This window comes from Lachnoclostridium sp. An181 (genome assembly GCF_002160325.1).
In the GTDB taxonomy this organism is placed as follows: domain Bacteria; phylum Bacillota; class Clostridia; order Lachnospirales; family Lachnospiraceae; genus An181.
Window position 1 is genome coordinate 1 of the sequence record NZ_NFKJ01000011.1, and the last position, 57,671, is coordinate 57,671.

At 44.7% G+C, this 57,671-nt stretch carries 42 protein-coding genes and 1 tRNA gene (1 of these 43 running past the window's edge); 32 read left to right on the forward strand and 11 right to left on the reverse strand.

The genetic code is table 11. The features are described 5' to 3' along the window. Positions 1-104: 104 nt before the first annotated feature. Both B5F18_RS08020 and B5F18_RS08025 read left to right on the forward strand, forming a co-directional pair. Positions 105-6,725 carry a family 20 glycosylhydrolase gene (locus tag B5F18_RS08020; protein ID WP_087157156.1) on the forward strand — a complete coding sequence of 2,207 codons (6,621 nt, stop codon included), beginning with the start codon at positions 105-107 and terminating at the stop codon, positions 6,723-6,725. Positions 6,726-6,914: 189 nt separating this feature from the next. Further along, the gene (locus B5F18_RS08025) at positions 6,915-7,787 is read left to right on the forward strand and encodes a hypothetical protein (RefSeq protein WP_087157157.1); all 873 of its coding nucleotides are present in this window, start codon (positions 6,915-6,917) and stop codon (positions 7,785-7,787) included. Positions 7,788-7,850: 63 nt separating this feature from the next. On the opposite strand, the gene B5F18_RS08030 is transcribed toward B5F18_RS08025, so the two are convergent. Next, positions 7,851-8,630, reverse strand: coding sequence for a Cof-type HAD-IIB family hydrolase (locus tag B5F18_RS08030; RefSeq protein ID WP_087157158.1), 780 nt, complete (start codon positions 8,628-8,630; stop codon positions 7,851-7,853). Between the two features lie 99 nt (positions 8,631-8,729). Here B5F18_RS08030 and B5F18_RS08035 point away from each other — a divergent pair, with 99 nt between their 5' ends. After that, positions 8,730-9,848, forward strand: a complete 1,119-nt coding sequence (locus B5F18_RS08035; RefSeq protein ID WP_087157159.1) for an anaerobic sulfatase maturase — start codon at positions 8,730-8,732, stop codon at positions 9,846-9,848. Positions 9,849-9,882: 34 nt separating this feature from the next. Here the strand turns inward: B5F18_RS08035 and B5F18_RS08040 are convergent, their stop codons facing one another. The 3 genes from B5F18_RS08040 to B5F18_RS08050 are packed head-to-tail and all read right to left on the reverse strand — an operon-like array spanning position 9,883 to position 12,570. After that, complete coding sequence (locus B5F18_RS08040) at positions 9,883-10,464, reverse strand: chromate transporter (RefSeq protein ID WP_087157160.1); 582 nt, start codon at positions 10,462-10,464, stop codon at positions 9,883-9,885. After that, positions 10,461-11,057 (reverse strand): chromate transporter, encoded by a 597-nt coding sequence (locus B5F18_RS08045; RefSeq protein WP_087157161.1) that lies wholly within the window; start codon positions 11,055-11,057, stop codon positions 10,461-10,463. The genes B5F18_RS08040 and B5F18_RS08045 overlap by 4 nt, the downstream gene beginning before the upstream one ends. Positions 11,058-11,073: 16 nt before the next feature. After that, positions 11,074-12,570, reverse strand: coding sequence for an arylsulfatase (locus tag B5F18_RS08050; RefSeq protein WP_087157162.1), 1,497 nt, complete (start codon positions 12,568-12,570; stop codon positions 11,074-11,076). A 236-nt stretch (positions 12,571-12,806) separates the two neighbouring features. On the opposite strand from B5F18_RS08050, the gene B5F18_RS08055 reads away from it, so the two are divergent. The 10 genes from B5F18_RS08055 to gnpA all read left to right on the forward strand — a co-directional run bounded on the left by B5F18_RS08055 (position 12,807) and on the right by gnpA (position 22,115). After that, positions 12,807-12,878, forward strand: a tRNA-Cys gene (locus tag B5F18_RS08055). Between the two features lie 80 nt (positions 12,879-12,958). Then, positions 12,959-14,644 carry a S8 family peptidase gene (locus B5F18_RS08060; protein WP_087157163.1) on the forward strand — a complete coding sequence of 562 codons (1,686 nt, stop codon included), beginning with the start codon at positions 12,959-12,961 and terminating at the stop codon, positions 14,642-14,644. Between the two features lie 88 nt (positions 14,645-14,732). Next, positions 14,733-16,007, forward strand: a complete 1,275-nt coding sequence (locus B5F18_RS08065) for an L-cysteine desulfidase family protein (RefSeq protein WP_087157164.1) — start codon at positions 14,733-14,735, stop codon at positions 16,005-16,007. A gap of 3 nt (positions 16,008-16,010) precedes the next feature. Continuing rightward, positions 16,011-16,805 (forward strand): class B sortase, encoded by a 795-nt coding sequence (gene srtB / locus B5F18_RS08070; protein WP_087157165.1) that lies wholly within the window; start codon positions 16,011-16,013, stop codon positions 16,803-16,805. Positions 16,806-16,822: 17 nt separating this feature from the next. Next, positions 16,823-17,011: a DUF951 domain-containing protein gene (locus B5F18_RS08075; protein WP_087157166.1), complete on the forward strand. Its 189-nt coding sequence runs from the start codon at positions 16,823-16,825 to the stop codon at positions 17,009-17,011. Positions 17,012-17,112: 101 nt separating this feature from the next. Beyond that, positions 17,113-17,400: a 30S ribosomal protein S6 gene (rpsF, locus tag B5F18_RS08080; protein WP_087157167.1), complete on the forward strand. Its 288-nt coding sequence runs from the start codon at positions 17,113-17,115 to the stop codon at positions 17,398-17,400. A 19-nt stretch (positions 17,401-17,419) separates the two neighbouring features. Next, on the forward strand, positions 17,420-17,869 hold the full coding sequence (locus B5F18_RS08085) for a single-stranded DNA-binding protein (protein ID WP_087157168.1): 450 nt from the start codon (positions 17,420-17,422) through the stop codon (positions 17,867-17,869). 69 nt (positions 17,870-17,938) lie between these two features. Beyond that, positions 17,939-18,202 (forward strand): 30S ribosomal protein S18, encoded by a 264-nt coding sequence (gene rpsR, locus B5F18_RS08090; protein WP_087157169.1) that lies wholly within the window; start codon positions 17,939-17,941, stop codon positions 18,200-18,202. A gap of 108 nt (positions 18,203-18,310) precedes the next feature. Further along, positions 18,311-19,819, forward strand: a complete 1,509-nt coding sequence (gene glpK / locus B5F18_RS08095; RefSeq protein WP_087157170.1) for a glycerol kinase GlpK — start codon at positions 18,311-18,313, stop codon at positions 19,817-19,819. A gap of 139 nt (positions 19,820-19,958) precedes the next feature. Then, complete coding sequence (gene gnpA / locus B5F18_RS08100; protein ID WP_087157171.1) at positions 19,959-22,115, forward strand: 1,3-beta-galactosyl-N-acetylhexosamine phosphorylase; 2,157 nt, start codon at positions 19,959-19,961, stop codon at positions 22,113-22,115. Between the two features lie 53 nt (positions 22,116-22,168). On the opposite strand, the gene B5F18_RS08105 is transcribed toward gnpA, so the two are convergent. Further along, complete coding sequence (locus tag B5F18_RS08105; RefSeq protein ID WP_087157172.1) at positions 22,169-23,041, reverse strand: AraC family transcriptional regulator; 873 nt, start codon at positions 23,039-23,041, stop codon at positions 22,169-22,171. 314 nt (positions 23,042-23,355) lie between these two features. Between B5F18_RS08105 and B5F18_RS08110 the strand changes: the two genes are divergently transcribed. From B5F18_RS08110 to B5F18_RS12610, 4 genes are all read left to right on the forward strand, one after another. Next, positions 23,356-24,738 carry a carbohydrate ABC transporter substrate-binding protein gene (locus B5F18_RS08110; protein WP_204217100.1) on the forward strand — a complete coding sequence of 461 codons (1,383 nt, stop codon included), beginning with the start codon at positions 23,356-23,358 and terminating at the stop codon, positions 24,736-24,738. Between the two features lie 82 nt (positions 24,739-24,820). After that, complete coding sequence (locus B5F18_RS08115; RefSeq protein ID WP_087157174.1) at positions 24,821-25,711, forward strand: carbohydrate ABC transporter permease; 891 nt, start codon at positions 24,821-24,823, stop codon at positions 25,709-25,711. A gap of 10 nt (positions 25,712-25,721) precedes the next feature. Further along, on the forward strand, positions 25,722-26,603 hold the full coding sequence (locus B5F18_RS08120) for a carbohydrate ABC transporter permease (RefSeq protein WP_087157175.1): 882 nt from the start codon (positions 25,722-25,724) through the stop codon (positions 26,601-26,603). Between the two features lie 14 nt (positions 26,604-26,617). Further along, positions 26,618-26,785, forward strand: coding sequence for a DUF6903 family protein (locus tag B5F18_RS12610; RefSeq protein WP_204217099.1), 168 nt, complete (start codon positions 26,618-26,620; stop codon positions 26,783-26,785). 87 nt (positions 26,786-26,872) lie between these two features. On the opposite strand, the gene B5F18_RS08125 is transcribed toward B5F18_RS12610, so the two are convergent. Next, positions 26,873-27,793 carry an AraC family transcriptional regulator gene (locus tag B5F18_RS08125; RefSeq protein WP_087157176.1) on the reverse strand — a complete coding sequence of 307 codons (921 nt, stop codon included), beginning with the start codon at positions 27,791-27,793 and terminating at the stop codon, positions 26,873-26,875. A 336-nt stretch (positions 27,794-28,129) separates the two neighbouring features. Here B5F18_RS08125 and B5F18_RS08130 point away from each other — a divergent pair, with 336 nt between their 5' ends. The 3 genes from B5F18_RS08130 (at position 28,130) to B5F18_RS08140 (ending at position 37,420) form a co-directional block, all read left to right on the forward strand. Beyond that, positions 28,130-28,747, forward strand: a complete 618-nt coding sequence (locus tag B5F18_RS08130; protein ID WP_143468393.1) for a hypothetical protein — start codon at positions 28,130-28,132, stop codon at positions 28,745-28,747. Positions 28,748-28,765: 18 nt separating this feature from the next. Then, on the forward strand, positions 28,766-32,413 hold the full coding sequence (locus B5F18_RS12615; protein WP_087157178.1) for a hypothetical protein: 3,648 nt from the start codon (positions 28,766-28,768) through the stop codon (positions 32,411-32,413). 216 nt (positions 32,414-32,629) lie between these two features. Beyond that, positions 32,630-37,420, forward strand: coding sequence for an alpha-L-fucosidase (locus B5F18_RS08140; RefSeq protein WP_087157179.1), 4,791 nt, complete (start codon positions 32,630-32,632; stop codon positions 37,418-37,420). A 66-nt stretch (positions 37,421-37,486) separates the two neighbouring features. On the opposite strand, the gene B5F18_RS08145 is transcribed toward B5F18_RS08140, so the two are convergent. Beyond that, complete coding sequence (locus B5F18_RS08145) at positions 37,487-38,407, reverse strand: helix-turn-helix domain-containing protein (protein ID WP_087157180.1); 921 nt, start codon at positions 38,405-38,407, stop codon at positions 37,487-37,489. A 194-nt stretch (positions 38,408-38,601) separates the two neighbouring features. Between B5F18_RS08145 and B5F18_RS08150 the strand changes: the two genes are divergently transcribed. The 8 genes from B5F18_RS08150 to B5F18_RS08185 all read left to right on the forward strand — a co-directional run bounded on the left by B5F18_RS08150 (position 38,602) and on the right by B5F18_RS08185 (position 48,029). Beyond that, a complete protein-coding gene (locus B5F18_RS08150; RefSeq protein ID WP_087157181.1) occupies positions 38,602-39,525 on the forward strand; it encodes a nucleotidyltransferase family protein in 924 nt (307 codons plus the stop codon). 10 nt (positions 39,526-39,535) lie between these two features. Continuing rightward, a complete protein-coding gene (locus B5F18_RS08155; RefSeq protein WP_087157182.1) occupies positions 39,536-40,636 on the forward strand; it encodes a phosphotransferase enzyme family protein in 1,101 nt (366 codons plus the stop codon). 54 nt (positions 40,637-40,690) lie between these two features. Continuing rightward, positions 40,691-41,707, forward strand: coding sequence for a UDP-glucose 4-epimerase GalE (galE, locus tag B5F18_RS08160; RefSeq protein WP_087157183.1), 1,017 nt, complete (start codon positions 40,691-40,693; stop codon positions 41,705-41,707). A gap of 259 nt (positions 41,708-41,966) precedes the next feature. Beyond that, the gene (locus B5F18_RS08165; RefSeq protein WP_087157184.1) at positions 41,967-43,355 is read left to right on the forward strand and encodes an aminopeptidase; all 1,389 of its coding nucleotides are present in this window, start codon (positions 41,967-41,969) and stop codon (positions 43,353-43,355) included. A gap of 95 nt (positions 43,356-43,450) precedes the next feature. After that, positions 43,451-45,499 (forward strand): DHH family phosphoesterase, encoded by a 2,049-nt coding sequence (locus B5F18_RS08170; protein WP_087157185.1) that lies wholly within the window; start codon positions 43,451-43,453, stop codon positions 45,497-45,499. 3 nt (positions 45,500-45,502) lie between these two features. After that, positions 45,503-45,949, forward strand: a complete 447-nt coding sequence (rplI, locus tag B5F18_RS08175; protein WP_087157186.1) for a 50S ribosomal protein L9 — start codon at positions 45,503-45,505, stop codon at positions 45,947-45,949. Between the two features lie 12 nt (positions 45,950-45,961). Further along, complete coding sequence (gene dnaB, locus B5F18_RS08180) at positions 45,962-47,302, forward strand: replicative DNA helicase (protein WP_087157187.1); 1,341 nt, start codon at positions 45,962-45,964, stop codon at positions 47,300-47,302. Positions 47,303-47,426: 124 nt separating this feature from the next. Then, positions 47,427-48,029 carry a helix-turn-helix domain-containing protein gene (locus tag B5F18_RS08185; RefSeq protein ID WP_087157188.1) on the forward strand — a complete coding sequence of 201 codons (603 nt, stop codon included), beginning with the start codon at positions 47,427-47,429 and terminating at the stop codon, positions 48,027-48,029. A gap of 64 nt (positions 48,030-48,093) precedes the next feature. Here B5F18_RS08185 and B5F18_RS08190 read toward each other — a convergent pair whose 3' ends face one another. Further along, entirely contained in the window at positions 48,094-48,315 is a 222-nt protein-coding gene (locus tag B5F18_RS08190) for a DUF362 domain-containing protein (protein WP_334293335.1), read from the reverse strand. A gap of 173 nt (positions 48,316-48,488) precedes the next feature. Between B5F18_RS08190 and B5F18_RS08195 the strand changes: the two genes are divergently transcribed. Then, entirely contained in the window at positions 48,489-49,685 is a 1,197-nt protein-coding gene (locus tag B5F18_RS08195; RefSeq protein ID WP_087157190.1) for a substrate-binding domain-containing protein, read from the forward strand. A gap of 76 nt (positions 49,686-49,761) precedes the next feature. Here B5F18_RS08195 and B5F18_RS08200 read toward each other — a convergent pair whose 3' ends face one another. From B5F18_RS08200 to B5F18_RS08210, 3 genes are read right to left on the reverse strand one after another with little or no spacing between them, the layout of a single operon-like run. After that, the gene (locus B5F18_RS08200) at positions 49,762-51,174 is read right to left on the reverse strand and encodes a sensor histidine kinase (protein WP_087157191.1); all 1,413 of its coding nucleotides are present in this window, start codon (positions 51,172-51,174) and stop codon (positions 49,762-49,764) included. Between the two features lies 1 nt (position 51,175). Continuing rightward, positions 51,176-51,877, reverse strand: a complete 702-nt coding sequence (locus B5F18_RS08205) for a response regulator transcription factor (RefSeq protein WP_087157192.1) — start codon at positions 51,875-51,877, stop codon at positions 51,176-51,178. 15 nt (positions 51,878-51,892) lie between these two features. Continuing rightward, positions 51,893-54,265: an endonuclease MutS2 gene (locus B5F18_RS08210; RefSeq protein WP_087157193.1), complete on the reverse strand. Its 2,373-nt coding sequence runs from the start codon at positions 54,263-54,265 to the stop codon at positions 51,893-51,895. A 136-nt stretch (positions 54,266-54,401) separates the two neighbouring features. Here B5F18_RS08210 and B5F18_RS08215 point away from each other — a divergent pair, with 136 nt between their 5' ends. The 3 genes from B5F18_RS08215 to rlmD all read left to right on the forward strand — a co-directional run. Continuing rightward, complete coding sequence (locus tag B5F18_RS08215; protein WP_162607567.1) at positions 54,402-55,646, forward strand: S1C family serine protease; 1,245 nt, start codon at positions 54,402-54,404, stop codon at positions 55,644-55,646. Positions 55,647-55,659: 13 nt separating this feature from the next. Then, positions 55,660-56,604, forward strand: coding sequence for a 3'-5' exoribonuclease YhaM family protein (locus B5F18_RS08220; protein ID WP_087157195.1), 945 nt, complete (start codon positions 55,660-55,662; stop codon positions 56,602-56,604). Positions 56,605-56,673: 69 nt separating this feature from the next. Continuing rightward, a protein-coding gene (rlmD, locus tag B5F18_RS08225) for a 23S rRNA (uracil(1939)-C(5))-methyltransferase RlmD (protein WP_087157196.1) crosses the window boundary here: on the forward strand, positions 56,674-57,671 show its 5' portion. It continues 376 nt past the right edge of the window; the window shows 998 of its 1,374 coding nt (coding positions 1-998); its start codon is at positions 56,674-56,676; its stop codon lies off the right edge, out of view.

The following is a 57,671-nucleotide window of genomic DNA, read 5'->3' on the forward strand; positions in this document are numbered from 1 at the left end:
TGGTAGGAGAAAAAAACCAATCCACAGTATCTCTAAACAGTATAGCATACAGACCTTGGAGAGGGTCTATAAATACTACTACTATATAATACGAGGAGAAAAACATGAGAAAGAGGAAAAGAATGAAAAGATTTGCAGCAGTTTCCCTTGCAGCGGCAACTGTTTTGTCTATGAATGTGCCGGTCAGCTCTGCACAGGAAGTAACTGCGCCAAAGCCATACGGGCCAACTCCAAGCGATGCTCAGATGAAATATTACAAAGATGAGCTTGCGATCTTCAACCATTTTGGCGTGAATACGTACACAGACAAAGAGTGGGGAGACGGAAAGGAAGACCCGGATATCTTCAATCCGGTGAATTTAGACACAGATCAATGGATAGAGGCGTTTAAAAATACGGGATTTAAACGCTGTCTGATCACGGCAAAGCACCACGATGGATTCAACCTGTACCCGACATCAGTGACAGATCATTCTGTGGAGAGCAGCTCTTGGAGGGACGGAAAAGGAGATGTGTTAAAAGAGTATTATGAGTCCTGTAAAAAATACGACATGGACATGGGCGTGTATCTCTCCCCTTGGGATCAGAACCTGCCAAGTTACTCCGTGGATGTTCCGCCGGATTACAATGATACGTATGTAAAACAGATTGAAGAGATTTTTGAAAACTACAGTGACCCGGAACATCCGATCGTAGAGTTCTGGATGGACGGTGCGTGCGGAGATCCGGAGACAAGACCGGTCTATGATATCCAGCGCTGGTGGGACAAGCTGGAAGAACTGAATCCGGATATTGTGTATCAGCAGAATTATGGAGCACCGCTTCGCTGGGTAGGAAATGAATCCGGCTATGCGAGCAACACAAGCTGGCAGACAGCGGACGCAAAAAAACTGTGGGACGATTATTTTGTAAGAGGGATCGAGGACCAGAACTACCTGCATAATGGAGAGCCTTATATTGAGGGCAGCAGCACAGCGGACACACTTGTGTGGTCTATTCCAGAAGTGGATGTGCGCATCCGCGATGGATGGTTCTATCACGCAAATGAAAATCCAAAGACTCCGGAGGAACTGACAAAGATCTATTTTGACTCAGTGGGAAGGGGATCGCCGCTTCTGCTCAATGTAGCTCCGAACAGAGAAGGGCTCATTGATCAAAAGGACATTGATTCATTGGAAGGATTTCACGATATCCTTACCAATACGTTTGATGTAAACTACGCAGAGGGCTCCGCAGCGGCAGCCACAAGTGTGCGGGGAAACCACAATGATTACAGTGCCGCAAAAGCAGTGGATGATGACTATGACACTTACTGGACCATGGACGATGGGCAGACAACAGGCAGCATTACTGTAGAATTAGATAAACCTTCCTTGATCGACGTTGTGGAAATTCAGGAATACATCCCTCTTGGACAGCGTATTTCTTCCTTTACAGTGGATGTAAGAGTGAACGGACGCTGGATGGAATACGGAGAGGGGGGAACCATTGGCTACAAACGTCTGGTAAAAGGAACACCGATCAAGGCCGAGGCAGTGAGAGTCAACATCACAGGATCCTATGCAGTGCCATTGATCAATAATATCGCTGCATACAAAGCAGATGAGCGCATCGAAGAAGAAGGCGTACAAATTCCTGGAAGAATCCAGGCAGCCGAGTTTCAGGAGAAGTCAGGCGGTCTCATAGCAGAGAACAATGGGCCAAACGGTGCGTCCAACATCGGCGCGATCAAAGACGGTGACTGTGCTGTTTATAAAAATGTGCTGTTTACAAAGACACCTGAGAAATTCCTTTTAAACTGTGCAGGACCTGGAACTCCACAGATTACGCTGCGTCTGGACAGTGTGGACGGACCTGTGCTTGCGACTGTGGATGTAGAGCCTACAGGCGATTACTTTGCATACCATACAATGGAAGCAGATGTTGTATATGAAGGAGATCTGACCGGATATCACGATATCTACCTGTGCCTGAATTCAGGATTGAATATTACCTGGTTTGAACTGACAGGAGCCAACAGTATGGGGTTTGCAGCAGATAAACTGACTGTGAATGAAGGAGAGAGTGTGGATGTGACTGTGACAAGGAGTGGAAAAGACCTTGACAACACAGCATCCGTAACTGTGACAACAGAACCGGACACGGCAGTACACGGCAGACATTTTGTACATAAGCAGGAAGTGGTGACATTTGCGCCTGGGGAAACAGAAAAAACAGTTACAATCGAGACAATCGACAATGAAGAGAAGAGCGGTACAGTATCCTTTAAAGCAGTATTGAGCAATCCGTCAGACAATGCGACGATAGGTTCTGTGGATACGGTGACTATTTCCATTATGGACAATGATCTTGGCAGCGGCGTCAATGCACAGTGGAAGATGGACGAAGGAGAAGGGACTACGATTACAGATACCGAAGGCCAGTATCAGGGTACATTAAGCGCTGGTGTTTCCTGGGCAGACGGAAGAGTTGGCGGCGGACTTTCCTTTGACGGGACAAGCGGCTATGTCAATCTTGGCATGGAAGATCTGGAAGGTCCATGGACAGTGGCTGTGTGGGTAAAACGTGCACAGGCATCCGGGGACAATGCAGTTCTTTTAAGCGGTACAGAAGGCGAGATCAAGCTGGAGCAGTATCAGAATACACAAAAAGTCGGAATCACAAAATTCGGAGTGGCTGACGAAGTATTTAATTACAGTACGCCTGCCGGAACATGGACACATCTGGCATTGGTATGTGATGGGGAAAATTCGACTTCTCTGTATGCAAACGGAGAATTTGTGGGAACGATCGACATGGCTATCAAGTGTCCGGTGAGCAGGATCGGGGCCAATGACAAGGCTGGACTTGACAGTGCAGGTTATATGGCTGGAACTTTGGATGAACTGAAGATTTATGACCATATGCTGAGCGCAGATCAGATCGCAGATATCGTAGAACATGAAGGCGGAAAACCGCTTGATAAAAATTTTGCAGAAGCACCTGAGTATGATGAAGAAAACAATCAGCTGATCCTTCCAAAAGCAGAGGGATATGACATTGAAGTCTTTGGAAGCGACAATAAGGCAACAGTTTCCCTGGATGGAGAAGTTACAAGACCATTGGAAACACAGACTGTGAAATTATTGTACAAGATTACAAATAAAGAAGACGGCTCCTCCTTTACAACAGAGAAAAATGCGGAAGTCACCATTCCTGCAAGAGAAAACAGTGTAGAGGGTGAGAATGAAAAACCAAATGTAATTCCGGAACTGCGCGAATGGGTTGGAGGGACTGGTGAAGTGGACCTTACAGATGCGCGTATTGTGCTGGGAGACGAGGAATTTAAAGCAGCAGCAGATACTCTGGAGGAAGATTACGAGGACATCACAGGAAGAAATATTGATGTGGTTTCCGGTGACAAAGACAGTCTGCAGGCAGGCGATATTTTCCTTTCAAAAGCAGAAGGGGAAGATATGCTCGGCAGTGAAGGATACTATCTGAATATCGGCGGAGACAATGCAGATGAAGATTATGTGGAGATCAAAGCTACCCACAACACAGGAAGTCTGTATGGAGGAATATCTATTCTGCAGATTTTAAAACAGGACGAAGACGGACGGGATACACTTCCAAAAGGTCTTGTAAAAGATTATCCGGAATTTGAACAAAGAGGTATGCACCTTGACGTGGCGCGTAAATGGATCCCAATGGAATATCTTAAGGACCTGGCCAAACAGATGAGCTGGTACAAGCTGAATTTGTTTGCTATCCACCTGTCCGACAATGATATTTGGGAAGGATTGTCAACAGAAAACGGCAGCAACGGAGCAGCACAGGGATGGTTCAGACTGGAGAGCGAGACATTCCCGGAACTGACATCAAAGCAGCATTATACAAAAGAAGAGTTCAGAAACTTCCAGTATGAGAGTATGGATCTTGGAATCAATGTGATCCCGGAACTGGATACACCGGGTCATGCTCTTGCGTACACACAAGCATGGGGCGAGGACACAGCGCGTTACGATAATCCAAAATATCTGGATGTTTTGAATCCGCAGGTTCTGGAGAATACAAAGGCATTATTTGATGAATATATCAATGGTTACAATGGCGGTGAGCCGACTTTTGTGGGAGACTATGTCAACATCGGAACAGATGAATATAAGACAGACGGTCTGCCGTCAAATGAGCGGACACAGTACCGCGAGGGATTCCGTCAGTACTGCAATGATCTGCTTGAATATGTAAATTCAACAGGAAAAGAAGCAGTATTCTGGGGCTCCCTGACAGAGAACAGCGGAGAGACACCGGTTACAACAGACGCTGTGATGTATGCGTGGTACCAGGGATATGCAAATGCAAAACAGTCTCTGGATGCAGGATACCGTGTGATTTCCATGGAAGATCAGGATATGTATATTGTTCCTGGCGGAAGCTCCTATCCAAATCAGTTTGGCCGTGCGGAACATCTGTACAACAACTGGCTGCCAAACAACAACTCAGGCTGGGCAGGCAATCCGGCTCCGGAAGGACATCCAAGAGTACTTGGCGGACAGTTCGCAGTGTGGAATGATTTCCACGGAAACGGTATTTCCGTCAATGATATCAGCTACCGTATCCAGCACAATCTCTATGCAGTTGCAGAAAAGACATGGGCAGGAACCCAGGCAAATGAAGCAGGAAAAACCTATGAAGATGTCAAGAATCTGGCAGCAGAACTTGGCGATGCTCCAAATGCAGATTTCATGTATGAAGTTGACAAAGAGGTTGTTGACAATGAACTTCTGAAACTGGACGGCAAAGCGGACAATGCAGCACAGGCAGGAGCAGAAGTGACAGGAAATGAAAATGTCACAGAAAATGCAGCAGGCAAAAACGGAACAGCTATTCAGTTTAATGGCGGAGCAAGCTACATCACTACAGATGTGAAATCTCCTGGATTTGACTGGACAGCAGCAATGTGGCTGAAACCGGAGGCAGACGGAGTTTTGATGGAAGGAAAGACAGGAACTCTTCGTCTGGAAGACGGCAAACTGAAATACGATGTAGAAGATTACACCCATACATTTGACTGTGATATCCAATACGGAGAGTGGACACATCTTGCACTTACCGGAACATATGAAGGAGTCACTCTTTACATCAATGGCGAAAAATTCGCATCCCTGATCGGAACCCCGTTCCCGAACTGGAATGTGAACAGCGGATGTAACCTGGATGACGGACGTGGATATCCGGTTAATGAAAAAGGTGAGCGTACTCAGCGGTATTACGAGACCTTGATGCTCCCTATGGAAGTGATCGGAAGTAAGGAAAATGCAATGCAGGCATCTGTAGATGAGCTTTATATTTATGACAGAGTTTTAACTGAAAATGAGATCATCAAACTGTCAGGAGCAGAGATCCCATTCAATATTGCTTTGAACAAAGATGTCACAGTTGGAAATTATCACAGCGCAAGCACAGAGGCAGACCGCTCCGGCAGCAAAGCTGTAGACGGTGATCTGACAAGCCGCTGGGAATTTGACCTGAACAATACGGACACAAACTTTATCGAAATCCCGCTTAATGACAATGAGAGCGCCCAGAAAGTGATTATCAAACAGATGGTTTGGGGCGGACTGAACAGAATCACAGATATCCGCATCGTAGCGGTAAATGATGGTGTGGAAACAGATATCTTGCCGGAAACTGCATTTGACGGCGGAGAGATCGATGCAGCAAATCAGATCGCAACTGCAACATACGATCTCGGCCAGAGCGTAAAAGCAGATGCCATCAAGATTTATCTGACTCCTGCAGCAGCAGGTCCGGATGACCTGGTAAATATCCGCGAATTGGAAGTTTACGGTATTGTATCCGATGAGCCTGCAGAAGAACTCTCTACAGCAGTTTTGGAATACGCACTGGAACTTGCGAAAAAGGCGGATACAACCGGTGTGGTGGAATCCGTTGTCAAGAAATTTGAGGAAGCCAGGACAAACACACAGGCAATCTTTGATGCAGCGAAAGCGGGAGATGCATCTGTGACACAGGAAATGGTGGACAATGCATGGAGAGAATTGATCCATGTGATGCAGTATTTATCCTTCAAACAGGGAGACAAGACAGACCTTGAAAAGGTCATTGCCCTGGCAGCTGATATAGAAGGAAGACTTACATCCTATGTAGAAGAAGGACAGAAAGAATTTACAGATGCACTGACAGCTGCAAGAAAAGTTTATGACAGCAAAGACGCGATGCAGACGGAAGTGGATCAGGCCTGGAAAGACCTTCTTAGAGCAATGGCAAACCTTCGTCTGAAAGCAGATAAGGATGCGCTGGAAGAGCTTGTAAGTGGCGTGGAAGAAATGGACCTTAGCATGTATACAGAAGAAAGTGTACAGGTATTTAGAAGTGCTCTGGCTAATGCACAGCAAATACTGGCGGATGCAACTTTGTCTGAGGATGATCAGAGCACAGTGGATGCGGCAGAAGAAAAACTTGCATCTGCAAAAGCAGGTCTTGAGACAAAACAGGCGTCCGTTGGAACTGCAAGCAAGACAGATGACCAGAAAGGCAGCACAACAGGCAAAAATATAAACAATACAGAAGGAGGCAATCAGGATAAAGCAGCAACATCAGTTGACAAGGCAACTGTAAAGAGTGCAAAGACAGGAGATGAAAGTGCGCTTTGGCTGATTGCAGCGGCAGGACTTGCAGCGCTTGCGGCAACATTGGCTGGGGCGAAGAAAAAAAGATAATGTACAGAAATAAGTGTAAGTGAGAACAACAGGAGTGCTTTTGGCAGCGTAAAGCTGCCGGAAGTACTCCTGTTTTTGGGCTAATGGGTGTCAAAGAAACAAAACAATTAGAATATAGTACAAAAGATATGATATACTTTAAAGAACAGAGAAAAATCTGCGGAAATAAGGCAGGAAGGGGAAAGACAGATGAAAAAAGGAAAAATCAGACAGAGGCTGCGTGTTTTGGGAAAAGCGCTACATATGGAGTTAAGAGAACACAAAAGTTCGTTTCTTGTATACTGGATCCTGCGGGCAGCTGTCATCGTGACAATGATTTTGCAGATTCACAACCGAAATTATGAAAATGTGTTTTTATGTATTTTGACACTCATACTTCTTGTTGCACCAAGCCTTGTCCAGTTGACGTTCAAGGTGGAACTGCCAAGTCCATTGGAGATTAGTATTCTTGTTTTTATTTTTGCTGCTGAAATACTTGGAGAGATCAACCGGTTTTATGAGGTGTTCCCGCAGTGGGATATTGTACTGCACACGATCAACGGATTTTTGGCAGCTGCCATTGGGTTTTCCCTTGTGGATCTTCTCAACAGAAGTCCAAGAAAAACATTTCATCTCTCCCCGGCTTTCATGGCGCTTGTATCTTTTTCTTTCTCCATGACAATCGGTGTTTTATGGGAGTTTTTTGAGTTTGGGATGGATAAATTTTTTGGGCTGGATATGCAAAAAGACACGGTTGTGCACACCATACATTCGATGATGTTAAATGTTTCGGACAACGTGGATCCCTCCACTATAAAAGGGATCCAGGAGGTAGTGGTAAATGGGAAAGAGCTTGGAGTGGGCGGTTATCTGGATATTGGACTGATAGATACGATCATGGATCTGGGCGTTAATTTTATCGGCGCAGTTGTATTTTCCATCTGTGGATTTCTTTATGTGAGGAATAGGGGAAAGGGAATTGTAGTGAGCAAATTTATCCCGCACGGAAAAGAAAAGACAAGAGATTTCCTTGCCATTGCCGCGGAGGAAGAAAAAAAGGAAGAAGAAAAAGAGGAGAAATAATACTTGGATATTCAGGCTGCGGCTACATTAGATCACTGTATCCGCGGCCCGCTATTTTTGTATCTACAGCATGGACAGAAGTTTTCTGAGTTCTTTTTGGACAGAGTCTGTCTGATGATCTGCATATTTTTCGATCCCGGGTGCACAGTTTGCCATGGCATAGCTCGTTCCGGCGAACTTGAGCATTTCCAGATCATTGTATTGGTCGCCGAACGCTACACATTCGTGCCTGGAAATACCCAATTTTTTGCAGAGGACTTGAAGGGCGGCGGCTTTGTCCACGGTTGGCGCGATAAAGTCGATCCACACATTGCCGGATGTGACCACCTTGACACGGGAATCAAATTTTTTCTGATAATGATCAATATAAGACTCACTCCCGTCTGGAGCAAAGAGCGCGACTTTTAAGATAGGATCTTGAATCAGAAGAAGATTATCTGTCAAAGTCGTGTCGTACTGGACAGTGTTTTGCAGAAAATTCACGAAATCTGTGCGGGTGCGGTCCAGATATACGGTATGCTTGCAGGAGAGCGCGATATCCCCGTGGCCGGATTTTTGGATTTCATCCATGATCTCTATGGCAGTATTGTGACAGATGCAGTCGCCCACTGTAAAACCGGTCGCATCATATGTGAGAGCGCCGTTTTCTGCGATATAAAAAATATCATCTTTTACAGGTGAAAAAAGTCTTTGCATATTCTGGAACTGCCGACCGCTTGCAGCTACAAAGCGGACTCCTTTTTTCTTGAATTCTAAGATAAGTTCAAAAATTTCAGGGTCTGGTGATTGGCCATAAGCATCCAGAAGGGTGCCGTCCAAATCACTTGCAATTAATTTCAGCATAAAAAGCTCCTTATATTCTATCTGTGATGTTTATTCGCGAAACAAAATCATTATAGAAGAATTAAAAAGGAAAAGCAATCTCATACGGAGGAAGAGAAGATGGATCAATTACAATTGCTTATAAAACCAGTATCCGCAGCCTGTAATCTTCGGTGCAGGTACTGTTTTTATCTGGATGAGTCAAAATACTGGAAGAACACGGATTTTGGTATGATGGATTTAGAAACCGCCGGGTGCCTGATACGCCGCGCGCTGGAGGAGGCAGAGGAGTGTACATTTGCCTTTCAGGGAGGAGAGCCAATGCTGGCAGGCCTTTCATTTTTTCGTTTTTTTACAGAAAAGGCGGAGGAATACAGGAAACCGGGGCAGAGGGTATTTTATACGCTCCAGACAAATGGGACACTGCTGACAAAAGAGTGGGTGGAATTTTTCAAAAAATGGAGATTCCTCCTTGGCGTTTCACTGGATGGGACGAGAAAACTTCATGATGAAAACAGGACGGATGCATCAGGGAATGGGAGTTTTTCCGGTGTCTTCAAAGGGATTCGGCTTTTACAGGAGGCGGCAGTGCCGTTCCATATCCTCTGTGTGCTCACCAATGATCACGCGGAGCGGATACAAAGCATTTACCGGTTCTTCCAGAACAAAGGGCTGCAAAGGCAGCAGTATATTCCATGTCTTGATCCGATTGACGCAAAAAGGGGCAAGATGTCTTATTCTTTGACGGGTGAAAAATATGCACAGGCGCTGAAAACACTGTTTGATCTTTGGTATGCAGATGTGCTTGGGGGCAACCCTGTCTATATCAGGCAGTTTGACAATTACCTCTCCATGCTTCTTGGCGGACAGCCGGAGGCGTGCACTATGTACGGCCGATGCACAATGCAGAATATTGTGGAGGCTGACGGAAGTGTGTATCCGTGTGACTTTTATGTGCAGGAGAAGTATTGCGTTGGAAATGTGAAGGAGGACAGTTTTTTGGATCTTGCAAAGAAGGCCCAGGGTTCATCCTTTTTTGAGAAAGCGGAGAAACGCGATATACGGTGTGGTGATTGCAGATGGTATCCGCTTTGCAGAGGGGGCTGCAGACGGGACTGCGATGAAATGGCAGATGGCAGTTTCCGCAATTATTACTGTGAGGCATACCAGGAATTTTTCGGCTATGCAATCCGTAGGATGGAAATGCTGGCAGCCAGGATAGAAAGACGGCAGTTTTGACAAGCAAGTTTGTCAAAGCTGCCGTTTTTTAAAACTATTTTGCGATCGGAAGTCCTGTGATCAGATAAAGGATGGTTCCGATGATTCCGCTACCAAAAATAATAGGAATCGGTCCGACTTTAAATTTGCGGATCAAAAACAGGCTGATAACGAAAAGACCGCATTCAATCACTCGGAAGTCGGATAAATGTATATCTCCAAGGGAGGAGTTAAACAGGGCGAGCAAAAGAAGGGACAGAGCTGCGGAGGCTATCATTGCGACGATAGCAGGACGAAGTCCTGTCAGGATTCCCTGCATGGTTTTCAAACTCCTGTATTTCATGTAAAAATAACTTAAGATCAGTACAATGATAAAGGATGGAAGGATACAGCCTAATGTACTGACGATCGCGCCCGGCAGGCCGGCCAGCTGCTGGCCTACGAAAGTAGCGCTGTTGACTGCGATCGGTCCCGGCGTCATCTCTGCGATTGTGATCAAATCTGCAAACTGACTCATTTCCAGCCATTGGTTTTTCTCCACGATCAGATTCTGAATTAAAGGCACAGCGGCATATCCGCCCCCAAAACTAAAAAGACCGATTTGGAGAAATGCAGTGAATAATCTTAAATAAATCATGATTTTTTCTCCTTCCTGTCCTCAAACTGAACATTGATCAGACCGATAAGTCCACAGACAATGATGATGACGATTGCGCTTACATTAAAGAAACAGGTTGCCACGAAAGCTGCGAACATCAATCCGATCCAGAGGATGCTTTTTGTTTTGAATATGTTTTTTGCAAGGTCTATGACAACGCTGCAGATCACAGCTGCAACACCTGCTCTCATCACCTGAAGAGCAATGGCAATGTATGTATTGTCTTTAAATTCATTGTAGAAAATAGAGATGAGCGAAATAATCACAAGCGGAGGAATGATAGCTCCCAGTGTGCACACAACTGCCCCGGCGATGCGTTTGATCCGGTATCCGACCACAATGGCGATATTGACGCCAAGAGCCCCGGGTGAGGACTGGGCAATGGCAGTCATATCCAGCATTTCCTCCTCCTCAAGCCAGCGCAATTTTTCTACAAATTTTTGCTGCATCATACTGATGATGACAAAGCCGCCGCCAAAAGTGCAGGCGCTCAAAGTCAATGTGATGGTAAACAGTTTCCAGTAGATCTCTCTGCTGCTAAGCTGCGATAATTTGGATGTTTGGTATCCCATGACAATTCTCCTTTATTTATTTTTTCACAACAGTTTCCGGATGAGTGGTGTTTTGCCGGTAAAAAGGCTTTTCAAGATATTCCGGATACGGGCGTCCCGCGATGAGGGATGTGCCGTCCGTGAAACCTTCCGGACGTCCGTGAAGTTCCCGGATCAGGATTGTGCGCAATGCATGGATCCGTTCCTGACAGCTTTCGTTGTCAATTTCATCGTGAAGTTCATTAGGGTCCTTATCCAGGCAAAAATACTGTTCCCTTCCCGTTGCTGTATGCCAGATGTATTTGTCTTTTTCAGTTACGATCCAATGGTTGGAAAAATCGCCGTAGGAATGTTCTCCGTGCAGCCATTCACGGACCGTTTCATCAGTTTTTCCTGTCAATGGAACAAGGCTTTTTCCGTCCACATTTTTCGGAATAGAAACACCTGCGATGTCAAGAATGGTTGGCATGACATCCATAAGCTCTGTCACGGAATGGCAGATACTGTGAGGCGCAAATCCTTCGAGTACATTTGGGTTGGCCGAAATGATCATCGGGATCCGGCAGCTTCCTTCATATGGCCTGGATTTTCGGAACATGTGGTGGTCGCAGAGTTCCTCCCCATGGTCAGAAGTAAAAAGGATCACGGAATTGTCATACAGGCGGTGTTCCACAAGCGCTTGTATCAGCCGCCCGATCTGGTGGTCAAGGTGCGTGATGCACGCATAATAGCCAATCTGGGCCTGGCGGATGAGCTCAGGATCATAAGGTCCCGATTTTGCGTCAAATGCATAACCATTTTGTTTCAGGTAGACATCATCCTCCCAGTCACCAATGTGAGGTGGAGTGAGAGCCTTGTCTTTGTAAAGGTCAAAATACCATTGCGGCGCATCAAAAGGAGGGTGCGGCCGAAGGTAAGAGGCCATCAGGAAAAACGGCTTGTCCGGGTCTCTTCTTCGGAGAAAGTCAATACTTCTATCTGTAACCCAGTTAGTCGGATGATATTTTTCCTCGTAAATCCATGGACGGGATAAAAAGCTGTTGCACTCCAGCCCGGTGTCTGTCACATCAGCTGACACGCCAAGATTTTGTTTTAACCAATAAAAATAATCGTCTGCCACAAACTGGGATTCGTGGTAGGGTACGTCCTCGTACCGGGCACTGTGCAGATACCCGTCGTGCAGTTCCACGTTGTGGAATCCAAGGTAATTGCGCAGAGGGTGCACATGCATTTTTCCGACACACTGCGTATAATAACCGGCCTTGGACAGTTCTCCGGCAAGGGTGTGCGGATATTCCCAGCGGACATTATCCATGTAGCCGACACGCTGATGGTGTTCCGGGCTCATTCCGGTGTGGAGGCCCGCCCTGGCGGCAATACAGCTTGGACATGCGCTGTATGCCCGGTCAAAGACGACCCCCCTGCCTGCCAGGGTGTCAAGGTAAGGGGTTTTTACATCCGGATGTCCAAGATATCCAAGACAATCTCCGCGCAGCTGGTCTGTCATGATGAGAATGATATTCGGCTGTTTCATAATTAAAGTCTCCTTAATGTTCGATAGATGACTGCCCAAAGCAAAGGACAGCGGTATATTGTTTCTGAACCTTATAATAAGAGAAAAACAGGGGAAAAGCAAGGAGGAGGGAGGATGAGATAAGATAAGCGGATAAAACTGCAAAATGTCATCATAAAATGAGGATTCCGTTCGTATAATATTATACATATACCTGACAGGATACAAAGAAACGCAGGGATTTTTGTAAATAATATGGCGCAGTAGCCAAGCGGTAAGGCAATGGTCTGCAACACCAGTATGCGCCGGTTCAAATCCGGCCTGCGCCTTAAAAAGCCTGCAATCCCGGTTCTCAAAGTGGCTGCCCGTGAATAAGTTTGGAACAAAGCAGTTTTTAGGAAGATTGCAAATGGCAGATTTATTACCGGCAATGGATGAAAATTATGCGGATTACATTATCAAATACAGCGAGTATGTATACGGGGCACTTAATCATCTGGAAGGAAGAAATTTTCAGATCATCAATGAAAATTATGCAGTATTTTATTCACCGCTGCAGGAGAGTGAACCTTTGATCCTTGATGAGAACAATTATGGTTCAGTTCCCAAATATTATGTACAGATGGATTTGGAAAGCCTCAATAATTCGGGGATCGCAAGGCTGCACAATCACCCGTATCTGATGCTGCGGGGCAGGGGCACCGCTGTGGCTGTGATCGATTCCGGCATTGATTATGAAAATGCGCTTTTTCGGAACTCAGACGGAAGTACGAGGATTGCGTTTTTGTGGGACCAGACGATCCAGGCTGATGAGTCGGCCACAGTACCGTACGGGAAAGAGTTCACAAGGGAGAGGATCAATGAGGCTCTGGCATCTGAGGATCCAAAAGAAATAGTTCCATCTGTGGATACGAACGGTCATGGTACGTTTCTTGCGGGTATTGCCGCTGGAGGCAGGGATATTGTGGATGATTTTTCGGGCACAGCTCCTGAGGCAACGCTGATCGTGGTCAAATTAAAACAGATCAAAAAGTACTTGAGAGACTTCTATATTCTTCCGGAGGAGAAGGATATTTATCAGGAAAATGATATTATGTTCGCTATTCAATATGCCATACGCTGTGCCGGGATTCTGGATATGCCGCTTTCCATCTGTATTGGACTTGGAACAAGCCTTGGCTCCCATACCGGTGAAAGCCCGCTAAGCCAGTATCTGGACAATGTGAACCGTTATGCAAGAAATGTCACCAGCGTGGCTGCTGGAAATGAGGGAAACAGCAGGCATCATTTTTTTGGGGCTGTAATGGAAAGAGATGGATATGAGGAGGCGGAACTGAAGATCGGAGCCGGGGAAGAGGGGTTTTCCATGGAATTTTGGGGAGATTCTCCGAACAGGTTCTCTGTCACTGTCCAAACACCTTCCGGAGAACGGGCGGAGGTGGTATCAAGCAGAAATCAGCCTTTTCAGACATTTGAATTTGTTTTTATTAATACGAAGATTCAGGCCAGCTACATACCAATCGAGAGACAAACAGGGAAAACACTGTTGTTTTTTAGGATTCTTGATCCTGTGGAGGGGATCTGGAAATTTCAGGTATTCAGCGACGGGACAGGAGAGAGTGTGTTCAATATGTGGCTGCCTGTAAACGGCCTTGTAAATGAAGAGACATATTTTTTGGAGTCCACACCGGATATGACGATCACTACGCCTGGAGCTGCGGATGCTGCGCTGACTATGACGGCCTTTGATTACCGGGATGAAAGTTTGTTTGTGGATGCAAGCCGTGGGTTTACGCCGGAAAATGTAGTGAAACCAGATCTTGCGGCGCCCGGCGTGCAGCTGGAAGGACCGGTGCCTGGAGGGAGGATGTCGGTGCGGTCCGGAACCAGCTTGGCAGCAGCATACACCTGCGGGGCAGCAGCCCTTCTTTTGGAGTGGGCGATCGTGAAGGGAAATGCGCCGTATTTTACAGGAGCGAGTGTGAAAAACTATTTTATCAGAGGTGCCAGAAGGAGTAAACTTGAAGAATATCCCAATCCGGAATGGGGATACGGCATCCTGGATTTATACCGTGTATTTGAGCTTTTGGAGTAGCCTCCAAAAGCAGGAGTTTTCTTGACATAAAAGGGAAAATTCAATATGATAAAAGACAGGACACCACACAAGGAAAGAAGGGAAAAAGATGCATAGACTTCTGGAACTTATAAAGTCAGATATGCGTCCGGCCTTTGGGGTGACAGAGCCGGGAGCCATTGCGTTTGCAGCGGCAAGGGCAAGAGAAGAGGTGGAAGGCAAAGTACGGAAAGTAAAAATATCCCTGAATTCAGGCATGTATAAAAATGCATATACATGCGGTATTCCAAATTCCGACAAAATCGGCAACCGCGCTGCGGCTGCTCTCGGAATTGTGGCAGGGGACGCATCTCTTGGGCTTGAGGCATTGTCCCATGTGACGGAGGAGGACAACAAAAATGCGGATGCTCTGCTTAAGGAAGGTATTGTTGATGTGGAACTTTCTCATATGGGGTCAAAGATCTTCATCAATGCGCTTGTGAAAAGCGAGAAAGACTGGTGCCTTGTTGAGATCCGTGATTCGCATACCGATATCAGGCGTATCACAAAAAATGGAAAAATATTGTATGAGAAGCAGGAAAAGTGTGAAGAAGAAAAGTTGGAAAAACCGTTGATCCATGCGTACACATTGGCAGAGCTTGTAGAGATTGTGGAAACTGCAGACGAGGAAGACTTAAGTTTTATTAAAGAAGCATTTTACGTGAACCTGGCACTTCTGAAAGAGGGGTTGGATTCCGGAAAAGCGGTGTTTGCAGAACAGCTCTTGAAGGAGAATCAAAGCAGACTCATCTCAGACGATGAAAGGAGTACGGCGCAGCTTTTGTGCAATGGGGCTATTGAGGCCAGAGTGCAGGGCTGCGGCAGGGCAGCCATGAGTATTACCGGCAGCGGTGCGCACGGCATCATTGCTGCGATGCCGCTGTACGGGTGGTATAAAATAAATGAAAAAGCAGTAAAAGAAATAAAATTATTGCGGGCGACAACTTTGAGTTTCTTGATCACGACATATATCAAAGAATATTCCGGTAAACTGTCCGCTTTCTGCGGGTGTGGAATTGCAGCGGGGACCGGGATGGCCTGTGGGCTTGCATACCTAAAAGGAGGCGGCATGCAGCAGATAAAGGGAGTTATCTGCAACATGGCTGCAGGCATTACGGGTATGATCTGCGATGGCGGAAATCACGGATGTGTGATGAAAGGGATCACGGCAGTGGATGCCGCTTTCCGCAGTGTGGATATGGCGATGAACGGGATTTTCATCCGTCCTCCACATGGGATTGTGGGAAATACACCGGAAGATACGATGAAAAATATGGGAAGGATCGCATTTCCGGGCATGACGGCAACAGAAGAGACGATTGTAAAGATAATGGAGGAGAAGTAGAAGGTGGCAGAAGAAAAGAAATCATATCATCGGGGACGAAGAGACAAAAAGAAAAAAGGCGGCATTTTAAGCACTCTTGTGCTTATTGTGGCCCTGGCTGTATTCCTGGTATCCGGGTTTCAGCTGTTCCAGATCTTTTCTGAGTACAGGGCAGGAGAAAAGGAATACGAAAAGATACAGCAGCTGGCGATCACGCAGGAAGATCCGGATGCGGAAGGCGGTTTTAAGGTAGACTTTGATGCGCTCAAGGAAATCAATCCGGACACCGTGGCGTGGATCCGGTTTGATGAGCCAAGCATTATCAACTACCCTGTTGTGCACGGCACGGACAATGAAACTTATCTGACAAAGACATTTGAGGCAAACGACAATAAACTGGGCACTTTGTTTGTGGACAAGGACAACACCGGGACATTCAAGGATAAAAATACGTTTATCTATGGCCATAACATGAAGAACAAGACCATGTTTGCCAAACTTATGGAATATAAAGAGAAATCATACTGGGAAAAATACCCGTATTTCTATATTTATACACCGGACGGCCAGGAACATGTATATAAGATATACTCCGCGGGAATCGTAAAAGACACTTCGGACAGTTATATCAAGGCGTACAACACGGATGAGGAGTTTGAGCAGTACATAGCGCTTACAAAAGAGGCGTCTTTGTATGATACTGGTGTGGAAGTGACAAAGGATTCCAAGATCGTAAGCCTTTCCACCTGCACGAATGTGAGGGATGATGAAAGATTCCTTGTACACGGAGTGGAAGTGGAGACAAAAGAAACAAAATAGAACGAGAGGTAAAGGATATGGCGGCTGAGTATGAGGTTGGGGATATTGTCAGATTAAAGAAAAAACATCCTTGCGGGAGCTTTGAATGGGAGATTCTCCGCGTGGGAGCAGATTTTAGGCTAAAATGTTGCGGGTGCGCACATCAGATCATGATCCCGAGAAAGACGGTGGAGAAAAACACAAAAGAAATCAGAAAAAAAGCTTGAAAGGGCAATTGCGGTATGTTATCATAGATAACCGTGATATAATACATGTATCCTTGCTCCCGCTCATGTACGGGGGCCAGAGACCATAAGGAGGTAAAAAGATGAACAAATATGAGTTAGCAGTTGTTGTCAACGCTAAAATCGAAGATGACGCAAGAGCACAGGTAATCGAAAAAGTAAAAGAAGTAGTTGCTCGTTTTGGCGGAAACGTAACAGACGTTGATGAATGGGGTAAGAGAAGATTGGCTTACGAAATTCAGAAAATGAGAGAAGGATTTTACTACTTCATTCATTTCGAAGCTGAAAGCACAGCTCCGGCTGAGATTGAACAGAGAATGCGTATTATGGATAATGTCATCAGATTTTTGTGCGTAAAACAGGAAGCATAAGAAGAGAGGATAAAATCGTATGAATAAAGTAATTTTGATGGGACGCCTGACAAGAGACCCTGAGATCAGATATTCACAGGGAGACAATGCCCTGGCAGTCGCAAGATACACATTAGCGGTGGACCGCAGATTTAAAAGGGACGGAGAGCCTTCCGCAGATTTTATCAACTGCGTGGCTTTTGGGAGACCCGCAGAATTTGCGGAGAGATATTTCCGTCAGGGGCTGAAAATCGTAGTGACCGGACGTATCCAAACGGGAAGTTATACGAACAGGGACGGTGTCAAGGTTTATACAACGGATGTTGTGGTCGAAGAGCAGGAGTTTGCAGAGAGCAAAGCTGCCAGCGATCAGCATACCGGAGGATTCCATACGGCGGCTCCAGGACCAGCAGCAGCTCCAAGCGTGGATGCAGGAGACGGGTTCATGAATATTCCGGACGGAATTGATGAGGAATTACCATTTAACTAGTACGATGTTGAGATTGATAGTGTAGAAAACGGCCACCAGGCCGGAAGAGAAAAACAGGAGGTATATACCATGGCTTACGAAAAAGGTAACAGACCGGATTCTCCGATGAAGAGAAGAGGCGGACGCAGAAGAAAAAAAGTTTGTGTATTCTGTGGAAAAGAGAACAATGAAATCGATTATAAAGATGTAGCAAAATTGAAAAAATATGTTTCTGAAAGAGGAAAGATCCTCCCAAGAAGAATCACAGGAAACTGTGCAAAACATCAGAGAGCTCTTACAGTGGCGATCAAGAGAGCAAGACATATCGCTTTGATGCCATACGTACAGGACTAATCGAAAGCTTTGACGCTGCGGATATCCGCAGCGTCTTTTTCTTTGCCATAATTTGCCTTGTGTATTATACTGGATGATAAAGGACAGTGATCGGAAAGGAGAAGATTCATGGCAAAAGAAACCTATATCATGGCGTTGGATGCAGGAACGACGAGCAACCGGTGCATTTTGTTTAACCGAGCAGGGCAGATCGTGAGCATGGCGCAAAAAGAATTTACCCAGTATTTCCCGAAACCAGGGTGGGTGGAGCAGGATGCGAATGAGATCTGGTCCTCGCAGCTTGGCGTGGCGGTGGAGGCTATGCAGAAGATCGGCGCTACGGCAAAGGATATTGCAGGCATTGGGATCACTAATCAAAGGGAAACCGCAATTGTGTGGGATAAGGAGACCGGAGAGCCCATCCATCCCGCAATCGTGTGGCAGTGCAGAAGGACTTCCGGGTACTGCGACAGATTAAAGGAGGAAGGGCTGCAGGAGACGATCCGACAAAAGACAGGACTTATCATTGACGCATATTTTTCCGGGACGAAAATCCGCTGGATCCTGCGAAAGGTAGCGGGGGCTATGGAGAGGGCTAAAAGGGGAGAACTGCTTTTTGGGACAGTAGAGACATGGCTTATCTGGAAACTGACCAAAGGGAGAGTGCATGTGACAGACTACTCCAATGCGTCGCGGACCATGCTTTTTAATATCAATACACTTAAGTGGGACGATGAAATTCTTGCAAAGCTGGAGATCCCCAAATGCATGCTGCCGACACCGGTTCCAAGCAGCGGCATTTATGGAAAAACGGATGCATCTTTCCTTGGAGGGGAAATTCCGATCGCAGGGGCAGCCGGAGATCAGCAGGCAGCGCTTTTTGGACAGGGTTGTTTTTTGGAAGGAGAGGCAAAGAATACGTACGGGACGGGCTGTTTCCTTTTGATGAACACAGGGGAGAAACCGATGTTCTCAAAAAATGGTCTTGTCACCACTGTGGCGTGGGGAGTGCAGGGAAAGGTAGACTATGCGCTGGAAGGCTCTGTGTTTGTGGCAGGAGCAGCGATACAGTGGTTAAGGGATGATATGAAACTGATAGAAAGTGCGGAGGACTCCGGGTACATGGCGTCCAAAGTAAGCGATACTAAAGGGTGTTATGTTGTCCCGGCTTTTACAGGTCTTGGGGCACCGCACTGGGACCAGTATGCCAGGGGAACGATCCTCGGAATCACAAGGGGCGTCAATAAATACCATATCATCAGGGCAACACTGGAATCGCTGGCATACCAGACCAATGACCTGATCCGGGCTATGCAGGAGGATTCGGGTATGGACATTTCGGTTTTAAAAGTGGACGGAGGCGCCAGTGCCAATGATTTTCTTATGCAGTTTCAGGCAGATGTGCTGAATGTTCCGGTGAGAAGGGCCGACTGCATTGAAACGACTGCGAGGGGAGCAGCCTATCTCGCGGGCCTGGCGGTTGGGTACTGGAAAGATATGAATGAAATCGTGGGAAACCATGGAGAAATGAAAGTTTTTGAGCCATGTATGGATGAGGCGGAGAGAGAAAGAAAGATAAAGGGATGGCAAAAGGCTGTCCGCTACTGCCTTGGCTGGTCAAAGGACGAAGAAGACTAAAAAAAGTCAAGGAATTGTCAAAATATTAATCGAAAAGCAATATATTAAAAAAACAAAGCAATAAGTAAATAGACGTGGGCGAGAAAATCATTTATGCTAATGGTAATTTGGAATAGTATTAAAAAATGGAGGAACAAAGATGAGCACAAAAGGTAGAGTAACCATCCCTACAGACGTAGACGTAGTACCAGAGACACTTGAGCTGGTAGAACGTTGGGGAGCAGATGCAATCCGCGACTGCGACGGAACAGATTATCCGGAAGAATTAAGAAATGTGGATGCAAAAGTGTATTCCACATATTACACAACTAGAAAAGACAACGAATGGGCAAAGGCGAATCTGGACGAAGTGCAGCAGATGTACATCATGACGCCTTTTTATACGGCGACATCCGATAAACTTAGCATTCATCTGATGAATCATCTGTATCCGGATATGCTGAAGGTGAATTCCCGCGATGATATCACCAGATGGTGGGAAGTGATCGATCGTACGACGGGAGAGGTTGTGCCGGTAGAGCAGTGGAGTTATGATGATGAAAGCGGAGACGTGACGATCACAGACGCAAAAGAATTCCACGACTACACTGTAAGTTTTCTTGCCTATATTATGTGGGATCCGGTACATATGTACAATGCAGTGACAAACGACTGGAAAGATGTTGAAAAACAGATCACATTTGACGTGCGCCAGCCAAAGACAAGAGCGTATTCCATGGAACGTCTCAGAAAATACATCAAAGAACACCCATATATTGATGTTATCCGATATACAACATTCTTCCATCAGTTCACTCTCATTTTTGATGAACTGGCAAGGGAAAAGTATGTGGACTGGTATGGATATTCTGCATCTGTAAGCCCATATATCCTGGAGCGGTTTGAAAAAGAAGTCGGTTATAAATTCCGCCCTGAATTTATCATTGACCAGGGCTATATGAACAATACATACAGAATCCCGTCCAAAGAGTTTAAGGATTTCCAGGCATTCCAGAGAAGGGAAGTCACAAAACTTGCTAAAGAAATGGTAGATATCACACATGAATGTGGAAAAGAGGCAATGATGTTCCTTGGAGACCACTGGATCGGAATGGAGCCTTTCATGGATGAATTCAAATCAGTAGGTCTTGACGCTGTTGTGGGAAGTGTAGGAAACGGTTCGACACTTCGTCTTATCAGCGATATCGAGGGAGTGAAATATACAGAGGGAAGATTCCTTCCATACTTCTTCCCGGATACATTCCATGAGGGAGGAGACCCTGTAAAAGAAGCAAAAGTAAACTGGGTGACAGCAAGACGTGCGATCCTGCGCAAGCCAATCGACCGTATCGGATACGGCGGATATCTGAAACTGGCAATGCAGTTCCCGGAATTCATTGATTATGTGGAAAGTGTGTGCCAGGAGTTCCGTACTCTTTATGACAACATCAAAGGAACAACTCCGTACTGCATCAAAAAAGTAGCAGTATTAAACTGCTGGGGCAAGATGCGTGCATGGGGCAACCATATGGTGCACCACGCAATTTACTTCAAACAAAATTACTCTTACGCGGGAATCATTGAGGCTCTCAGCGGTGCTCCGTTTGATGTGAAATTTATCAGTTTTGATGATATCAGAAACAATCCGGAAATTCTGGATGACATCGATGTTATTTTAAATGTCGGAGATGCGGATACTGCATATACAGGCGGAGATAACTGGACAGATGAAAAAATCGTCTCAGCGATCAAGAAATTCATCTACAATGGCGGTGGATTCATCGGTGTCGGCGAGCCTGCAGCACACCAGTATCAGGGTCATTTCTTCCAGCTTGCAACTGTAATGGGAGTTGAGAAGGAAACCGGATTTACATTAAATGTGGACAAGTACAATTGGGATGAGCATGAGCATTTCATCACAGAGGACTGCACAAAAGAGATTGATTTTGGCGAGGGCAAGAAAAACATCTATGCTCTTGACGGGACAACGATCATCAAGCAGATTGATAAAGAAGTACAGCTTGCTGTCAATGAATTTGGTAAAGGACGCTGTGTATATATCAGCGGTCTTCCGTACAGCTTTGAGAACAGCCGTCTTCTGTACCGTTCTATCATCTGGTCTTCTCACGATGAGGATGAACTTTATAAATGGTTTAGTACAAACTTCAACGTGGAAGTACACGCATATGTGAAGAACGGCAAATACTGTGTTGTAAATAATACATATGAGCCGCAGAAATCTACGATCTACAAAGGGGATGGAACAAGTTTTGATGTCTCCCTTGATGCAAACGAAATCATATGGTACGAAATTTAAAATTAAGAAATAACAAATCCCCGGGAGCCGCATCACGGCTCTCGGGGATTTATTTAGTTGCTGTTTTTAGAGACAATACGGGATTCGTATTTTTTCCGGTACTGGATAGGACTTAAGCCAGTTTCTTTGCGGAAGACCTGTGAAAAATAGGACTGCGAAGAAAAACCGATCGCCTGTGCGATCTTGGCTATAGAAAAATTACTCGTTTCAAGAAGAAGTTTGGCTTCCTGGATTCTCCTTGTGATGAGGTAATTGATGGGAGATACCCCTTTGTAATTTTTGAAAGCATGGACAAGATAATATTTGTTCATGTACGTCAAATTACTCAAAGTCTCAAGAGAAATATCTTCAGAAAAATGTTCATCAAGATACTGCTCAATAAAACGGCATTCACGGGAAATCTTCTTAGCCGGGGCAAAGGAAAGTGTGTCGTTTGTCCTCCGCAGCAGATACAAGATCAAGACTTCCAGAAGGTTTTGGCAGATTTCGCGGAAATTATCCTCTTTTTTCTGGACTTCATGAATGATGGTTTTCAGGATAAAGGTGATTTCCGCTTTATTTCCGTGAAAGTTGTGGATACTGTAGTCGTAATGGCTTTGATCCTCCTGCCGAAACTGCAGTCCGTCGATCCCCAGTACGATATATTCCATTTTTTGGTTCCCATCCCCGTACTCTGTGTGTGAGACATTGGGATTGACGATGACAAGATCATCTTCCTGGACAGGAAATTGTTTTCCCTCTATAGAAAATGCGCCCTGACCGTTGAGAACGTAAAAAAGCTCGGTAAAATGATGCGTGTGCAATACACTTGGCCAGTCGTGGTCATAAGAGCTTTGAGATATATACAAAAGGTGTGCAGTGATCTGTGTCAAATCTCTGGAAGATTCCGATTCTTTGTTTTCGAGTCTGTAACGTTGATAAGGCAATAAAACCACTCCTATTCCGACATCTGAATGTCATAAAACAGTTATTGTATGTAATGACAACTCCTGAATAAGAAATGAATTCTTTTTTATTCAGCATGCCATTTTGAAAAAAATGTCAAATTATATAATATGAATAAAAAACCAAAATAACAATAGCAGATTCTGAAAAAAATGACAACGATTTTTGAAAAAAATAGCGATTTTATATAAAAATAGCAAGATATATAAAACTAAAGCCAATATCCGTATAGAAAAGCCGGGACAAGTAGGATATGATGTATATAATAAAAAGACAGGAGGAACCTATTATGAAGATGAAAATGGTGAAAAAACTTGTTGCATTATCTCTCGTATCTGCTATGGCAGTGTCAGGTTTGGCAGCCTGCGGAAGCAGCAAAGATGATGACAGCAAGTCAGAAGGCGACGGAAAAGTATTAAAAGTTGCTGCTTTTGAAGGTGGTAATGGTACACAGATCTGGGAGGACATTAAAGAAGCTTTCGAAAAAGAAAATGAAGGCGTAACAGTAGAACTTGAAATGTCTTCTGAATTGGATCAGGATCTGACAAAAGAAATCCAGAATGGAGATGTTCCGGATGTTGTATATTACAACCTGGGACAGGAGAGCGGTTTCACAGAAACAATGCTGAAAGAAGGCGCGATCGCTGATATTTCAGATGTATTTGATGATGAGCTCAAGGGCAGACTCCTTGACGGAATTCTTGACGGAACAGATGCTCAGCCATATGGAGATGGAAAAATCTATCTGGCACCTATCTTCTACACACCTACAGGATTCTGGTACAACAAGAACCTGTTTGAAGGACCAAATGCAAAATACACACTTCCAACAACTTGGGAAGAGTTCTTTGCTTTAGGAGATCAGGCTAAAAAAGATGGAGTTTCCTTGTTTACTTTCCCACAGGCTGGATACTTTGATGCAACAATGTACACAATGTTAGCTCAGTCCGGCGGAATGGATTTCTATAAGAAAGCATTACAGTATGATGCAGACACATGGACATCCGCTGAAGGAAAGAAAGTTCTCGATACGATCGGAAAATTAGTATCTAAAGATTATACACAGGCTGATACAGTTGCAAACGCAAACGCTGACGGTGGTTTCAAGATCAACCAGCAGAACGTTATCGACGGAAAAGCATTGTTTATGCCAAACGGAAACTGGGTAATCTCTGAGATGGCAGCATCCACACCATCTGATTATGAATGGGGCATGATGCCGGCACCAAAATGGGACGGAGACACACAGCAGTCTGTTTACATGTTCACAGAGCAGATGTGGGTACCAGCAGATGCGCCAAACATGGATCTTGCAAAAGAATTTGTCAAATTCATGTACTCTGATACAGTTGTAGACATCCTTCTTGCAAACGAGACAACAAACAAAGAAACAGGAGAGACATCTCCTTCACCAGTTGTAGCGCCTGTTAAGGGAGCAGCTGAAAAATTGCCGGAAGGTGTATCTCAGACAACAAAAGACTGCTATGCAATCACAAATCAGGAAGGCGTAGTGAGTGTTACAGGTAAATGGGCTACTACAGAGCCGATCGAAGGTCTGAACATGAATGATGCGGTATACAAACCAATCGAATCCATCAACACAGGAGATATGACTGTAGATGATTGGCAGAAACAGCTTGTTGAGACATGGCAAAAATGTGCAGAAGCAGCAAAATAAGAGAATCAGTTATAAATCAACTGAAAAGAAACGGTGAGTTATAACAGCTCACCGTTTTTAAGAGGAAAAAAGGAGGAAAAACATGAATAGAGGTAAATCACAGCGGAGATTCGTGTTTGCGTGTCTGGCTCCTGCGGTTATTTTGGTTGTGCTGTTCATATTCGTTCCGACAATTAACGTTTTCAGAATGTCCCTGTACCGCATGGGAGGGATTACGAATAAGAAAAGTTTCGTAGGATTCAGTAACTTTATAAAATTGATGGATGATAAAAACTTCCTGGAAGCAATGCAGAACTCTATTGCGATCATTGTTTTGGTAACACTTTGTACGATTGTCATTGCAGTTCTTTTTGCAGCGCTTCTTTCCCGCGGAAAATTCAAAGGGAAAAATTTCTTCCGTATTATCTTTTACATACCAAACATCTTAAGTATTGTAGTTATCGCGGGTATTTTCGGAGCAATTTATAATCCAAGCACAGGTCTTTTAAATACATTTTTAGAGGCTATCCATCTTGACGGATTAAAACACCAGTGGATGGGAGATCCGAAGATTGTATTATATTCCGTAATTTTTGCACTGGTTTGGCAGGCGATCGGATACTATATGGTTATGTACATGGCCAGTATGGCAGCGATCCCGGAGGATCTTTACGAAGCTGCCTCTCTGGATGGTGCAACAGAAATCCAGATTTTCTTTAAGGTTACACTTCCGTTGATTTGGAGTAACATCCGTACAACACTTACATTCTATATTATCAGTACCATTAACTTAAGTTTCCTGTTCGTCCAGATCATGACAAACGGTGGACCAAACGGAAAGACAGAAGTATTCCTGAACTATATGTACAAACAGGCATATGGAGCTGGGGTATACGGCTATGGTATGGCAATCGGCGTAGTAGTATTCATCTTCTCGTTCGTACTTGCGGCAATTGTAAACAAGATCACAGATCGAGAAGTATTAGAATTCTAGAAAGGAGAGCATGGAGAATATGAATAAAAAGCATAAACCTTCAAGTATTATTTATAAAGTATTTATCTATGTAGCTCTCATTGCTTTGGCAATTTCTATCATCGTACCGGTTGCATGGGTATTTATGGCGAGTGTTAAAACAAACTCTGAGTTTATCGGAGCGGGTACAAACCCGTGGGCACTCCCAAAAGAGTTCCACTATCAGAACTTTATCACCGCTTTTAGAGATGCACAGATGGGAGAGTTTTTCCTGAACTCTGTTATCGTTACGGCAGTGGCATTGATTCTTCTTCTGATCATTGCTCTTCCGGCATCCTATGCGATTTCAAGATTTGATTTTAAAGGGAGAAAATTTTTAAATGCTATGTTTATGGCAGGTCTGTTCATCAACATCAACTACATTGTAGTTCCGATTTTCCTGATGCTGAGCGGTGCCAACAAAGCATTGCATGTTGAATTTTTCCTGGATAACCGTTTCATACTGTCGCTGATTTATGCATCGAGTGCGCTTCCGTTTACCATTTACCTGTTGAGCGGATATTTCAAGACTCTTCCAAAGGGATTTGAGGAAGCAGCGTATATTGATGGATGCGGACACTTTAAGACCATGACAAAAATCATGATCCCTATGGCAAAACCAAGTATCCTGACTGTAATCATGTTCCAGTTCCTTGCATTTTGGAATGAGTACATCATCGCGTATACATTGATGGATGACCACGGAACGCTGGCGATGGGACTTAAAAATCTGATGGCTGTTGAGAGAACGGCGACAAACTACGGTATCATGTACGCAGGTCTTGTAATCGTTATGATTCCTGTACTGGTTCTTTATATCTGTGTACAGAAACAGTTGACACAAGGTATGACTCTTGGTGGATTGAAAGGTTAAGGGGGTAAATAATAATGAATAATGTAGTAAAAAATATTATTATGATTATTGTATTTGTTGTTTGCCTAGCTTTGATCATCATCGGCCAGAAGAATATCAGCGCAACGGGACTTATCATGGAGCTTGTAGGGCTTGTAGGTCTGTTGACACTTTTGTTCATCTATAACAATAGATACAAATAGAGAAAGAACAGCCGGCATGGTATGAATAACCCCCATAAGTTAGACTGAAGATCTGACTTGTGGGGGTTTTCTTATTTATAATTTTTATCATTGAAGACCAAAAAATTTGTCCTGACATTCAATCATTTTCCGGTACTTGTGAGGGGTGATCCCGATAATCTTGTAAAAGAGCTTGGAAAAATGCTGGGAGTCTTTAAGTCCAATGGCAAGGGCGATGTCGATAAGGGAATTGTCTGTGCTTGTCATCAGCTCAATGGCTTGATTGATCCGGTAGATATTAATATAATTGGCAAGGCTTAAGTTCATATGTTCGGAAAAGATTTTTCCAAGATATCTGCTGGAAATATTAAGTTTTCCGGAGATGTCCTCGATCAATATTTTTTCATTGTAATGCATGGAAATATACTGCAGGGTAAATGCAATATATCCGTTCTGAGTTCGGAGAGTGGAGCCTGGCGGATTTTCGCGCGTGACAGATTCTAAAACATACAGCATAATCTGCGAGAGGAGCAGGTTTGCTGAAACAGTAGAAAAAGAGGCGTCATTCGCTCCGAAAGAAGAGACGATGGTGTTCACCATGTATGTAAGCTGGCAGTCCGCATTCTTCTTATAGAAGAACTTACAGTGAAAAAGCAATGAATCTGTGAGAGAGATGGAAAAACCGTCGCCTTCGCTGATAATGAAATGGGAAAACAATTCCGGGTGAAAATGAATGTGCTGAAACTTGCATTCTGAATCGTGATCCAGAAAAAAGGAGTGCACGGTATTAGGTAGTATCATGACAAAGTCATTTGCTTTACAGCAAATCTCTTTTCCGGAAATATTCATCCTGCATCTCCCGGAAGTGATCAGATAAATTTCCACTGTTGTGTGCAGATGGCTTGGAAATTGATATCCTGCCGTGCGGGTTTGGTGGACGGCCCCGCAAAGAGACGGGGAAGACAAAACAAGAGTGTTCTGAGTGTCAAAATTCATAGTAGAATCAAATTTTGGAAGATAATCAGTCATGGTTTTCTCCTTTGCCGACGAAAAATTCTGTGTTGTTCTCCTACTAGTATAGCTTCTTAAGACAGAGCGTGTAAATATAAAATTTGGGATGAGTTCCGGATTATACAAAAATCAGAGGAAAGAGGAGGGGATTTTGCAAGAAAAATGTAAATGAAGATGATATAATGGAGCTCAAAGAAAGGATTGTAAAATATGAACATAAAAAAAAGATTAAAAAGTAAGAAGGTATTAATTTTACTCATATTAATAATTCTTGGTTTAGTTTTGGCCTCTTCTGTATTGGTTATTTTGTATAGTAGAGATAGTGATATACAATTGAAAATCAACGGGGAAAGTGTGTCAAAAGAAGAATACGTTCAGACAATGAAAGAAAAGCAATATGATGTCACAGTGTATTTTAAGCAAAACTATGATGCGCAGGTGGATAAAAAGTTTTGGGAAACATCGTTTGACGGTGAAGTTCCATATAAAAAGCTGGCAGATGAAACTTTGGAAGAATTGAAATATCGCCATGCAATATTCGACATTGCAGAAGAAAAAGGATACATCGATGACGCGGATTTTGTTTCTTTGAAACGACAGATGGAGGAAGAGAATCAGGAAAGAGAAGAAAAAAAAGAAAGAGGCGAGCCTGTTTACGGCCTTTCTGAATATACGATGGACTTGTATCTGGAATATGAAATAAGCAGTATAAAAGAGCAGTACTGCAATGATGAGGGAAATGAGGATATGGAAATATCCACCGAAGAATTGCAGGATTATTACAACAGCAGGGAATGGCTTGTGGGCGAGGATGGAAAAAAGGCAGAGTTTGAAGAAATCAGGTCTGTGTTAGAAAAGGATATCAGAGAAATGCGGTATGAGGAAATGGTGAAAAAAGCAGCCGGTGATTCTTCGGTGGATGTGAAAAAGGACTCACTTTATACATTCACTTTAAAGAATATAAAAAAATAAAGAATAGGAGGACAATCTATGAAAAGGAAAATTTTGGCGGGCTTGTTGGCCTTGGCACTGACGTGCACGTCAGCAATGCAGTTCCTTCCGGGAGACGTACGTGCCGAGGATCAAAAAGATGATGTTGGAACAACATATTATGTGAGTTCTCGCAATGGGGACGACTTGAACAAGGGGACGTCTGAAGATGAGGCATTTGCAACCCTGGACAAGATCAATGAGATCACATTGCAGCCTGGGGATGAAGTGCTTTTGGAAAGAGGTTCTGTATTTGAAGATCAATATCTTCACGTAAAAGGCAGTGGGGATGCAAAAGACCCAATCATTATCTCCGCCTATGGAGAGGGAGATATGCCGCAGATCAATGCAAACGGAAAAGGTGTTTGGTATCAGGATTTTGGGAAACCTTTGGACAATGCAAATCACAAGTACAAAGGAAATGTTTCCACAGCCCTTCTTCTTAACGATGTAGAATACATTGAGATCAGCGACCTGGAGATCACCAATGACAGGGACAAAGGAATCGATGACGCGGACAAAGGCTTAGCTTACAATGACCAGAATGTTATGGACAGAACAGGCGTGGCGTCCTGTACAAGTAATATCGGAACCGCGGATCACATTGTACTGGATAACTTGTATATCCACGATGTAGATGGAAATGTCTACAATAAGCATATGCTCAACGGCGGTATTTATTTTATCACTGCTCTGCCTAAGAATGAGGAAGAGACGGGAATTTCAAGATACAATGATATTCAAATCAAAAACTGCCGCGTCGACACAGTCAATCGATGGGGAATCGCGCTGTCTTATACAGCATATTGGGATAAATTTAAGACAAAAGCAATCTCTGATGAAATCTGCCAGAAATACGGAGCTACAAATGTACTGGTAGAAAATAACTATATCAAAGATGCAGGGGGAGACTCCATCACAACTATGTACTGCTACAGACCAATGGTACAGAATAATGTATCCGAAGGTGCGGCAAGACAGATCAACACGACAGATTATTCGCAGACATCATTCGGACGAGTTGCTGCCGCGATCTGGCCGTGGAAATGTAAAGATGCAGTGTTCCAGTACAATGAATGTTTCAACACACTGAATGCTGCAAGCGGAAACGGAGACGGACAGGCATGGGATGCAGACTGGGGCGATGGAACGTTGTACCAGTACAATTACAGCCATGGAAACACAGGTGGAGCGGTGATGTTCTGCGGAGAGCAGGCGTACAGAAACACATTCCGCTACAATATCAGTCAGGAAGACTTACTTGGTGTGCTCAACCTTCCAAGCCAGCCGGATGCTCATGTGTACAACAACACATTTTATATGAAGGAGAATGTAAACTTTATCCGTCAGTCAGGTATGGCAAGCAATGGAAAGACAACGCTGGAAAACAACATCATTTATTACAGCGGTGAGACTCCTAGGACAGAGAACTGGAATCCGGGCGGACGCAGTACATACGACAATAACCTTTACTACAATTATGCAAATGTACCTTCTTCCGACAAAAATGCTATCCAGGCTGCAAAAGGGACTCAGGTGATGGCTGATCCGGGAACAGCTCCGACAAGTACGGAAGGAAAGGCGCAATCCCACAATAATCCGGATGAGAAAACCGTGTTTGACGGATACAAACTTGTAGAGGATTCTTTGGCAGTGAATGCAGGAAAGATCATCAAAGATGAGAGCGGTAAAGCAGTGGAAAAAGATTTCTTTGGAAAGAACATAGGGGCAATCCCGGAAATCGGGGCTGCCGAGAGTGATGCTGTGACATTGGCAATCCGCTCAGATGTGTATGACATTGCGGATGGAGAGATCAGCGGCCTGGTAAAAGGAACGACCGTAGAGCAATTCCTTGCAAATCTCATTTATGATGACGGTGTGACGATTGTTGTGAAAAATGCGTCAGGAGATACTTTGCACGCAGATGATGTTGTAAAGGGCGGAATGAGTGTGGAACTGACCTTTGAAAATGACAGTGCAACCTACAGTATCGCAGCAAACAAAGACAATAAACTAAAATCAAGTATCTTTATGGTAGAGGGAAGTACGATCTACGTTCCTTCCACACAAAAGAATCCGATGTCAGTGGAAGAAGTAAAAGCAGGCGTTACTGTGCATGAAACAGCGACTGTATCTGTGAGAAACAATGATACTGAAGTGACAGAAGGAAATGCGACAGAGGGAATGACACTTAGGATCACCGCAGAGAACGGCGATATGAATGACTTCAATATTTCGGTTAAAAACGATTATCAGTGGGCCCTGGATTACGCAGGAAATGTGCAGGGAAATGTATGGTTTGCACAGATGCGTACATCTGATACTGATTATAAAAATCTGACAGATTATGATCCTCAGTACCCGAACTGGGTAGTAGACCAGTGGTATGGACCTGGAGTGGACCTTCCGAACCATACAACACCTACTGATGAGAATACTCATGGGCTTTTGTCAGACACAACCGGCCCAACCGTTTCAGAAGGAATGGCAATGACATTCCGTGCGCCAAAAGATGGCTATGTCTCTTTTAATGTAAAAGATGATGAGCCGTATTTGAGACAGAGTGGGAATGCCGGAGGTTCCGTAGAGCTGAAACTGACGGTAAACGGAGAGACGATACAAAGCTGCGTACTTGAGGAGAGCAAAGTACAGGGGGACTTCCCTGCTGTTGAAAAACTGAAAGTGGAAAAAGGCGACTTTATCCGTGTGGAGGCAAAGAACAACGGAAAACCAACCAAACCATCTATCCATGTGACACCTGAAATTCAGTATCTCAATGAGTCAATCGAAGAAGAGACTGAGACATTAAGACCAGCCGTTCTTGCTTATCTTGTAGAACTGGCAAAAGAGCAGAAAGAAAACGGAGCGTTAGAAGGTGTTGTGGAGAGTGTAGTTGAGATATTTGAAACAAGACTTGAATATGCGGAATCTCTTCTTGCAAAAGTAGAACAGGGAGAAACAGGTGTAACACAAAGTGACCTTGACAAAGCAACAGAAGAACTTCTGGAGGCAATGCACTATCTTTCCTTCAAAGCGGATAAGACAGATCTTTTGACAGTGATAGGGATGGCTGAGGATCTGACTGCAAATAAAGAGGAGTACATTGCATCTACATATGAGCCTTTTGAAAAAGCACTTAAGAGCGCAAAGGCGGTTGCAGAGGATAAGAGCGCCCTTCAGGATGAGATTGATGAAAGCTGGCATCAGCTGCTTACGGCAATGGCAAATTTAAGATTCCAGCCGGATAAGTCTAAATTGGAAGAACTTCTGGCGGCTGTCAAGGATATTGACACAAGGCTCTATACAAAGGAAACCGTGCAGACATTCGCGAAAGCCTATGCATATGCAGAGGATATATATGAGAAAGAAGACGCAGATACAGAGGAAGTAACGGCGGCATATGACGGATTAAAAGAAGCTTATGCAGCTTTGAAAAAGACAGACAAAAGAGCTGCTGTGGAGAAAGTGCAGGCAAATGCGGGCAGTGGTAATAGTGCAGGCACAGCATCAAAAACCAATACGGCTACTGGGACAAAAAAAGTAAAAGCATCTGCAAAGACAGGAGATACAGGTGTCTGGTTCCCTGTAGGAGTTATGTTTACAGCTGCTTTGACCGGTGCAGCCATGGTGTTGAAAAAAAGAAAATAAAAAATGGATATGTCTCATAAATTGAGACGGCCATAAATAATAAAGGAAACCGTTTGGAATATTATTGGCATACCCGCCTGTATGTTCAATATACCAAAAATTGTATTTTGCAGATGAATTTCTATGTAAAATATGATAAAATATATACCAACGGTTTCCTTTTGCCTTATATAAAATTGGGCAAATTGACAAAAAAAGAAAAAAGGAGATGGAAAGATGAAAAAGAAAAAAGCAGCAGCATTGTTGTTGGCAGCAGCTATGACAGTTGGCGCTCTGCCTGGATGGGCAGTTCCGACTGTGCAGGCAGCAGAGGTTTCTGCCGGGGATCTGACTGATACGGATACAGAAGCGCCTGCAGCATGGGGAGCACTTCCGAATGCGAACCAGTACAAATATCAAAAAGATGAGCTGGCAGCATTTTGTCATTTCGGAATGAATACGTACACTGGTTCTGAGTGGGGAAATGGAAAGGAAAACCCAAGCCAGTTTGCATTAAAGAATGATTTTGATGCAGCAACACTTGTGAAACTGATCCATGATGCTGGATTTAAAAAGCTGATCATCACGGCAAAACATCATGATGGATTCTGTATCTGGCCAAGTGCATATACAGAGCATGATACAGAAACAGCTGGATATGACGGCGATATTCTGGCTGAGATTTCAGCGGAGTGTACAAAGTATGACATCGATATGGGACTTTACCTGTCCCCATGGGATGAGAATGCCCCAAGTTATGGATACTATGACGAGAATGGGAATGCACTTTGTGGATCTAACGGACAGCCTTTAAATGGTATGACGTGGGAAGAGGTGTATGAAAAAGACGCCAAGGATTACAATGAGTACTATGATAATCAGTTGAGAGAAATTCTCGGAAATCCAAAATATGGAAACGATGGAACGTTTGTGGAAGTATGGATGGACGGTGCAAAAGGCGGCGGAGCAGATGCACAGACTTATGATTTTCAAAGATGGTTCTCCACAATCCAGGAATTGCAAGGCAAAGCAGCAGGAAAACCAGCAGATTGTATGCTCTTTGGAGCGGAAGCCTATACAACGGTTCGCTGGATCGGGAATGAGGATGGACTTGCCAATGAGGAGACATGGTCAAAATCAAACGTGAACTATGAAAATAATACGATTGACAGCAACAAAAAAGGTTCATACTACATTGGATATGAGGATGGAAATCAGTGGACTGTCCCGGAATGCGACGGACGACTGACATCAGGTTGGTTCTGGGGAAATAACAAGAAGACCCCGAAAACAATTGAGCAGCTGGCAACCATGTATTTTGGCTCTGTCGGACACAATGGTACCATGCTTTTGAATATTCCTCCAAATACGGAAGGAACGATCGACCAGGCGATGATCGAAAGAATCCAGGAATTCGGAGAAAATATCCGGCAGACATTTGACAGCAACATGGCAGCAGGGGATGATGTGTCAATCACAGCATCTGAGGTTAGAGGAAATGATATCGACTTTTCACCGGCAAATGTTTTGGATGGAAATGATGATACTTACTGGACAACAAACGATGGAACCAACACGGGCAGCATTACGATCGACCTTGGAAAGACAAGGACGTTTGATGTTGTATCCATTGAAGAGGCCATTCAGTTGGGCCAGAGGATCAAATCCTTTAAAGTAGAATATAAAAATGGAGACGGTGAGTGGAAGACCTTCCAGGAGGGAACAACTATCGGAGCAAAACGCCTTTGCAGAAATTCCTCTGTAAAAGCGGACAAAGTAAGAATTACGGTGACAACGTCAGAGGCAGTGCCGATCTTAAGTGAAGTGGGAATCTACAAAGCAAGCGATGACTTTGCACTTGCAGGCGGGATCCCGGACGGTATGGTGACGGTGGACAATACGGATAAGGATACGCAGGATGGTTATGGTTTTACATACAGTGGCTGGACTCAGGAAACCGGAACACAGTATATCAACGGAACCAATATGTGGGCAAATGCAGGCGCATCCTTAAAACTGGAATTTACTGGCACAAAAGTATATTTGATGGGAACAAAGGATCCGAACCATGGAACCGCAGATATTTATATTGACGGTGACAAGGTGGCAACCATTGATACAAATGCAACGGCAAGATCCTTAGGCCAAATGATCTTCCAATCAGATGATCTGGCAGATGGAAAACATACACTGGAGCTGAGAGTGACAAACAAAGCGATCGGAATTGAAGCGGCAGCAGTGCTGGACAATGGCGGCAAGGGTATGTTTGAGATTGAAAACCCTGAGTACACAATGAATGAAGATTCAGAGATGCAGCTAAAGATCAAACGTATCGGAGGCAGCGAGGGAGAGGTTTCTGTAAAAGTAAACAAAGAGCCGGGAAGCGCTGTTCAGGGGGACTTTGATACTACAGTGATTCCGGATGTTGTGTTTGGAGACGGCGAGACAGAAAAGGAAGTCACGATCAGAACAACAAGAAACCAAAAGGTTACCGGAGACCAGTACTTTACAGTGACATTGTCTGATACGACAAACGATGCAGTGCTCGGATTTAATGACAGTGCGAAAATTATCATTAAAGACGCGGACTCCATCACAAAAGAAAAGCTGCAGACCCTGACGGAGGAGGTGAAGAAACTTCAAAAAGATCATTATGTATCCGGATGGGAGGAGCTGCAGGACGCTCTTGCTGAGGCAGAGTCTGTACTTGCACAGGAAAACCCGAACAATACAGCAGTGATCAATGCATATACTGCACTCGAAAGTGCAAAAAATGCTTTGGAGAAACGGACATCTTATACAGAGGAGGACCCTCTTGTATTGCCAGGAACAAAGAGTGAATCTGTGCTTGCAGAGGCTGAGTTCTTTACTCTGGACAGCTCAGATGCAGAGGCGGGAAAAGAAGTCCGCATCGTGAAAAGCGAAGAGGACAGCAATGGCGCACATGTAGGATGGTTTGAACAGGGGAATAAGATCATGATCAATTATGATGCGCCAAAGACCGGAACCTATAATGTGAATATGACATATGTGAGCGGAAGACCGGAGAATAATGCAAATGATATTCATTGGACAGAGAAAGACGGAAAAATAAAGGATGGAAGTATCGAAGTATACCGAGCATCCGCATCTGATCAGGGCACTGTTGTACAGAATATTGACTTTGAAATTGAAGTGACGAAGGCAGGAGCCGGAACACTGACATTAACGACAAACAACGGTGGACCAAACCTGGATAAATTTGTCATTGAGCCAAAAGAGCTTGACTGGGATACATACAAGATCACCGCTACAGCAGGCAAAGGTGGTTCCATCAGTGAGGAAGGTGAGACAGAGGTAGTGGAGGGTGACAGCAAGACCTACACGATCACTCCTGACGAAGGATATGCGGTAAAAGATGTGCTTGTAAACGGAAAATCTGTCGGAGCAGTGACTGAGTATACATTTGAAAACCTGACTGCCGATGCAACCATTGAGGCAACATTTGAACTGAAAAATTATACAGAGGCAAATCCTTTCGCATTCCCTGAAAAAGAAGGTGAAACGAAGACGTTGGAAGCAGAGTATGCAATCCTTCACAATACAGGTGAAAACGAAGACTGGCCATTGGAAGTGGCAAAGGCAGACTGGGCAAGCAATGGAAAATTTGTAAATTCTCTCAACAGCAATGATTCTATTACTTACCATTATTCAGCTGTAGCTGGTGTCTATACAGTGAAAGCAGATTACAGAAGCGGTGATCCGAACAACTCTCTTGCATGGGCAGAAAAAGATGGCAAGATCACAGAAGGAACGGTAAGTGCAGGTGCATCTGACAGCGCAGCTGCAACACACAGCGTAGAATTCGAAATCACCGTAAATGAGGATGGAACAGGTGAGTGGACATTTACCGGACCGGCAAAGAAATCACCTCAACTTGACAAATTCGAGATTACGCTGAAAGAAGCAAAAGAACCGGAACAGCCGGAGGAGCCAACAGAAATTTCCACAGCAGTCTTGGAGTATGCGATCAGTCTTGCGGGAAAAGCACAGACAGAGGATGTCATTCCGATGATCGTAAAAGAGTTTGAGACAAGACTTGCAGATGCAGAAGATATCCTTGCAAAAGTGAAAGAAGGAGACAAGGATGTCACACAGGAGATGGTGGATAACAGCTGGAAAGCGCTCATTGACATCATGCAGTATCTGGAATTCAAACAGGGAGACAAGACAGATCTTGAGAAAGCCATTGACTTTGCGGAAAGTCTGGACATGAACGACTATGAAGACAATGAGAAGATGGATGCATTCCTTGAGGCCCTGGATGCGGCGAAAGATGTAAGAGACGATGAGAATGCAATGCAGGATGAAATTGACGAAGCATGGAAAGCGCTCATCAAGGCAACCGCAGAGCTGAACCGCAAGATGGCGGATATGACAGATCTCAACAAGGTGATCGAGTGGACAAGTGCTCTGGATCTTAATAAATATCTGGAAGAAGGACAGGATGAATTTAAGGCAGCACTTGAGGCAGCAAAGAGTGTCGCAGGAGATATCTTCTCCACACAAAAAGAGGTTGACAATGCATGGAAAGCACTCATGGATGCAGCAAGTGCATTGAGACTGAAACCAGACAAGAGTGCGCTTGATGAACTGTTGAAGACAGCTGAAAGTTACATTGCAAAGGAAGGCGAGTATGAAGCAGCGGCATTTGCGGCATTCCAAACTGCATATGCAGACGCGACAGCAGTATTTGAAAATGAGCAGGCAACCGGTGATGAAGTAAGAGCAGCCGAAAAGAGCCTTGGCGATGCGATCGCAAAACTGGATAGCAGCACAGGAACAGCAGATGAAAAAGCAGAAGTTGTGGCAAATGCAGGCGCATCCACAACAAATAATGTGTCAGATAAATCTGATACAGCAAAAAAAGAGACGGCTCCGGCAGCAAAATCTGCAAAAACAGGAGATACCGTTAATGTAGTAATCCCTTCACTTGCAGCATTGGCAGCGGCAGCAGTGGCATTGGCAGCAAGAAGAAAGAGAAGATAATCCATGAAAAGAGAGTGCCCCCAAAGTCATGAAATGACTTTGGGGGCACCCCTTTTTCTAAAAGGATCATTTATGTGTTTCTGTGTCAAATGCCGACCTCTCTGACAATGCTTTGACGGATGATGCATATTCCGAAGGAGTCATATTTGTAATTTTTTTGAATTGCCTTGAAAAATAGTGGATGGAAGAATATCCAAGATACTCGGAAATCTGTGTGAAGTTCATATGGCTGTCACGTATAAGCTGCTTTGCCACATTAATCTTCATGTTAGAGAAATATTCGATCACACCGAGGCTGCTCTTGGATCGAAAGAGCGCTTGCAGCTGAGAACGGCCGATCAGGTTATTCTTACAGATTTCATCTACCGTGACATGTGAGGTGATGTTATTTTCCAGATACGCGACAATATGGTTAAACAGATCACTGTCGCTTTTTATTTTGGTGGATTTCTGCGGTCCTGCATCAGCCAGAGTACAGTAGCGGTATCTTCGGATCAGGTTGATAAGAAACTGCTCAAGATAGAGCTCGATCAACTGCTCACATGCAAAAAATGGTTCCTCTTTTTCTGTGAGTTTCTGGAGATAAGGGTCATTGAGCGGGCAGGAGAATGCGTTTCTCGACTCTGTGATAAGTTCGCCCAAAAGATTGCGTTCCTTACTGTCCAGTTTTAACAGCTTGTTTTCAAAAAAGTTCATGGCAGGACTTGAGCAGGAAAAGGAGGCAACCACAAGATTTGGAGCGATCTTTCCGTTTGCTTTCAGCATATGAAATTCATTAGGCTTGTGGAAAATGCAGTCTCCTTTTTTCAGCACATAGCGCTGGTCATCTGCCTGCACTTCAATCTCACCTTTATCGATATAGCAGAACTCCCAAAAATCGTGGGACTCCCCTTCAAAAAAGAAATCTTTCATGTATTCAAAATAGTGTACAGTATAAAGTTTTTCAATATGGATTTCCTTTTGCAGGAATGTTGGTTGATATGCCATAAAAGCACCCCTCCTTTGCCGGAATGCTGCCCTAATTCGACAGTTTTTTCGTCTAGTCCTATCATAGCGTATTTAAGGCAAAAAATCAAAAGAAAAAGTGTGTATAATGCAAACATCGAACCTTATAGTACAAAGATTTTTAAATGTCCGTGTACTAAAATAGAGTTTAGTGAAGCAGTCAGGAGGTTAGGATTATGAAAAAACCAGTATTAGTGATTATGGCAGCAGGAATGGGCAGTCGTTACGGCGGGCTCAAACAGATCGACCCGGTGGATGAGCAGGGCCATATTATCATGGACTTTTCAATCTTTGACGCAAAGCGCGCAGGATTTGAGAAGGTAGTATTTATCATTAAGAAAGAGATTGAAGAAGACTTTAAAGAAAGTATTGGAAAGCGTATGGAAAAAGTCATGGATGTGGCATATGCATATCAAGATCTGCATAACATTCCAGAGGGATTTGAAGTTCCGGAAGGAAGGGTAAAACCTTGGGGAACCGCACATGCAGTGCTGAGCGCCATTGATGACATTGATGGACCGTTTGCGGTTATCAATGCAGATGATTATTATGGAAAAGATGCATTCCAGGAAATCTATGATTATCTGTCCACCCATGAGGATGACGACAAATACCGTTACACCATGGTAGGATATCAGTTGAAAAATACGGTTACAGACAATGGACATGTGGCAAGAGGAATCTGCGAGATTGATGAGAACGGAAAACTCGTCTCTATCACAGAGAGAACAAAAATCCAGAAATTTGAAGACAGGATCGCATTTACAGAAGACGATGGACAGACATGGACAGATGTGGACAAAGACACTTTGGTTTCCATGAACATGTGGGGATTCACAAGAAGTATTTTGGAAGAGATCAAAAAGGAATTCCCGGCATTCCTGGAAAAAGGCTTGAAAGAAAATCCTATGAAATGTGAGTATTTCCTTCCAAGTGTAGTCAGCGACCTCCTGGCACAGGATAAGGCGACGGTGGAAGTACTTTCATCAAAAGATAAATGGTATGGTGTGACCTACAAGGAGGACAAGCCAGTTGTGGTTGCAGCTATCAAAAAACTGAAAGAAGAAGGATTATATCCGGAAAAATTATGGGAGGAATAAAAAAGGTACTATGAAAAAGGGATTAAACGAAGCAATCGGAAATTTTCAATACAAAGGAATTCTTGTAAACGAACAGCCTTATGGCAGCGGACACATCAACGATACATATCTTCTGGAATTTGATGTACCGGAAGAGGGAAGAGTGAAAGTGATCCTTCAGAAGATGAACAAGAGTATTTTTACAAAACCGGTAGAGCTGATGGAAAACATTATGAATGTGACATCCTACTTAAGAAAAGTGATCATCAAAAACGGAGGAGATCCGGACAGAGAGACGTTGAACGTGATTCCTACAGTGGACGGAAAACCATATTTTGTCGACTCAGAGGGAGAATACTGGCGTTCCTACAAATTCATCACAGGGGCAACCTGCTATGATGCAGTGGAAAAACCGGATGATTTCTATCAGAGTGCGCTGGCTTTTGGAAATTTCCAAAGACTTCTTGCCGATTATCCGGCAGAGACACTTCATGAGACGATTGAAGGATTCCACGACACAAAAGCACGTTTCCGGACATTCAAAAATGCAGTGGAAAAAGACGTTTGCGGACGTGCGGCAAGCGTACAAAAAGAGATTGACTTTGTATTAAGCCATGAAGATGTGGCAAACGTACTTGGCGACCTTCAGGCAAAAGGAGAGCTGCCGCTGCGTGTTACACATAATGATACAAAACTGAACAATATCATGATCGACGATGAGACTGGAAAAGGAATCTGTGTCATTGACCTGGACACTGTTATGCCGGGACTTGCAGTCAATGATTTTGGTGATTCCATCCGTTTTGGTGCAAGCACAGCTGCTGAGGATGAGCAGGATCTTAGCAAAGTATCCTGTGACCTTTCCCTCTATGAACTTTACGTAAAAGGATTCATCGAAGGATGTGCAGGAAGCCTTACAGCAAAAGAGCTGGAGATGCTGCCGATGGGAGCAAAGGTTATGACATACGAATGTGGTATGAGATTCCTCACAGACTATCTGGAGGGAGACCACTACTTTAAGATCCACAGAGAGGGACATAACCTTGACAGATGCCGTACACAGTTCAAACTTGTGGAAGACATGGAGAAAAAATGGGACGAAATGGCCGAGATCGTAAAGAAATATTGCTAGTATGTATAGACAGATGTAAAACCTTAAGGGTTCAAAAATAAGGAGGAGTTTGATATGGCAATTTTAGTAACAGGCGGAGCCGGATATATTGGCAGCCACACATGTATTGAGCTTTTGAATGCAGGATATGAAGTAGTAGTGGCAGATAATCTTTGCAATTCCTGTGAGGAATCTTTGAAAAGAGTAGAAGAGATCACAGGAAAAACAGTAAAATTTTATGAGGCTGATATCCGCGACAAAGAAGCAATGAACAAAATTTTTGATAACGAGAAGATTGAGTCTGTGATTCATTTTGCAGGATTGAAAGCAGTAGGAGAGTCCGTGGCGAAACCATTGGAGTATTACGACAACAATATTGCCGGAACCCTGGTACTGTGCGATGTAATGAGAAATCACGGAGTAAAAAATATTGTATTCAGCTCTTCCGCAACCGTATACGGAGATCCTGCGATCATCCCGATCACAGAGGAGTGTCCAAAAGGAACATGTACAAACCCATATGGATGGACAAAATCCATGCTGGAGCAGATCCTTACAGATTTACATACAGCGGATGAAGAATGGAATGTTGTACTTCTTCGTTACTTCAACCCAATTGGGGCACACAAGAGCGGTAGAATTGGAGAAAATCCAAAAGGTATCCCGAACAACCTCATGCCATACATCACACAAGTTGCAATCGGAAAATTGGAATGCTTAAGCGTATTTGGCGATGATTATGACACACCGGACGGAACCGGAGTGCGTGACTACATCCATGTCGTAGACCTTGCGATCGGACATGTAAAAGCCATTGAAAAACTGAACGACAAAGAGGGTGTATCTATCTACAACCTTGGAACAGGAAACGGATATTCTGTTTTGGAAATGGTGAAGGCATTTGAAAAAGCATCCGGAAAGAAAGTAAACTACAAGATCGCTCCTAGAAGACCTGGCGATATTGCAGTGTGCTACGCAGACCCTTCAAAAGCAAAGAGAGAGCTTGGATGGGTTGCAGAGCGCGGACTGGAAGAAATGTGCGAGGACTCCTGGAGATGGCAGTCAGGCAATCCAAACGGATACGAGGCATAGTAGGAAGTTCGCGAAAACCATTAAAAATGGCGGGGACTCCGAAGAGAGTTTGAAAGATTAAGAGATAATATAAAAATCCAGAGGGAATCTTGATCAGAGTGAGAGGATTCTCTCTGGATTTTTTTACTCTGATACTGACATCATTTATGGAACATATGAATCTATTTATGTTACTAAAAATGGAATAAAGTTTGTATTCATGTCCATGATAGTGCATAATAGAAAATGAAAAATCCATACAGACGGAGGGTGATAGATCATGGAAAGAAAGAACTTGTGGACCACTTATTCACCGGACGAGATCCGCAAGGTGGAGAGTGTCAGTGAATGGTATAAAGATTGTTTGAATAAAGGGAAGACAGAGAGAGAATGCGTGCGGCTTACAGTTGGCATGGCCAAGGAGGCAGGCTACAAGGACTTAAGTCAGGTGATCGAGAAAAAAGAAAACCTGAAGGCCGGGGATAAAGTGTACGCGGCGTACGGGGAAAAATCGATTGCGCTGTTCCAAATCGGGACATTGCCGCTCGAGAAGGGGATGAACATCCTGGGTGCGCATATTGATTCCCCGAGGATTGATCTGAAACAGAATGCTCTTTATGAGGCAGATGGATTCGCTTATTTTGATACGCATTACTATGGAGGAATCAAAAAGTATCAGTGGCTTGCAAAACCTCTGGCGCTACACGGAGTTGTCGTAAAAAAAGAGGGAACAAAGATCAATATCTCCATCGGAGAAGAGGACGGGGAACCGGTGATGGTCATCACAGACCTTCTGCCGCATCTGGCAGCAGGGGAGAGAAAAAAGACAGCAGGTGAATTTGTTGATGCTGAAAATATGGACCTGCTCATCGCAAACCGCGCTCTGGAGGGAGAGGAAAAGGATGCGGTGAAAAAATATGTGATAAAACTTTTGCAGGAGAAATATAATGTGGAGGAAGAAGACTTTGTTTCCGCGGAGCTGGAGATTGTACCGGCTGGAAAGGCAAAAGACTGTGGGCTTGACAGAAGTATGATCCTTGCATATGGACAGGATGACCGGGTGTGCGCATTTACCTCTTTGCGGGCAATGTTAATGGAGCGCACGCCGAAACGTACTTCCTGCTGTATCCTTGTGGACAAAGAGGAGATCGGAAGTGTGGGGGCAAGCGGAATGTCCTCCAAAGTGTTTGAAAATATGGTTGCAGAGCTTATTTTTCTTACAGGCGATTACAGTGAGCTGAAAGTAAGACGCGCGCTGGCAAATTCTAAAATGCTCTCTTCCGATGTAAGTGCAGCGTATGATCCGATGTACGCGTGTGTGTATGAGAAACGAAATTCCGCGTATCTGGCAAATGGGATGGTATTTAACAAATATACAGGCAGTGGTGGAAAGCGGGGGTCCAATGACGCCAACCCGGAATACATTGCATGCCTTAGGAAGATCATGGACGACCGAAACGTTGCATACCAGACAGCGGAACTTGGCAGGGTCGATGCCGGCGGAGGCGGCACCATTGCCTATATCATGGCGCTGTACGGAATGGAAGTGATCGACAGCGGCGTGGCAGTGCTGTCCATGCACGCGCCGTGGGAAGTTACGAGTAAGGCGGATATTTATGAGGCAGTGAAAGGATACGCTGCGTTTCTTGATGCAGAGTTTGAAGAGTAGAAGATGCGCGAAATAACGGGAAAAACTAGCTCTACCATATTTGTGGAAAAGATGCTATAATAGAGAAAGTAACTGTAGATTTTGAGGATGAAAAAATGAAACAAAAAGTAGAGTTGAAGGGCCAGTTGAGACTGTATATGCAGTGGCCCGTAGTTATGACAATCCTGCTGATTGCGATGAATCTATGGGTATACAGCGCTGACCGCAAGGCTGGGCTGATGATGTCGGTTTTTGTGGTCATATACGTTGTAATTGTATCGGTCTTCTATTTTTATACAAAGTCGCGCATTCTGGCCGATTTAGTAGAATTTGGAGCTCAGTACGGCATTGTTCAGAACCGGCTTTTGAAGGAGCTGACGCTCCCGTATGCGATTCTGATGGAGGATGGCAAGATCATTTGGTACAATGACATGTTTGAAAATGTGATTGCCAAGAAACCATTTAAGGATGCATATATCAAACAATTTGTCCCGGATTTAAACAAAGGTGAACTTCCCAAGGACGGAGAAAAACAAAAATGCAGGGAAGTAAAATGCAATGGACGGGATTATGTAGCGGAGCTTAAGCGCGTTTCCGTGGAAGGGTTTACGGAGACAGAGCAGCTGTTTCGGCTCCCGCAGAAAAAAGAGTATTTTATCGCGCTTTGTCTGAGCGATGTGACGGATATGAATGAGCTGTCCAGAGAGAATGAGAATCAGCGCCTTGTGGCAGGACTCATTTATATCGATAACTATGACGAGGTTATGGAGAGCGTGGAGGAGGTTAGACAGTCTCTTCTGCTTGCCCTGATAGACAGAAAAGTCAACCAGTACATCGCTGAGGTAGACGGGATTGTAAAAAAACTGGAAAAGGATAAATATTTTATTGCAATACAAAAGGAGCATTTCCGGGAGATTGCGGAGGATAAATTCTCTCTTCTGGAGGATGTAAAGAGCGTTAATATCGGAAATACCATGCCTGCGACTTTGAGCATTGGGCTTGGATACAGCAAAAACGTTTATTCCCAAAGTTACAATTATGCCCGCGTGGCTATCGACCTGGCGCTTGCAAGAGGCGGTGACCAGGCAGTCATCAAAGACCAGAAAGGCATCACGTACTACGGAGGCAAAAGAGAACAGACTTCCAAAAACACCCGCGTGAAGGCAAGGGTGAAGGCTGAGGCTATGAGGGAGTTTATCACTGCCAAGGACAAAGTGATCGTCATGGGTCATAAGCTGACGGATGTGGATGCCTTTGGAGCTGCCATTGGTATTTACCGCGCGGCTGCGGATCTGGAAAAGAAGGCGCATATTGTCATCAATGATATTACAGTGTCCGTAAGGCCTCTTTATGATGCCTTCATGAATGACAGCAGATACCCGGACGATATGTTCATCACATCTGAGGATGTGAGAAGATATGTGGATGACAATACCATGGCTGTTGTTGTGGACACAAACAAACCGGAGATGACAGAGTGTGAGGAACTTTTGAAACTGGTAAAAACGGTAGTGGTATTAGACCATCACCGCCAGAGCAGCACGATCATTGAAAATGCAGTGTTGTCCTACATTGAAACGTATGCATCCTCGACCTGTGAGATGGTGGCGGAAGTGCTTCAATATATTGTAGATGATATCAATCTGACATCCCTGGAGGCGAACAGCATCTATGCGGGAATCATGATCGACACGAACAATTTCATGAACCGGACCGGGGTTCGCACGTTTGAGGCAGCGGCCTTTATGAGAAGGTGCGGTGCAGATATCACGTATGTGAGAAAGTTGTTCCGGGATGATATGCCGTCTTATAAGGCAAAGGCTGAGATTTTACAGAGCGCTGAGATTTTCCGGGGAGAATATGCGATCGCAACCTATGAGAACGCCAAAGTGCCAAGCCCGACGATCATAGGGGCACAGGCTGCGAATGAGCTTTTGAACATAGCGGGGATCAAGGCGTCATTTGTATTGACAGCCTACAATGGCAAGATTTACGTCAGCGCAAGGGCGATTGACGAAGTAAATGTACAGGTCATCATGGAGAAGATCGGCGGCGGAGGCCATATCAATATTGCAGGTGCACAGTTTGCTGACACGGATATGGAGAATGCTGTCTCTACTCTGAAGGCCGTGATTGACAAGATGATTGTGGAAGGAGACATATAGAAGATGAAAGTAATTTTACTGGAAGATGTGAAGACACTTGGGAAAAAGGGAGAGATCGTAAATGTCAGCGACGGATATGCGAGAAATTTTATACTCCCGAAAAAATTGGGGCTTGAAGCGAACACCAAAAATTTGAATGATCTGAAACTGCAGAAGGCAAATGCAGATAAAGTGGCAAAGGAGCAGCTTGAGGCTGCAAAAGAGCTGGCAGGAAAATTGGAAGCAGGCAAAGTGGAGCTGTCTATCAAGACAGGGGAAGGCGGAAAAGCATTTGGGTCTGTCTCCTCAAAAGAGATTGCCGCTGCGGTGAAAGAACAGATGGGTTACGATGTGGATAAAAAGAAGATTCAACTTAAGGAGTCCATCAAGACGCTTGGAACACATGATGTTCCGGTGAAACTGCACGCAAAGGTTACGGCAAGCCTCAAGGTGGTCGTAACAGAAGCTTAGGAGGAATTACGGATGGAAGAGGCACTCATCAAACGAGTACCGCCGCACAGCATAGAGGCTGAGCAATCTGTCATCGGTGCCATGCTGATGGATAAAGAGGCGATCATGACGGCTGCGGAGATCATTCAGGGAGAGGATTTCTACCAGAGTGCATACGGAGTCGTCTTTGACGCGATCGTGGAGCTTTATAATCAGGGGAACCCGGTAGATCTGATCACTCTTCAGGACCGTCTAAGGGAGAAGGATGTACCGCCGGAAATCAGCAGCCTGGAGTTCGCAAAAGACCTCCTGGCTGCTGTTCCTACGTCCGCAAATATCAAGTATTACGCAAGGATCGTAGCGGAAAAGGCGACACTGCGGCGGATGATAAAATTAAACGAAGAGATTGCCAATACCTGCTATCTTGGAAAGGAACCTCTGGAGGCAGTTCTTGAGACAGCGGAAAAAAAGGTATTTGAACTGACACAAAAGGGCAGAAACGCCGGGGATTTTGTGCCCATTCAGCAGGTTGTCCTAAATGCACTTGAGAGGATAGAGAAAGCATCAAAAAACAAGGGGACTGTGACCGGGATTCCAACCGGATTTATTGATCTGGATTACAAAACTTCGGGACTTCAGCCTTCTGATTTTATTTTGGTGGCAGCAAGGCCTTCCATGGGAAAGACCGCGTTTGTGCTGAATATTGCGCAGCATGTGGCGTTCAAACAGAACAAGGCTGTGGCAATCTTCAGCCTTGAGATGTCAAAAGAGCAGCTTGTGAACCGTCTGTTTTCCCTGGAATCCCAGGTAGATGCCCAGGCATTGAGGACAGGAAACTTAAAGGATGCGGATTGGGAAAAGCTGATCGAGGGAGCAGGGACTGTAGGCCAGTCAAAACTTATCATAGACGATACGCCGGGAATTTCAATTTCTGAATTGCGCTCAAAATGCAGAAAATATAAGATGGAGCAGGGGCTGGATCTGATCATCATTGACTATCTTCAGCTGATGTCAGGGAGAGCAGGAGGAAAAAGTGAATCCCGTCAGCAGGAGATTTCAGAAATTTCCCGTGCCCTCAAAGGGGTTGCCAGGGAGCTGAATGTACCGGTCATTTCCCTTTCTCAGTTAAGCCGTGCAGTAGAGCAAAGACCGGACCACAGACCAATGCTCTCCGATCTGCGTGAATCCGGTGCCATTGAACAGGACGCGGACGTTGTGATGTTCATCTACAGGGATGACTACTATCACAAAGATACAGATACGCCGAATATGGCGGAGATCATCATTGCAAAGCAGAGAAACGGTCCGATTGGAACCGTGAATCTGACATGGCTGCCAAATTATACAAAATTTGCCAATGCGGTAAGGGAATAAATTGCAAGAATTTGACGAAGGAAACTTGCGCTTAGAATGCCTGTGTTATGGTATGATATACCTGTGACACAGGCATTTTTATGATATTAGAAAAGTCCAAAATAATACAGGGGGTGTGTCAGTGATGGGAGAAGTCCACTATATGATTTCAGAGGCGGCCAGGCGTGTCAATGTGGAGGCGCATGTGCTCAGATACTGGGAAGAAGAACTGGAACTTCCGATTGAACGGACAGAATTGGGACATCGGTATTATACGGAAGAGAACATACAGCTGTTTCACTGTATTAAGAACTTAAAGGAGCAGGGGATGCTTTTGAAAGAGCTAAAAGAGATCATTCCTGACTTACTTAAGACAAAGGCCAAGGTGAAAAAGCAGGAGATTGTGAAGGCGGTTCCTGAAGTGGTTGAAAAACAGGAGCTAAAGGCGGAAGAGAATCCAAAAGAAGTGCAGGACAAGCTTGCCAAGGTGCAGGAGGTTTTCCAGTCATTTATGAAAACTGCCCTGGAGGAAAACAACCAGGTGCTTGAAAAGGCTGTCGGAGACTATGTGTCAGAGAAGGTGATAAAAGAGATGGACTATCTGATGCAGGCGAAGGAGAGGCAGGAAGAAGAGCGGTTCCAGAAACTGGATCATCTTATCCGGCAACAGCAGACACTCCGAAAAGAGTCCGCTCGTTTTGGAGCGGGAAAAAGACTAAAGAAGATGCTTGGGACAAGCTGGACATAAAAAGGAGTGGGATCGTCTTGTATCCCACTCCTTTTGCCTGTGTACACCTGCATATGTTTATAAATTACTCAGCAGAAATAGCTCCTGTTGGACATTGAGCTGCGCAAGCGCCGCAGTCAACACAAGCTGCTGGGTCGATTTCATAGTGATCAGCGCCCTGGCTGATAGCTCCTACTGGACATTCAGCTTCACAAGCTCCACAGCTTACACATGAATCGTTAATTACGTGTGCCATAACTTTCATCCTCCTTTTCGTGTATTGTGAAAACTTTATTTCAATGATAATTTTAATACAAACAGTAGGAAGATACAAGAAAATTTATGGTTTTAATTCAGTACAATTTTCAATAAGGAAGGAATGTGGTAATCCGAAAAATTAAGAAAATATTTATGTTTTCCAATGAAAATTAGTGTATAGTATAGGTGTTAAATTTTCTTAAAATCAGGAGTGATCAAAGCATGAAGTTATATAAACGGATAACGGCACTGGCGCTGTGCGCGGCACTTGTGTTTGGTGGGTGTACATCAAAGCCTGAGAAAGAAACATCACAGGATGGCAGTGCCAAGGCAGAAGAAAATGAAGAGAAGAGCAGACAGCAGGCATATTTAGATATGCTGCGCCCCCTTGCCTACGGAAATGCAGAGGGGCTCAAACTTGAAAAGGGCACATACATATCCATTATCGGAAAAGGAGAGAAGTCAGAGTTTTGGAAGACAGTAAAAGAGGGCGCGGCTGCGGCTGCGGACGATCTCAATACGATACTTGGATATAAGGGAAATGACAAGATCAAAGTCGTTTACGGTGGACCTGCAAATGACGGCGATGCGGAAGAACAGATCAATATTCTGGATGAAGAGCTTGACCGTTATCCGGCGGCTCTGGGAATTGCGGTGATCGACGAGCAGTCCTGCGCAGTTCAGTTTGATCTGGCGGCGGAAAATGACATTCCTATAGTTGCTTTTGATTCCGGAACAGATTACCAGGGAATCGAGGCTATGTGTTCCACGAACAATGAGGAGGCTGCAAAGACAGCCGCCGGAAAACTTAGCGATGCACTGGGAGGACAAGGAGAGGTAGTGATTTTTGCCGAGAGCTCCACATCAGCATCTACAAGACAGAGAGTGGACGGTTTTCGAAATGAGCTAAAGGCAAACAGCCCGGAAATAAATGTGGTCAATGTATATTACATGGATCAGTCTGCAAACCTTGCCAAGAGCATTGCTGAGGAAGAGGCAAAGAAACAGGCAGGGGAAGGCGGAGCCGTGATGACTGAAGAAGAGATTCAGGCGAAAGCAGATGCCATGACATGGGAGGAAATCGTAAAATGCATGATGGAAGCTCATCCGGATGCAAAGGGCTATTTTGGAACAAATGCAGATGTTTGTCAGGCAATTTTAAAAGGTGCGGATGAGTTGGAAAAAAAAGATATCAAAATTGTGGGATTTGATGGAGGCGAAGAGCAGATCAAAAGCCTGGACGACGACAGGGTGGTAGGACTGATACTCCAAAATCCATTTGCCATGGGGTACGCCACAGTCATCGCAGCGGCAAGGGCGGCTCTTGGTATGGGAAATGAAGCCTTTGTGGACAGCGGATACACATGGGTGACAAAAGATAATGTGGATAAAAAGACGATACAGAATATGCTGTATTAAAAAAGGATACTGCAGAAACGAAATATTTTCTGCAGTATCCTTTTGTCATATGGGAAAAGTTTTGGGCAAAAGACTCTCAGAATTGCCTTTCTTTTGGAAGGGAGAAGGTAAATTCTGTTCCAACACCCTCTGTACTGATAACATTGATATTTTCATTATGTGCCTGCAGGATTTCCTTGACAATGGCAAGGCCAAGTCCTGTACCCTTTTTGTCCTTTCCGCGCGACTGGTCTGTCTTGTAAAAGCGTTCCCAGATTTTTCCAAGACTTGACTTTGGAATGCCGATTCCATGGTCTTTGACGCAGATAGATACCTTTCCGGACCGCTCCGTAGTCTCCACAGTGATGGAGGAGCCCTCGGGACTGAATTTGAGCGCATTGTCAATCAGGTTGTAGAGTACCTGCTGGATTTTTCGCTGGTCCGCGTACACAGTAAGTGTCTTGGAAGCAAAGAGAAGTTCAATGGACAGCTTTCTTGATGTACAGCGGCCCTCAAAACTTTCCGCTGTCATTTTGATAACCTCGTGGATATCAAAAGAAGATTTGTTGAGAAGGAGCTCTTTTGTATCAAATTCATTCAGGGTCAGCAGATCTTTTGTCAGGTCTGTCAGTCTCTCGGTCTCAAAGAGAATGATCTTTAAATATTTCTCCTGCATCTGGGGCGGGATCGTTCCGTCTGCCATTGCCTCCACATATCCCTTGATCGAGGTCAGAGGAGAGCGGAAATCGTGCGAAACATTTCCGATAAATTTTTTTTGATAATCCTCCATATCCTTCAATTGTCTGGACATGTAGTTTAGGGATGCGGAGAGAAAGCCGATTTCATCGCTTGAGCTGACGGGAATCTCGTAGTCCAGATTGCCAAGAGCATACTGTTTGGCGGCCTCCGTGATCTCCGTAAGTGGAATATAGATAAAAAGATGGATTCCAAGCAGTATCAAAAACGTAAAAATATAGATAACTGTAAAGGTAATGTACACATTGAGGAGAAGGCTGGATTTTGCCTCCTCGATATCTGCCAGAGGCCGGTGCAGCAAAAGATACCCTTTTGTCGAAAAGTCATGTGTCACAGGCACAATGACACTGATCACGTCCTCGGCAAGAAGATTGTGATAGTTTCCTACCTGATACTGGTCAGAGCCGTTTTCCAGGGGGTCAAAGTCCGGGATGGATTCCGGTGCCTGCTGTCCGAATACGGACACGTACTCGATAAAATTTCCGTTTTTGTCCACAAACCATGCGCTTGCATGCATGGATGCGCACAAGCCCGACAGCTGAAGATTCAAATCTTCTTTGGATATTTGCTCCACAAAATAAGAGGAAAGGTATTTGGAAGAAAATGAAGTTGCTTCCGTGTACAGAACTTTCCCACTGTTTTTTATGAGCGAATCCTTGATCAACTGGGACGACAGTGTAGCGATTGTAAAGATACTTAAGAAACCCAGGATCAAATAGATAATGATAAATTTCAGGTAAAGTGTACTTTTCATATTACTTTACCTCAAACTTGTATCCGATTCCCCACACTGTGCTCAACTTCCAGCTCTCATGATCTTTAATTTTCTCGCGGAGACGCTTGATATGCACGTCTACGGTTCGTGTGTCTCCAATGTATTCATATCCCCATATCTGGTCGAGGAGCTGTTCCCTTGTAAACACCTGATTCGGAGAGGAAGCAAGGAAATAAAGCAGCTCCAATTCCTTTGGCGGCATATCCACCTGGTTGCCGTCCACGAGAACAGAATAGTTAGTAAGATTAATGATAAGACCAGGATATTCGACACATTTGCTTTTTTCGGAGGAAACACTTTCGGATTTGACCGGCTGGTATCTGCGCAGCACGGCCCTCACTCTGGCAACCATTTCCTTTGAATCAAAAGGCTTGATGATATAGTCGTCTGCACCAAGCTCAAGTCCCAGTACCTTGTCAAACACTTCTCCCTTTGCAGAGAGCATAATGATCGGAATCTGCGACTTGGAGCGGATCTCCCGGCAGACCTGGTAACCGTCCATGCCCGGAAGCATCAGGTCCAAGAGAACAAGGTTTGGGCCGTATTCATCGAAAGCGGTCAGCGCATCCTCTCCGTCGTGGACAATCTTTGTGTCAAAGCATTCCTTAGTAAGATAAAGAGAAATCAGCTCTGCAATGTTTTCGTCATCGTCTACAATTAAAATTTTCTGTTTTGCTATCATTCAAAAATTCCCCCCTTATTTGAATTCAACGATCGTAACTCCGGCATCTCCCTCGCCAAACTCTCCAAGGCGGAAAGATTTGATGTGTTTCTGGCGGCGCAGGTAATTGTGGATTCCTTTCCTTAACGCTCCGGTGCCTTTTCCATGCACGATCCGTACAGGATTTACATGGGAAAGATATGCGTCATCCAGATATTTGTCAAGCTCCGCAATGGCCTCGTCCACAGTTTTTCCAAGAAGATTGATCTCCGGTCTTACGGACATTGTTTTGGACATTTTCATCTTCCCGGATGAGGTGCGCGGCATAAACTTGTGTGTGACGGTCGGTTCTTCGATGATCTCCAGGTCGGAAATATTTACCTGGGAGCGGAGAATCCCCATCTGCACAAACAGATTTCCTTTTGCATCCGGCTTTGAACTTACGGTTCCGGTCAAATTCATGCTAAGGACCTTGACGGATTCTCCGAGTTTAAAGTCAGAAGGCTTATATTGTTTTTTCGGTTTCGTGGTGCCAAGTTTTACTTCAGGGCGATTTTTTTCCATTTGCCTGCGGATCCGCTCGCGCTCTTTTTCCATTTCAGCAGCTGATACGTTGGCCTTTCCGAATTTCCGGAAATTTTTCATGGTCTCGTCCGCAAAATCTTTTGCATCTTTCAAGATAGAGCTTGCCTGCTCTTTTGCTTCGTTGAGGATGCGTTCTCTCTGCGCATCAATCTTTTCCTGTTTTATCTGGGCCTGCTGTTTCAGTTTTTCGATTTCCTGCTTATAACTTTTGATTTCAGCCTGTTCTTTTTCAATGGTACGCTTGCTGTTCTCCAAATCCGTCAGGAGATCTTCAAAGGATTCATCCTGCTCGGACAGGTGAGTCTTGGCGCTGTCGATAATGAAGTCTGGAAGACCAAGTCTTTTGGAGATTGCAAAAGCATTGCTTTTTCCCGGTATGCCTAGAAGAAGGCGGTAAGTCGGGCGAAGAGTCTGTACATCAAACTCGCAGCAAGCATTTTCTACGCCCGGGGTTGAGAGGGCGTAAACTTTCAGCTCGCTGTAGTGTGTTGTCGCCATGGTACGGATCCCTCTTTTGTGGAGGTAGTCCAGAATGGCGATGGCCAAAGCGGCTCCCTCGGTCGGATCGGTGCCTGCCCCGAGTTCATCAAAGAGGACAAGTGATTGCTCGTCCACTTTTTTTAGAAAATGTACAATATTTGTCATGTGGGAGGAGAAGGTACTCAAACTTTGTTCAATGCTCTGCTCATCTCCGATATCCGCGTACACGTCCCGGAAGATGGAAAGCTCACTTCGGTCAAGAGCAGGGATGTGAAGACCTGCCTGCCCCATGAGCGTGAACAATCCCACGGTTTTTAAAGACACAGTTTTTCCGCCCGTGTTCGGCCCGGTAATGACAAGAAGGTCAAAATCTCCCCCCAAGGTTATTGTGATCGGGACAACCGACCTCTTGTCGAGAAGAGGGTGACGGCCTTCGCGGATGTGAATGCGTCTTTCTTCGTTGAACAAAGGCTTGCTGGCATTCATGGACAGAGCCAGGGAGCCTTTTGCAAAAATAAAATCCAGCTCTGTGAGCACATGGTAATCCGTGCGGATTTCTGATACATATTCGGCGGTTTCATTGCTTAAGTTGGCCAGAATGACCTGGATTTCTTCCTGTTCTTTTCCATAAAGCTCTTTTAGGTCATTGTTCAGTTTTACGACCGCCATGGGCTCAATGAAAAGTGTGGAGCCTGTGGAGGACTGGTCGTGGATCATTCCGCCAACCTGGCTGCGGTATTCTGCCTTTACCGGAAGACAGTAACGGTCCCCCCGCATGGTGATGATGGCGTCCTGCAGATAATTCCGGTAAGAGCCATTGACAAGGCTGTTCAGGGTGCTGTGCACCTTGTCGTTCAGCATGTGGATGTTTCTGCGGATATGTTTTAAAGTGCTGCTGGCATCATCGCTGATCTCATCCTCTTCGATGATGCACTGGCGGATCCGCGCTGAGATTGGATGCAAAGGCTCCAGCTGTTCAAAATAGGTGTCCAGACAGTCAGAATTGTCATCTGCTGTCTCATGCCGGCCGAATGCTTTGAGTTTTCCGGCAGTCTCCAAAAGAGCGGCGATGCGAAGAAGTTCTCCACAGCCTAAGGCCGCTCCGATCTCCAATCGTTTCAAAGATTCTTCCACAGGTTTGACGCTGCCAAAGGATGGGCGGCTTTTTCGGACAATACGGTCAAAAGCAGCTTTTGTCTGCTCCTGGGCAGTCTCAATCTGTGAGAGATCTGTCATAGGACGGAGTGTGCGGCACAGTTCCTTCCCACCCATGGAGGAGGCCTGTTCCACTAATAATTCTATAATCTTATTGTATTCAAGTTTTCCTAAAGTTTTTCTGTTCATATTGATTCCCCTTATTTATCTAGATTCATTTTACATGATTTATATTATAAAGAAAAGGAAAAAATTCGATAGTGAGTTGAACATCCAAGTTGAATCATGTATACTTATGAGCAGAATAAAAGGAGTTAATTCACCTATGGGATACGAACAAGAACCAAAAAAGCCATCGGAAGAAGAAAAGGAATCCTATCCATTTCTTCAGGAGACAATCAAGGCTGAGCCTTGGAGTTTGAAGAAAATGTTCAAAAAGGCAGGAAAAATAGCGGCGGGCGGGCTTGTTTTTGGGCTGACAGCGTGCGTGGGGTTTACTGTGGTCTATCCTTGGATGTCGGACAGATTCAAGAGCAATCCAAAGGAAGTTACCATCCCAAAAGATGAGGAAAAATTAGAAGATACACAGGATCCTGCAAAGGAAGAGGGTACCTCTGCTGTCACTTTGGAGCACTATAAAGAAATGCACAAGGTGCTGTGTCAATGTGCGAGTGCGGCCGGCAAAGGAATCGTAACTCTTCAGACAATGAACTGGGATGAAACGTCCGAAGGAGGACAGGTTTCAGGGGCAGTTATGGCAGACAATGGCAATGAACTTTTGCTCATATCCGACAACAGTATCGCAACCACAGAGGAACCTGTACTTGTCAGTTTCAGTGACGGGGAATTTTACCCTGTATCCTTGAAAAAGCAGGACGGCAATTTGGGAATTGCTGTGTACGGGGTGGAAAAATCCATTTTGAAAGATTCCACGATGAACAACACAAGTGTGCTGAAACTTGGAAATTCCAATGCAGTTGAGAAAGGGGATCCGGTCATTGCAATAGGATGCTGCATGGGGAATTCGGATGGAGCCGGATATGGTGTGATAAGTTCCATAAAAGGGACGAAGACGGAAGCTGACGGAGAGTACGGACTTCTTACAACAGATATTGCCGGATCAGAAGGGCAGACGGGATTTCTTGTCAACCTTGAGGGTGAGATCATCGGGATTACGCTCAAGGACATGAATGGAACCGGAAACTTAATTTCAGCTTACGCAATCTCAGGGCTCAAAAGTGAGATTGAATTTCTTTCAAACGGAAAAAGCGTTCCTTATATTGGGATTATTCCTGCGGAAGTGCCGGAAGAGACAAGGGAGACAACGACCATTCCTGATGGGATCTATGTGAAACGTGTGGAGGAGGATTCCCCGGCTATGCGCGCAGGAATACAAAGCGGTGATATTCTGTCTGAGGTGGATGGGCGTGCCCTTACCTATATTGGTATTTACCACAATATTTTAATGGAAAAAGAAAAAGGCGATACTGTGGATATTTTAGTAAAACGAAGCGGTAACGGAGGGTACGAGGATCTTTCGTTTAAAGTAGAGATAGGAAGTAAAGAATAGAAAGAGGATGAATATGAGATATATCAATACTCTCCGCGAAGGAGAGACTATTAGAAATGTATATTTATGCAAGGGAAAACGCTCTGCGGAGACAAGAAACGGCAAACCGTACGACAATCTGATCCTTCAGGATAAGACGGGAACTTTGGACGGAAAAGTTTGGGATCCGAATTCCCAGGGGATTGCGGAGTACGAGGAAATGGATTTTATCGAAGTATACGGGGAGGTAACCAGCTACAATGGAAATCTGCAGATGAACATCCGTCAGATAAGGAAAGCGGAGGAAAGCGAGTACGCGCCGGCGGATTATATGCCGGTCAGCGAAAAAAGCGTGGACGGAATGTACGAGATGCTGTTGTCTTATGTACGGCAGATTGAAAATCCGTATCTGAAGAAAGCGGTAGAGTACTATTTTGTGGATGATCCGGAGTTTATCAAACGGTTTCAGGCACATTCCGCGGCAAAAAGTGTGCATCATGGATTTTCCGGAGGACTTTTAGAGCACACGCTCAGCGTTGTAAAGATGTGCGAGTACTTTGTAAATGCTTATACGATTTTTAACAAAGATCTGCTCTATGCAGCAGCGCTGTTCCATGATATCGGCAAGACAAAAGAGCTGTCTCCTTTTCCGGAAAATGATTACACGGATGACGGACAGCTGCTTGGACACATTGTCATTGGCGTGGAGATGGCAGATGAGGCGATCCGCTCTGTGGAAGGATTTCCGCCAAAGCTTGCAAGCGAGCTGAAACACTGTATTATCGCACATCACGGAGAGTTGGAATACGGTTCACCCAAAAAACCCGCACTGGCAGAAGCGTTGGCGCTCAACCATGCGGACTGCGCGGACGCAAGATTCCAGACACTCAAAGAAGTGTTTAAGGATAAGAACAGCAAAGACTGGCTTGGCTACAACAGACTGTTTGAATCTAATCTAAGAAAAACAAGCATTTCATAAAAAAGCAGGACGGGGTATCGTGTATATTCCGTCTTTTTCTTTCAAAAAAACAATGACGGAGGAAGACTTATGCAGAAAAATGATACTGCGGTTGTGACAATTGAGGATATCGGAGTAAATGGCGAAGGAATCGGAAAGGTGGACGGCTATACGCTTTTTATCAAGGATGCGGTCATCGGAGATACGGTGGAAGCAAAAGTGATGAAGGCAAAGAAAAATTACGGTTACGCAAAACTGTTGAAAGTCATAGACCCATCCCCTGCAAGAGTACGGCCGGCCTGTCCGATTGCAAGGCAGTGCGGCGGATGCCAGATCCAGGAGATGGATTATGAAAAACAGCTCTGGTTTAAGGAGGAGAAGATCAAAAATAACCTGGAGAGGATTGGCGGCTTTGACAGGGATCTGATCGAGTCTGTCACAGAGGAAATCTGCGGCATGGAAAGTCCGTACCGTTACCGAAATAAAGCACAATTCCCGATCGGAAGGAACAAGGAAGGGCATATCATCGCAGGATTTTATGCGGGCAGAACGCACCATATCATTGCGCAGGATGACTGTATGCTCGGAGTGCAGGTAAATAAAGAAATACTGGAAATCATTGTCCGCTATATGGAGGAATGTCAGGTGGAGCCGTATGACGAGGAAAAACATAATGGGCTTGTACGCCATGTGCTCATCCGCTATGGATTTATCACAAAAGAGATCATGGTCTGTCTTGTCATAAACGGAGAACGTGTTCCAAATGCAGAAGTCTTGACAGAGCGCCTTGGCAGAATCTTAGGCATGACAAGCATTACCCTAAGTGTCAACAAAGAAAAGACAAATGTGATCATGGGGAAGGAGATCAAGTCTTTGTGGGGACAGGATTACATCACGGACTATATCGGGGATGTGCAGTACCGTATTTCACCGCTTTCTTTTTATCAGGTAAATCCGGTGCAGACAGAAGTACTGTATAATCTGGCTCTTTCCTATGCAGGACTTTCCGGAGGTGAGACGGTATGGGATCTGTACTGCGGAATCGGGACCATTTCCCTTTTCCTGGCAAAGAAAGCAAAGATGGTGTA

Bases quoted from the DNA above. Each gene is read 5' to 3' on its own strand.
- B5F18_RS08185 (WP_087157188.1), top strand. From the start codon at position 47,427: ATGGGAGAAGTCCACTATATGATTTCAGAGGCGGCCAGGCGTGTCAAT.
- B5F18_RS08195 (WP_087157190.1), top strand. From the start codon at position 48,489: ATGAAGTTATATAAACGGATAACGGCACTGGCGCTGTGCGCGGCACTT.
- B5F18_RS08025 (WP_087157157.1), top strand. From the start codon at position 6,915: ATGAAAAAAGGAAAAATCAGACAGAGGCTGCGTGTTTTGGGAAAAGCG.
- B5F18_RS12615 (WP_087157178.1), top strand. From the start codon at position 28,766: ATGAAAAGGAAAATTTTGGCGGGCTTGTTGGCCTTGGCACTGACGTGC.
- B5F18_RS08125 (WP_087157176.1), bottom strand. From the start codon at position 27,793: ATGACTGATTATCTTCCAAAATTTGATTCTACTATGAATTTTGACACT.
- B5F18_RS08035 (WP_087157159.1), top strand. From the start codon at position 8,730: ATGGATCAATTACAATTGCTTATAAAACCAGTATCCGCAGCCTGTAAT.
- B5F18_RS08170 (WP_087157185.1), top strand. From the start codon at position 43,451: ATGAAACAAAAAGTAGAGTTGAAGGGCCAGTTGAGACTGTATATGCAG.
- B5F18_RS08155 (WP_087157182.1), top strand. From the start codon at position 39,536: ATGAAAAAGGGATTAAACGAAGCAATCGGAAATTTTCAATACAAAGGA.
- B5F18_RS08115 (WP_087157174.1), top strand. From the start codon at position 24,821: ATGAATAGAGGTAAATCACAGCGGAGATTCGTGTTTGCGTGTCTGGCT.
- B5F18_RS08205 (WP_087157192.1), bottom strand. From the start codon at position 51,877: ATGATAGCAAAACAGAAAATTTTAATTGTAGACGATGACGAAAACATT.
- dnaB (WP_087157187.1), top strand. From the start codon at position 45,962: ATGGAAGAGGCACTCATCAAACGAGTACCGCCGCACAGCATAGAGGCT.
- B5F18_RS08220 (WP_087157195.1), top strand. From the start codon at position 55,660: ATGAGATATATCAATACTCTCCGCGAAGGAGAGACTATTAGAAATGTA.
- B5F18_RS08110 (WP_204217100.1), top strand. From the start codon at position 23,356: ATGAAAATGGTGAAAAAACTTGTTGCATTATCTCTCGTATCTGCTATG.
- B5F18_RS08165 (WP_087157184.1), top strand. From the start codon at position 41,967: ATGGAAAGAAAGAACTTGTGGACCACTTATTCACCGGACGAGATCCGC.
- B5F18_RS08045 (WP_087157161.1), bottom strand. From the start codon at position 11,057: ATGGGATACCAAACATCCAAATTATCGCAGCTTAGCAGCAGAGAGATC.
- B5F18_RS08075 (WP_087157166.1), top strand. From the start codon at position 16,823: ATGGCGGCTGAGTATGAGGTTGGGGATATTGTCAGATTAAAGAAAAAA.
- rpsF (WP_087157167.1), top strand. From the start codon at position 17,113: ATGAACAAATATGAGTTAGCAGTTGTTGTCAACGCTAAAATCGAAGAT.
- B5F18_RS08210 (WP_087157193.1), bottom strand. From the start codon at position 54,265: ATGAACAGAAAAACTTTAGGAAAACTTGAATACAATAAGATTATAGAA.
- rpsR (WP_087157169.1), top strand. From the start codon at position 17,939: ATGGCTTACGAAAAAGGTAACAGACCGGATTCTCCGATGAAGAGAAGA.
- B5F18_RS08060 (WP_087157163.1), top strand. From the start codon at position 12,959: ATGGCAGATTTATTACCGGCAATGGATGAAAATTATGCGGATTACATT.
- B5F18_RS08150 (WP_087157181.1), top strand. From the start codon at position 38,602: ATGAAAAAACCAGTATTAGTGATTATGGCAGCAGGAATGGGCAGTCGT.
- B5F18_RS08050 (WP_087157162.1), bottom strand. From the start codon at position 12,570: ATGAAACAGCCGAATATCATTCTCATCATGACAGACCAGCTGCGCGGA.
- B5F18_RS08065 (WP_087157164.1), top strand. From the start codon at position 14,733: ATGCATAGACTTCTGGAACTTATAAAGTCAGATATGCGTCCGGCCTTT.
- B5F18_RS08215 (WP_162607567.1), top strand. From the start codon at position 54,402: ATGGGATACGAACAAGAACCAAAAAAGCCATCGGAAGAAGAAAAGGAA.
- B5F18_RS08120 (WP_087157175.1), top strand. From the start codon at position 25,722: ATGGAGAATATGAATAAAAAGCATAAACCTTCAAGTATTATTTATAAA.
- B5F18_RS08145 (WP_087157180.1), bottom strand. From the start codon at position 38,407: ATGGCATATCAACCAACATTCCTGCAAAAGGAAATCCATATTGAAAAA.
- B5F18_RS08040 (WP_087157160.1), bottom strand. From the start codon at position 10,464: ATGATTTATTTAAGATTATTCACTGCATTTCTCCAAATCGGTCTTTTT.
- B5F18_RS08200 (WP_087157191.1), bottom strand. From the start codon at position 51,174: ATGAAAAGTACACTTTACCTGAAATTTATCATTATCTATTTGATCCTG.
- glpK (WP_087157170.1), top strand. From the start codon at position 18,311: ATGGCAAAAGAAACCTATATCATGGCGTTGGATGCAGGAACGACGAGC.
- B5F18_RS12610 (WP_204217099.1), top strand. From the start codon at position 26,618: ATGAATAATGTAGTAAAAAATATTATTATGATTATTGTATTTGTTGTT.
- B5F18_RS08020 (WP_087157156.1), top strand. From the start codon at position 105: ATGAGAAAGAGGAAAAGAATGAAAAGATTTGCAGCAGTTTCCCTTGCA.
- B5F18_RS08140 (WP_087157179.1), top strand. From the start codon at position 32,630: ATGAAAAAGAAAAAAGCAGCAGCATTGTTGTTGGCAGCAGCTATGACA.
- galE (WP_087157183.1), top strand. From the start codon at position 40,691: ATGGCAATTTTAGTAACAGGCGGAGCCGGATATATTGGCAGCCACACA.
- B5F18_RS08085 (WP_087157168.1), top strand. From the start codon at position 17,420: ATGAATAAAGTAATTTTGATGGGACGCCTGACAAGAGACCCTGAGATC.
- B5F18_RS08030 (WP_087157158.1), bottom strand. From the start codon at position 8,630: ATGCTGAAATTAATTGCAAGTGATTTGGACGGCACCCTTCTGGATGCT.
- gnpA (WP_087157171.1), top strand. From the start codon at position 19,959: ATGAGCACAAAAGGTAGAGTAACCATCCCTACAGACGTAGACGTAGTA.
- rplI (WP_087157186.1), top strand. From the start codon at position 45,503: ATGAAAGTAATTTTACTGGAAGATGTGAAGACACTTGGGAAAAAGGGA.